The organism is Streptomyces sp. NPDC001904 (assembly GCF_040297005.1).
GTDB lineage: Bacteria > Actinomycetota > Actinomycetes > Streptomycetales > Streptomycetaceae > Streptomyces.
Genome location: NZ_JBEOYI010000010.1, coordinates 1 through 57241, shown reverse-complemented (window position 1 = coordinate 57241; position 57241 = coordinate 1). Strand labels below are relative to the sequence as shown.

The following is a 57241-nucleotide window of genomic DNA, read 5'->3' as shown; positions in this document are numbered from 1 at the left end:
CGGGGGGTGTCCGTGGTCTCGGTGTCGTACCAGACCAGGCTCTTGACGTCGATCTTGACCGGGACGGCGTAGGTGGCACCGTCGATCTGGGCCAGCCCCCGGAACGGCTCCAGATACGCCCCCGTGTCGACGGTCCCCTCGTCGAGCGGTTCGAGGTCGTCGACCGAGCGGGCGATCGCGGCGGGGCTCGGCAGGACGGCGAGGTCGGGCGGCGCGTCGGCCTTGACGGCGGCGTCGAGCTGCTGGGTGAGCGCGCGGGTGACCTGGACGTCCACCGTGATGCCGGTGTCGTGCTGGAAGTCCTCGACGACGGAGTGGAAGGCGCCGAACTCGTCCTGCCCGGTCCAGGGCACCATGACCGTCACATGCCGGTCGTCCGAGCCCGCGCACGCGGTCGGTCCCGCCAGCAGGGCCATGGCGGCGAGGAGTTGGACCAGTCGGGAAACGGCCGTACGCCGCCGGGATGTCGTCATGGGCGGGGATACCTGTACTCGGCGAGGCGGGGCCGGTGGGCGAGGTGGTTGAGGACCCCGGCCACGGCGAGTGCCAGCAGGACCAGCGCCATGGTGGCCGGATGACCGGCGGCCGGGTGGAGGGCGAGGCGCGCCTCGTCCCACAGGGTCAGTCCCACGGAGACGCCGGTGACCGCCAGGGTGACGGCGAGGGTGGCGACCAGGTGTGCGCTGACCCGGCGCCGGAAGTGGAGCGCGAGGATCCGGGCGGTGGCGCAGAACAGCAGCACCATCACGATCGGCGGGGCGAGCGCGAGGCCCCAGAGCTGCACGGGATCGAGCCAGCCGGCGTCGCGCTGGCGGGCCAGACCGGCGCGCTGGAGGGCCTGGAGGTCCTCGATGGAGGCGCGCAGGCCGCCTGTACCCGGGATCTCCCGGCCGGTGCCGGGGTCCCGCAGGCGCGGCGCCGTCAGGGTGTCGCGGGCGCTCTCGACGCCCACCGGGCCGCTGCGCGGGTAGCCGCTCACCGCCGTGTTGATGAGCTGCTGGCAGATGAGCAGCTTCCCCTGGACGAACTGGAACTGGGCGCGTCCGGTCGCCCCGGCCGCGTTGCCCTGGGCGGCGGAGGTGAGCAGGGCTCCGATCCGCGCGGTGGTGTTGGCGAACTCCGCGCCCGTTCCGATCAGTTCGATCTGTCCCGCCTTGGCCGCTCGGTGCAGGGCCTTGTCCGCCGTGTCGACCGCCTCGCGCGCGTCCTCGAGCTGGTCACCGGCCGCCTTGCTCTGCCGGACGGTGGTGACCTCCTGCCCGCCCTGGGTGGCTGTCACGAGATAGACGACGGCGGTCGCGCACACGGTCGCGAGCAGGCCGGCGCGCAGGAGGCGCAGGATCCGTACGGGGTGCGCGGTGCGCAGGGACCGCCAGCTCTCGGAGAGCAGGGCGCGCCGGCCGCGCGCGGTGGACCCGGCGGCCGCGGTCACGCGCCGCTTCCGGTGTCGACGCTCAGGCCGCACTCCTCGCAGAACCTCGCCCCGCGCACGGGCAGCACCGCCCGGCAGTGCGGGCAGCGTTCGGGGCCGTCGGCCGGACCGGCGGCCACGGAGTCGACCGGCGGACCGGAGCCGGCGTCCGCCGGGAGGCCGGTGGAGACACCGGTGCGTGTGGAGTCGAGGGCCAGGCGCTGCATCTCCGCGCGCGTCACGGTGCGCCGCACCATCATGCGGCCGTCGGCGTTCCGCTCCGCGACGGCCCGCAGCTCCGCCGCCTTCCGTGTCTGGCCGAGTTCACCGGCCAGATCGAGCGCCGTCCTCAGCTCCCGGTCGGCGCGGCCGAGGTCTCCGGAGGCGTACGCGTCGGTGCAGGCGCGCATCGCCATGCCGAGGGCGCGGATCCGTTCCACCCGGGTGAGTTCGGGCGATGCGGTGGCCGCACCGGCCGGGACCGACCGTCGCCGTACGTCCATGGGGACGGTCGGCAGCAGGGCCACCCGCCCCGGCCCGCCGCCCTGTTCGGCGTGCAGGGTGATCCAGGCGGCCCGCAGGTCGGTGTCGAGGGGCACCCGGCCGGGATCGAGGCGCAGGGTGACCTGGTACTGGCGCAGCCCCGGCGACCAGGCACCCAGCGGAATGTGGAACCCCTCCTCGTACGACTGCCGTTGGCCGGTCAGATCGGCTTCCACGGGGGCGGTCTGGCGCACTCTGTCGAGGGTGAACAGCTCGCTGAAGCGCAGCCCGAGATAGACGCGGGGCACGACGACGCGGCGCGCCTCGCTCATGAGGGCCTCGAAGTCCGCGGTCAGGTCGGCGATGTCGAGGACGGCTTCGGACGAGCCGTGCAACGCCTGTGCGATGCGGTGGAGTTCGCGGTACTCCCAGTCGCCGCCGAGGCCGCGCACGTCGCAGACGAACCGGTCGGTGCAGGAGTCGAGGACGGCGTCGAGCTGCTCGCGGGTCTCGTGCTCGTCCTTGCCGTCGGTGTAGAGCACCGCGTGCCGTACGCCGTCCACGGCGGCGGCGTCGAAGAGGCCGCGGGCGCACTCCAGCCAGCTGCCGATCCTGGTGCCGCCCTGGGCGCGCACGGCGTGCACGGCGGCCTTGGCCTCGCGTCTGCGGGCCTCGTCGGCGGGAAGCGGGCGGCGGCCGTCGGGCGGGTGCACGACCGTCGCCTCGTGATCCCCCGCGACGACGGCGAACAGGGTTCCGTCGCGCAGGGTGTCGATCGCCGCGCAGACGGCGCGCTTGGCCTCGTCGAGCCGGCCCGGCCCCGACATGGACAACGACCGGTCCATGAGGAGCACTTCGGCGGAGGGCGGCGTGCTCCCGGCTCCGGGCCCGGCGGGGTCCGGCGGACGGGCGTGCACGGTGATGAGCGCGTCGGCGCGCTCGGCGTCCCGGCTCAGGTCCCCCGGCGCGTGCAGCTCCATGGTGAAGTCCAGCGCCGCACGCGGTGCGTCCCCCATCGGTGCCTCACGACTCCCTCGTCGCGGCCGTCGGCCGCCTGTGTCGTGTGTGTCCTGTGCGGATCAGGGGAGCGTAGCCCGTCCGGTCACGTTCCGGAACGGGAACGCCGCTCATTGTTGCCTTCTGCACGGGTCCTGGGCCTGGTTCCGGCGTACCACGGCCATTTCCGATCGGGACGCAGCTCATTGGCGAGGTCGACCAGGGCGTAGAAGTCCCGCTCGTTCGGGCAGTGCCGGGCGAGGCCGCGGATCGCGTCGGAGAGGGCGCGGCGGTCCTCGGTGCGCAGGTACTCGGCGTAGGCCGACTCCGCGGCCAGGGAGGCCCGTTCGGACTCGGCCAGTTCGAGCCCCGCCGGGATCCGGGCCGGCGTCGGTTCCGGCCGCTCCAGCGAGAGCCGGAAGCCCGCGATGTGCGCCTCGCGGGCGAACCGGAACTCCTGTGCCAGTCCCGCGACGATCCCGGCCGCCGCCGTCGGCCCGTCGGCGCGGTGGGTGATCCTGGCCAGGCCGAACCCGGCCGCGCCGAGGGCGGGGCTGGTGGTGAGGACGGTGGTGTAGTGCGTGGTGGCGAGTGCGGTGTCGCCCCCGCGTTCGGCGCACAGGCCGAGCACGAGCAGGGGGACGAGTTCGCCGGGAAGTGTGCCTCGTACGTGGGTGAAGTGGGTCGTGGCCTGCGTCGGGTCGTCGTCGCGCAGGGCGATCAGACCGCGGTACCAGTGGGTGAGCCAGTGGGCGGCGGGCAGCGGCACCCGGTCGAGGACCGCCGCCGCGTCCGCGGACTCACCGGCCCGCAACAGCTTGCGGCACACGTCCAGTTCGCCCTGGACGGTGGTGGTGACGTCGGTGTCGTCGGGGTCGTGGACCGGCATCGGCAGGGCCGTCGCCACCTCCCCGGGCCCGGGGGCGCGGAAGAGGGGCGCCAGCGTCAGCCGCACCGGGCCGTCGGCGGCGGGCCGTTCCACCGTCGCCCGCACCCAGTCGCCGAGGGGCCGGGGCGCGCCGATGCCGCCGTGCAGCGCCTCGGGCATCGGGCCGAACAGCGCGGAGGCGCGGGTGACGCGGCGGCCGGTCTCGGGGGCCGCCACGACCTGGCGGATGACACCGCTGAGCTGCTCGCCGAACTGCCGTGCCGAGGTGAACCGCTGTCGGGGCCCGCCGCTGTGCACGGACCGGTCCAGGAGCAGCCGGAGGGACTGCACGCCGGGGGCGGAGGACTCCTCGGTCAGCTCGTGGGACGTCTCCGCCAGGGTCATGCCGAGTCCGTAGAGGTCGAAGCCCGGTGTGGGTCCGTGCGTGTACTCGGGGTCGCCCGGGGGCGGCGCGTACCGCTCGGTGTACTCGGACAGCGGCGCCGTGTCGGTGATCGAGCGCACCGCGCCGAAGTCGATGAGGCGGACCCGGTCGAGTGCGCCGGAGGGTGCGGTCTCCGCGAAGCGGATGATGTTGAGCGGCTTGACGTCGCAGTGCAGCAGGCCGCGCGCGTGCAGGTAGTCGAGTGCCTGGAGCAGTCGCAGGCCGTGGGCGAGGAACGTGGCGAGCCGGTCGCCGCGGGCCGCCTGCAGCGCCTCCCCCGGTATGTACTCGAGGACCAGGTAGGTGCGGCCGTGCTCCTCCTCGTAGCCGAGGATGCGGACGATGGCGTCGTGCCGCAGCCCGACGAGGACGTCGCGTTCCCGGTCGGACCCGGCGAGCGCGGTGCGCAGTTCCTTCAGGACGACGTCGGTCTTGAGGTTGCGGTCGTGCGCGAGGTAGGCGACGCCGTACGAGCCCTGGCCGAGCAGCCGGCGCACCTCGTAGCGGCCGGCGATGAGCAGGCCCGCGACATGGGTGAAGTCGAAGCGGGTGCCGCACCGGGCGCAGAATCCGGCGATCCGTCCGGGCCGGCCGCCCACGCTGCGTCCGACGGGCTGTCCGCAGCCGGGGTTGTGGCAGTAGCGGTGCTCCTCCGCGACGGGGCCGCTCTCCGGCTGCGGCTCCCGCGCGGCGGTGGCGCCGGGGCCGTCGGGCAGCCGGGCGTCGTCGACGAGGGTGAGTCCGTACCAGGGGTCGGGCCGCACCTGGGCGATGCCGGTGCTCGCTCCGGCGGCCCGGGCGGGCGGCAGCGCCTTGCGGCCGCAGACCGGGCAGAAGCCGTCCGCGTCGAGGGTGCCGCGCCCGCATCCGGGGCGATTGCATGGGGTCATGGCCTCATCCTTCGGCGATGCGGCGGTTGACGGCCGCGACGTAGCGCGGAACTCTCCGGGCGGCGGCCGCGAGATCGACGGGGGCGGTGCGCAGGGCCCGGTTCGCGGCGGTGAACAGCGCGCCGAGTTCGGGGTCCGCGGCGCCGAAGTGCTCCTCGGCGAGTGCGCGGAACAGCTCCAGGCGGACGGTCAGGTCCTCGTGCGCGGCGTCCATGCCGCGCACCTCCGTCAGGTAGGCGTCGACGTCCGTGACGGCGGATGCGGCGCGCGCCTCGATGGCGGCGATCTCGGCGTGCGGGAACGTGGCGCGGGCGACGGCGAGCCGCACCGCCAGGCGGGGTGCCCGGCCGTGCGGCAGCCGGGGCGGCGCCAGGAAGCGCCGTGCCGTCGTCCGCTCGACGCGCAGCGCCTCGGCCTCGGCCTGCGCGAGCCGGGCGACGGCCTCCCGTGCCTGCTCCTCGGTGACCGGACGCGGGGCACCGCCCGGCAGCGGGGTCGGGTCCAGGTGCACCTGGTACGGCAGGTCGTCGGGCGGGTCGCCCTCGACTCCGATCACGAGGCGCAGGCCGCGGGTGCGGGCGTCGCGGGCGAGCGGGATCAGGAGGTCGCGCAGGAGGCGTCCGGGGTCGCGCGCGCCGTCGACGCCGTCCACGATGACGAAGGCGGGCGGTCTGCGGCGCAGCAGCCGGTGCGCCAGCCGGGCGGGCTCGCGGTCGCGGTCCGGGTCGAAGCCGAACCGGTGGGCGAGGTAGCCGCACACCTCCTCCGGGGTTCTGCCGCGGGCGTCGTAGGCGGCGTCGACGGCACCGAACGGCAGGGCGGTGCCCCGGGGGGCGCCGCCGTCCGGGCCGGGCGAGCGTGAGGTCTCGGTGAGGCGGACCAGCCAGGAGGAGCCGGGGCCGGTCCGCCGCCCGGTGGCGACGAGGGCGACGCCCGCCCAGTCGCCGGTGAGGAGCCGGGCCAGTTCCCGGGTCAGGGCGAGTTGCAGCGGGTCGTCGAGGTCCGCCGCGGGGTCGCCGCGCGAGGGCACCTCGATGCCGACTCCGCGTACGTACGGTGCGATCCGCCGCCCCAGGTACGTCTGCATCGTGTCGACCGGGACCATCCAGGCGGCCCTGCCGTCCGAGTCGACGTAGTCGGCGACGACGATGCCGACGACCTGGCCGGCGAACGCGCCGTCGAGGGCCGTCACTCCGGCGCCGGAGTAGCCCGGCTGGATCCACGGCCTGCCTTCGTGGACGCGGTTGAGCAGCCCCCATTCGCCGGCCCGGCCGCCCGATCCGGCGAGTTCGGCGTCGACCCCGATGCCGTACGGCTCGAAGGCGGGGAAGCCGTACACCCGTACCCGGCCGCCCGAGATGGGCACCTTCCACAGTTCGGTGAGGCCGGCCCGGTCCACCGGCTCGTCCAGGCGCAGCAGCGCGACGTCGCCGCGCCGGGAGCCGTTCTCGAAGGCCCAGGCGTCCTCGACGACGCGGGCGGTGCGGCGCCACTCGGGGGCGGCGACGGCGCTGCGGACCCTGAGGAACGCGGCGGGGCCCGCGGCGGGGTGGGCGTCGGCCTGCTGGACGACGTGCGCGCAGGTCAGTACGGACCGGCCGTCGAGCAGCACGCCCGCCCCGCAGGGGCCTCCGTGCCGGTCGTCGATCCGCACCCGCCACGGCCTGTCCGGCACCTGATCCGGCGTCATGACGTCACGCTAGTACAGCAGTTGCCCCTGGTTACAGAAGGCGTCGGGGGCGGATCGCACGGCTTCGGCGCGGGAAGGGCCGCTTCCCGCGCCGGGCGCGCTACTTCAGGTACGGCCCCGCCGTGCCCACCTTGCCGGGCGCCGCGTTCTTGCCGCCCAGGTCCAGGACGTAGACCCGCAGATTGCCCTTGCCGGGGGCCGTCGCGGTCAGGGTGCCGTCGGTGACGGTGCGCACGTCGCCGGTGACGGCGTCCTTGTAGGTGCCGTTCGGGATGTTCTTGTACGTCGCGCCGTCGGTGACGGTGACGAGCGCGAAGCTGTCCACCCCGCTCGCCGGGTCCGTGTAGCGGCGCTTGTACGCCATGTTCCCGGAGATGCCGGCGGTCGAGTACTGGCCCATCTGCAGGGCGGGGACCGCCCGGCGGATCTGGTTGAGCCGCTGGAGGTGCTTGACCAGGGGCTGGCCGAGGGTCGTGGCGACGGCCCCGGACGCGTCGGAGACCGTACCGAAGCCGGAGGCGGTGACGCTGCCCTCGATCTTGTCGCCGTAGTAGGCACGGCCGGTGTCGGCCAGGGGGCAGCTCGTGCCGCAGTCGATCTTCTTGCCCTTCTGGAACTCGATCTCCGAGCCGTAGTACAGCGTCGGGATGCCGCGGAACGTCCACATCAGTGACATGTTCTCGGCCCACGCGTCGGTGCCGCCTGCGTAGCGTTCGGCGCTCTTGTTCGGGCCGTAGTCGTGGCTGTCGACGTAGACGACGTTGTACGTGGCGTCGTTGGTCGAATCGTCGGAGTCCTTGCCGTTGTTGTACGCGTTGGAGGCGTCGCCGAAGTTCATGTGCATGCGCATGTCGATGATGTTCATGCCGGAGAACGCGCTGCGGTCGGGGGTGTGGTAGCTGTTCCCGTCGAGGAAGGCGTTGGTGGACGTCGGCTGGTTGCCGGTGCCCAACTGCTCCTCGTAGTCGTACTGTTCGAGGGAGGCCTTCTCGTCGTCGGCGGAGTACTCCTTGCGCTCCTTCCAGGTGTAGAACTGCGCGGAGTGGTTCACCGAGCCGCGGTTCCACTTGTCGTTGACGAACGCCCCGACCTCGCCGAAGACGAAGAAGTCACGTGCCTTCTGGGCGCCGAACCGCTGGGTGACGCGTTCCTGGATGGCGGGCAGGAAGCGGCGGTTCCAGGTGACGCGCGGGATGTGTACGGCGGTGTCGACGCGGAAGCCGTCGACACCCATGTCGATGTACTTGTTGTAAGCACCGATCAGGTAGTTCTGCACCTGCGTGTTCTCGGTGTTGAAGTCGGCGAGGTCCTCGTGCAGCCAGCAGGAGCGGGAGTCCTCGCCCTCCCAGTTGCCGAGCCAGCAGGTGTGGTAGAGCGACTTCGGGAACATGCCCGATGTGGGGCTCGGCCACTGGCAGTTGTAGATGGTGTAGCCCTCGGGGCTCTTGGCTCCGGTGGGCCTGCCCCAGTTGAGACACGTGTTGCCGGACGGTTCGGCCGTCGACCACAGGTCGCCGTTGTAGTACGACTTGCCGGAGACGGGCTCCACGGTGAGGCCGTCGTACTCGAAGCCGCTCTGCTTCTCGTCGTAGTACCAGCTCCACTGGGCGTCGCGCACCCCGTACACGGTGGGGGTGAACAGGCCCTTGGCGCCCCAGCGCGAGGAGTGGTTGTAGACGACGTCCTGGTAGATCTTCATGCCCTTGGCGTGGGCGGCGTCGATGAGGTCCTGGTAGGAGGCGCCGGCGGATTCGAGTCGCGGGTCGACCTTGTAGAAGTCGTACCCGTGGTACCCGTGGTAGTCGTAGTCGGAGCGGTTGAGGACGACCGGCGTGATCCAGATCGCGGAGAAGCCGAGGCCCTTGACGTAGTCGAGCTTCTGGACGAGCCCCTTGAAGTCGCCGCGGAACATGGGGTCGTTGTTGGCCGCGTTGCCGGTCTTCACGTGCTGGCTGCCGCCCCGGTTGTTCGAGCTGTCGCCGTCGTAGAAGCGGGCGGTGAGCACGAAGTAGATCGGGTCCTTGCGCGGGTCGCCGCCGAGCGGGGTGCCGGTGGCCTGGGCCGCTTTCTCGCCGGTGGTCGCCTTCGCCTCGACGCTCGCGGCGGACGCGTTGCCCGCCGCGTCCAGCGCCCTGACCGTGTAGGTGTACGCGGTCTTCTCCTCGAGTCCCGTGTCGGAGTACACGGTCGAGGTGGCGGCGATGACGGAGGTGCCCTTCGTGCCGCCGGTGCGGGTGATCTGATAGCCGGTGACGCCCGTGTCGTCGCTCGCCGCGTCCCAGGTGAGCACGACGGAGGTGCCGGACGCGGTCGCGGTCACCTTGCCCGGGACGGAGGGGGCCGTGGTGTCGGGGGTGGTGGCCGCGCACGGGTCCTTGGCGTTCTTGGTGACCGTCCCGCCCTTGACGGTGTTGAGGCCGACGCCGAGCGGGTAATTGGCGCCGTTGTTGTTGTCCCAGGTGCCGTTGCCGTTGTTGAACGTGGCCTGCCACGACGTGGCACTGCCGAGGTCGACGGTCCTCTTCACCCAGCCGGTGCAGGCCGCCTCCATGCCGATGCCCGGAACCGTGGTCCAGCTGCCGCCCGTGGGTGCCCAGTGCAGGTTGGTGACGGACCAGTTGGTGGTGGTCGTGTCGTAGTAGACGGTGGCGAAGGCGCCTTCGGGCGGTGCGGTGTCCGCGCACGGGTCGCTGTGGGCGACGGTGCCGGCCCGGACGGTGATCAGGCCGGTGCCGAGCTGGTAGTTCTTCCCGCCGTTGTTGTCCCAGGTGCCGTTGCCGTTGTTGAACGTGGCCTGCCACGACGTGGCACTGCCGAGGTCTACGGTCCTCTTCACCCAGCCGGTGCAGGCCGCCTCCATCGTGACACCGGGAACCGTGGTCCAGCTGCCGCCCGTGGGCGCCCAGTGCAGTTTGTAGGCGGACCAGTTGGTCGTGGCCGTCGCGTAGTAGACGGTGGCCGTGTTCGCCCCGGCGGCGTGCGCCGTGGTGCCGCCGAGCGGCAGGCCGGGCAGCAGGGTGGCCACCAGCGCGGCGAGCAGCACGAGGACGAGACGCGCGGGGTCGTGGCGGTGTCTGTGGCGCGCACGCCGCCGTTCGGAAAGGTGCATGACAACTCCTTGGTCGGGGCCGCGACGCTGCGGCCGAAGGGGGCTCCGGTCGTTCCCCGCGCGCGCCACGCGGGGAACGACCGGGTGCGGGTCAGCGGGTGAACACCGCGACGGTGCGGGCGGGCACGTCGAAGGAGCCCGAACTCTGCTCGTAGGAGGCGGACTTGACGACGCTGTCGGCGCCGCCGGCCTGCGTCGGGTGCAGGCGGTAGCCCGTTCCCGCGAGGTCCTTCACCGTCTGCCGCTGCGCCTTCGGGGTCGCGTTGAAGACGATCACGAGGTCGCCGAGGCGGGCGGTGATGACGCCGGGGGTCTCGTCCTTCCCGGAGAGCGGGAAGGAGAGCTGCTTCTGGACCTGTCCCGCGGTGGACAGGTGGAAGGCGGACTCGTCCGTGCGGATCTTCAGCAGGTCCTGGTACGCGGCCGACGTCCCGTTGATCGCCGCGCAGCCCGGCACCGGCACGGACGTCAACAGAGGCTTGGCATAGGGCCACTTGGACTCGTTGTCGGCCGCCATGGGCAGTCCGCGCCCGAAGCCGTTTCCGGCCCGGCAGTCCCAGTGGAGGGCGTTGAACCAGTCGCCGCTGTCGAAGGAGTTGCGGTCGAGGGACTTGGAGCGCATCAGGTCGGTGCCGGCCTGGGAGAGCGCTGGGCCCTGCGAGAGCGCGGCCGTCGCCATGGCGAGGACCTGCATGCGGGAGCGGTCGGCGGTGCTCGTCGACGCGGGCAGCTTGTAGGTGAGCGCGTCGTAGAGCGATTCGTTGTCGTGGGCGTCCGCGTAGGAGAGGGCGTCGCCGGGGGCGGCCGCGTAGCCCGCGGCGGCGCCGTTGTAGTCGACGTCGGCGCCCTTCACCTGCCGTCCGTCGGTGTCGGTGAACTCGTATCCGGCGAGGTTCCCGGACAGGCCGACCTTGATGAGGTCCTGGTAGTGCAGGAGCCGGGCCTTCTGCTCGGCCGTGGTGCCGTTGGCCTTGCTGGAGTTGGGGTCGGTGTAGAGGCCGGTGGCGAAGCCCTGGACGCCGGGGTCCTCGTCGAACGGGGAGCCGCCGCGCACGGCGTCGCGGGAGCGGTCGTTGAAGGTGGCGATGCCGGTTCCCGCCATGTTCTTCTGCGTGGCCTGCACGAAGCGGGCGTCGTCGGCGACCTCGCCGAAGTTCCAGCCCTCTCCGTAGAGGACGATCTTCTTGCCGTCGACGCCGTCCTTCTTCAGGGTCAGTGCGTCGAGGGCCTTGCGGACGGCGAGGATGTTGGCCTTGGGGTGGTGGCCCATCAGGTCGAAGCGGAAGCCGTCGACCTTGTACTCCTTGGCCCAGGTGACGACGGAGTCGACGACGAGCTTGCCCATCATCGTGTTCTCGGGTGCCGTGTTGGAGCAGCAGGTGGAGTTGGCGACGGAGCCGTCGGCCAGGAGCCGCTGGTAGTAGCCGGGCACGATCCTGTCGAGGACGGAGGTCTTGCTCTGGCCGCTGCTGGTGGTGTGGTTGTAGACGACGTCCATGACGACGCGCAGACCGTCGTCGTTGAGGGACTTCACCATCTGCCGGAACTGCACGGTGCGGGCCGTGCCGTCCGGGTCGGTGGCGTAGGAGCCCTCGGGGACCGTGTAGTGGTAGGGGTCGTAGCCCCAGTTGTAGGCGTCCTTGGCCGCGGCCCTGCCCACGCACTCCTGCTGCCGGTCGCTGTCGGCCGGGTAGGAGGTCAGGTCGCAGTCGGGCGTGGCCTGTCCGGACTTCTTCTCGGGGATCGTGGCGATGTCGAATGCGGGCAGCAGGTGCACGTACGACGTGCCCGCCCTCGCCAGCCTCCTCAGGTGCTTCGAGCCGTCGCTGTTCTTGTCGGTGAAGGCGAGATAGGTGCCGCGGTGGTCCTTGGCCGCGGTCTTGTCCTCGACGGAGAAGTCACGGATGTGGAGTTCCTGGATCTGGGCGTCCTTCATGGCGACGGCCTCGGGCTTGGTCAGGGTCGACCAGCCCTTGGGGGCGAGGGACCTGTCGTCGAGGTCGACGACGAGGCTGCGCTCGGAGTCGGCGGTCAGGGCGACCGAGTAGGGGTCGGTGACCTCGTTCGTGACGATCTTCCGGACGCTGGGCGCCCACACCGTCACCGCGTACCGGTACTCCTTGCCCTTCCAGGAGGCCGCCGATCCGGTGGCGGACCAGACACCGGTGGCGTCGTCGCGCCGCATCGGCAGCTTCTTGCCGCCGAGTTCGAGGGAGACGCCGTGAGCGGTCGGCGCCCACACGGACAGGGTGACCTTGCCCTTCCTGAACACCGGCCCCAGGGCGGCCCGTTCGGCCTGCGCGCCGTACAGATCGTCGAGGATGCCCTGGGTCTGCACGCCGGTCGCGGCGACGAGGGCGCCGTTCGCGATGCGCTGGGTGAACACGATCTGCCCGTCGAGGGCCTGGCGCACCCGGTCGCGGTCGCGCGGGTCGACGGTGAAGGCCGTGTACTCCTTCAGGTGCGGGTACGCCGTCTTCTGCGCGTCCGTCAGCTCGGCGGGGGTCAGCCGGAGCCAGCGGCCCTCGCTGCTGAGGGCACCGTCCTCGACGGTGATGCCGCCGTCCCGCGCGTAGACCAGCTGCGCGGACGCGGCCGCCTTGGCGTCGACGGAGCCGGGGACCACCACGGTGTCCGCGTCGATCCACTGCGCCTGCGCCTTGGATAGGTCCAGGTCGGGTGCCGATCCCACCGACGGCAGCAGGTAGCCGCTGTCCCCGGCATTCAGCCACACCTCGTGGCCGTACGTGGTCAGGTCCAGGGAGCGGTCGGTGGGGATGTCCTTCTCGTCACCCTTGTGGAAGATGTAACTGAGCGAGGTCGCGCCGTCGGCGAGGGGCACGTCGAAGGTGACGCCGTAGGCGTCCTTGCCGGTCGGCTGGAGCGGCTTCGACCAGTCGGTCCCCTGGGCCGCGCCGGTCCAGGTGTGCAGGCCCCAGCCGTCGTAGTCGCCGTCGGCACGGTGGACGTGGATGATCGCCCTGGTCTTGTCGGGAGCCGGGTACACCCCGTCGGGCTTCGCGGTCCGCTGGCCGTCCTTGCCCTGCTCGATCCAGACCTCGCCGGTCTCTGCCAGGTCGATCGTCCGCTGGGCGCCGTCGGCGGTGCCCGACTTCTCGACTGTGTACGAGAGCGATCCGGCACCGTCCGGAACCTTCACCCAGGCGAAGGCACCGTAGGCGTCTCGCCCGCTGAACTCACCGCTCGCGTCGGCGGACTTGATGCTCCAGCCGGCGTAGTCGCCGTCCGCGCGCTTGTAGTGGACGATCGCGTAGTCGCGGTCGACGGCGCTGGGCTTCTCGGCCGCGGGGGCCTGGCCGGCCGTCGTGTCGGCGAGGGCACTCGCGAGCCGTCCGGCGCGGTCCACCACGACAGCTTTGTACCGCAGCGGCGTTCCGGCACGCACCGTGCCGGGCACGTACTGGGTGATCTTGTACGGGGCGTGGTCGACGGAACCGAGCGTGCGCCACGTGCCGTTTCCGACCTGCGCGGCGAACACCACGCGGGCCGAGGCGGTCCTCCCCGGATCGGCGGAGAGCGTGACGGTGCCGGTGGCACCGGCGGCCGGGGCCGTCAGGGACAGCGTGGGCCTCGCCGTCGGCGCCGGGAGCCTGCCGTCGGCGCGCAGCACCAGGGAGGACAGGGCGGGCACCTTCACGGTGATCCGTCCGTCGCGCGCGGTCTCCTTGCCCGAACCCCCGTACAGGGCAAGGTACTTCGCGGACTCGACGGGCAGCGACACCGTCTTCGCCTCGGTGGCGTTGTTGACCGCGACGACGTACTCGCGGTCGTTGTCCCCCGTCCGGGAGAACGCGTACACCGAGTCCTTGGCGTAGAGCTCCTTCTGCGTGCCGTCGGTCAGGGCCGGGTTGGCCTTGCGCAGCTTCGACAGCGCGGCGATCGACGTGTACAGCGGGTGCGTGGTGTCGTACGCGTCGTCGGCGTGCGTGCGGTCGGTGCCGATCTCGTCGTCGTCGAGGTAGTCGTCGACCTTCGAGCCGAACATCGTCTGGCGGGCGTCCTTGTCGCCGCCGGCGCCGGTGAAGCCCTGCTCGTCGCCGTAGTAGACGACGGGGTTGCCGCGCGACAGGAACATCACCTCGTTCGCCAGTTTGTCGCGTTGCAGGAGTTCGGCGTCCGACGCCTTCGGGTTGTCGGCCTTCAGGAAGGTGCCGATGCGGCCCATGTCGTGGTTGCCGAGGAACGTGACCTGCTCATAGGAGTTCGCCTTGTCGGTCGCGTATTTGTAGTCGTCGGCGAAGACCTTCGCGAGCCTGTCGGCCGACGCGCCCTGCGAGGCGTAGGCACGGGCCGCGTCCTGGAAGGGGAAGTCGAGGGTGGCGTCGAGACGGCCTTGCGTCACGTACGGCGAGGTGACGTCGGTGTCGGCGGAGTAGACCTCGCCGAACATGAAGAAGTCGTCGCGCCCCTGCTTCGAGGCGTACGCGTCGAGGGCCGTCGCCCACTGGGTCCAGAAGTCCATGTCGACGTGTTTGACGGTGTCGATGCGGAACCCGTCGATGTCGAAGTCGTGGACCCACTTCTGATAGATGTCCCGCATGCCCTTCACGACCTCGGGGCGCTCGGTCCACAGGTCGTCCAGGCCGTTGAAGTCGCCGTACGTGGCGGACTCGCCCTCCCAGGTGGAGTCGCCGCGGTTGTGGTACATCGTCGGGTCGTTGAGCCAGGACGGGACCATCTCGCCGGTGTTCTTCGGCGTGTACGGGAACGCGTCGGCGTCGACCTTCGACATGCCCCGGCTGTCGTCGAAGGGACGGCCCTCGGTGTCGAGGTACGGGAAGGCGCCCTTGGGGCGGTAGCCGTACTTCTTCTCGGTGTAGTCGACGGTGTCGGCGGTGTGGTTCGTGATGACGTCGAAGAAGACCTTCATGCCCTTGGCGTGGGCCTTGTCGATGAGGGTCTCGAGGTCCTTGTTGGTGCCGAAGTGCGGGTCGACCCGGGTGAAGTCGGTGATCCAGTAGCCGTGGTAGCCGGCCGAGGCGTCCTTGCCCTCGCCCTGTACGGGCTTGTTCTTGAAGATCGGCGCCATCCAGATCGCGGTGGTGCCGAGGTCCTTGATGTAGTCGAGCTTCTTGGTCAGGCCCTTGAGATCGCCGCCCTGGTAGAAGCCCTTGTCGGTGGGGTCGTACCCGGTGGACGTACGGCTGCCGGTCAGTCCGCCCTTGTCGTTGCCGTGGTCCCCGTTGGCGAACCGGTCGGGCAGCACGAAGTAGAACTGTTCCCTGGTCGCGTCGTGGCGCGCGGGCTCGGCGGCCAGTTTCGCGTCGGACGGGGGTTTCGGCGGAGCGGGCGCCGCCGACGCCGAGGTGGCGGTGTGCAGCGCGGTGGCGAGCAGCGCGGCGACGGCCGCGGCGGCTGCCGTCTTCCTCCGTGACGCGCCGTGCGCGCCGCTTCTTCGGTTCACCTTGTCGGGCCTTTCCGGAACTGTTCCGCGGATGCGGACGGCCATGCGGATCCGGACCGTCCGGTGCCTGCGGGGAGGCGGGGCACCGGACGGCCGGTGGAACGGGTGGTGCGGGGGTACGGAGTGGGCGGTCAGCCGCGCCAGGTGTCCGTGAGGGAGACGAGGCCGGAGGAGGAGACGGTCGCGGTGCGGTTGGCGCCGCTCTCCCAGGTGACGTTGCCGTTCGCGTCCTTGCGGAGGTACTTGTACTCGAAGGAGGTGCCGGCGGGCAGCGGCACGTCGAGCTTCCAGACCGGGTAGGCGCCCGGGTCCAGCTTCAGGGCGTTGCCGGTGTTCCAGTTGCCCAGCTGGTTCTTGTTGCCGGTGACGTAGATGTTCTGGCCCCACGAGGTGGAGGCCGTGACGTTGAAGGAGGCGCCCGCGCTGGGGTCGGTCGTGGCGCCGTCGCCGCCGCCGCAGGTCCTGGCGCCGGTCTGGATCGCGAGCGCGGTGTTCGCGGCGAGGGTCGCCGTGAACTGGCCGGAGGAGTTCACGGTGACGCCCTTGCCGCTCTGCACGTCGCAGTAGTCGCCGGCGGGCAGCGAGGTCTGGAAGGTGCGGGTGAGCGAGGACGACTCGTGATTGATGGCGACGTAGGCCTTGACGCCGCGGCCGAACGCGATCTGGTTCGCGCCGTTGTCCCACCAGTCGGTGACGGCCTCGCCGCGGGCGGTGTTCCGCCAGGCGACCATGCTCGCGATCTCGCGCCAGGCGTGCTGGCACTTCCAGCCGTCGGTGTAACACGCGCCGACGGCGCCGGAGTTGGGCGGGCCCGCGTCCTTGTCGGTCCACTCGTACCCGGAGTGCACGTCGGGCGATCCGTACGGCCAGGCCAGCATGAAGACGTTGGCGAGGGTGTAGGTGGCGCCGTTCTTGTAGTTGAGGGTGTCGCCGCCGCGCTCGGTGTCGTGGTTGTCGACGAAGACGCCCGACTGCCCCGCGGGCATGTAGCCCCACGCCTCGCCGAAGTTCTTCAGGTAGGCGAGGTTCTCGCCGGTGAAGACGCGCTTGAGGTCACGGGCGTAGCGGAACTCCTGGACGTCGCCGGTGCCGAGGTACTCGCTCGGCGAGACGGCCTCTCCGGCGCCGTAGATGGCCTCCTGCTTCCAGTACGCGTTCGGGTTCGTCAGCCGCGACTTGATGTTCGCGAGGTCGGCCGCCGCCATGTGCTTGGCGGCGTCGATCCGGAAGCCGTCGACGCCGAGGGAGAGCAGGTCGTTCAGGTATCCGGCGATGGTGGCGCGGACGTGGTCCTCGCCGGTGTCGAGGTCGGCGAGGCCGACCAGCTCGCACTCCTGGACGTTGGTGCGGTCCTGGTAGTTGCCGATCGTCGCCGTGCAGTTGTCCATGTCGCCGGACGAGTAGACGCCGGGGTAGTTGTACTTGGTGTACGAGGAGCCGCCGGTGCCGGTTCCCGAGCCGGCCGACATGTGGTTGATGACGGAGTCGGCGACGACCTTCACACCGGCCGCGTGGCAGGTGTCGACCATGCTCTTGAAGGCGGTCCGGTCACCGAGCCGGCCCGCGATCTTGTAGCTGACGGGCTGGTACGACGTCCACCACTGGGAGCCCTGGATGTGCTCCTGCGGCGGGGAGACCTGGACGTAGCCGTATCCGGCAGGGCCGAGCGTGTTGGTGCACTCCTTCGCCACGGAGGCGAAGTTCCACTCGAACAGCACCGCGGTGACGTCCTTCGTGCCGGGCGCGGCGGCCTGTGCGGGGGCCGGGACCGTGACGGCGGCAGCGGCTCCCGCCAGAACGGCGAGTGCGGCAGCCACGGACTTTCTGGCCATGGTTCCTCCTGATTCGAAGGGCAACGCGCCATGCCCGTCAGTCTGCTGGGGGGATCTGTTGAATCTTGCTGCAAGTGATTGCGGGGTGACCGTATGAGGGACCGTCATCACGGTCAACCCTTTGGACAGAGCCTTCTCAACTCGCCAGCGAAAACCGCGGATTCTCCTTGCAAGGGCTTACGCAAGCATTCCAGCGGTGTTACGTTCAACCACGCTTCCGGTCCGGCGCCGGGGGCCCGGCCGCGCCGGGTCCCACGCGCCCGGCGTCCGGACCGGCGGCACCCGGCGCCCGCGGGTCAGGCGGCGCGGCGCGCTCGCTGCGCGGTCGACCCCCGCACCACCAGTTCGGGCTGGAAGACGAACTCCGTGCGCTGTACGGGCGTTCCGCCGATCTCCTCCAGGAGGGCGCCGACCGCCGCCGTCGCCATGGCCTGCACGGGCTGGCGCACCGTGGTCAGCGGCGGGTCCGTGAACGGGATCAGCGGCGAGTCGTCGAAGCCGGTCACGGAGATGTCGCGCGGCACGTCGAGGCCGCGTTCGCGCACCGCCCTGATGACGCCGAGCGCCATGGGGTCGCTGCCGCAGACGATGCCGGTGCAGCCCTGGTCGAGCAGGGCGCCGCCGGCCGCGTGGCCGCCCTCGACGGTGAACAGGGTGCGCTGGATGAGTTCCTCGGCCTCCTCGCGCGGCACGCCGAGGAGCGTGTGCAGGGCGGCGACGAATCCTTCGGCCTTGCGCCGTGAGGGCACGAACCGGGTCGGGCCGATCGCCAGGCCGATGCGTTCGTGCCCGAGGTCGACGAGGTGGCGCACGGCCATCCGGGCCGCCGAGCGGTCGTCGGGCGACACGAACGGCGCGTTGATGTGCTCGTTGAAGCCGTTGATGAGGACGTACGGCACCTTGCGCTCGGTCAGCCGGGCGTAGCGCGCGGCGTCCGCCGTGGTGTCGGCGTGCAGTCCGGAGAGGAACACGATGCCGTTGACGCCGCGCTCCTCCAACTGCTCCACGAGTTCGTCCTCGGTGGCGCCGCCCGGCATCTGGGTGCAGAGCACGGGCGTGTATCCGTATCCGGCCAGTACCTGCTCGATGACCTGCGCGAACGCCGGGAAGATCGGGTTGGTCAGCTCGGGGATGACCAGGCCGATGAGTCCGGCGCTGCGCCGGCGCAGGCGCACCGGCCGTTCGTAGCCGAGCACGTCGAGCGCGGCGAGCACCTTCTGCCGGGTGGCCGCGGCGACGCCGGGCTTGCCGTTCAGGACGCGGCTGACCGTGGCCTCGCTGACCTGCGCCTGGCCCGCGATGTCGTGGAGCCGCGGGGCGCCGCCGTTGTCGGCGCCCCGCGGCATCGGGATCGTCACGCGGCCCACCAGACCGTGCAGTCGGCGGGCAGTTCGATCGTGTCGTCCTCGACGGTGACCGGGCTGGAGGCGAGCAGCACGGTGCCGGGCGCGGGGATGCGGACCGCGGCGCCGGTGGTGTTGACGGTGCAGGCGAACCCGGGGCGCTCGAAGTGCAGCACTCCGGCGGGCGCGTCCTCCCGCCACGTCACCTCGGCGCCCGCGCCGAGCCCGGCCTGCTCGCGTCGCAGTGTCAGCGCGGTCCGGTACAGCTCCAGCGTGGAGCCCTCCTGGCCGGTCTGTGCCTCGACGCTCAGCTCGCCCCAGCTGTCGGGCTGCGGCAGCCAGCTGCCGCCCTCACCGAACCCGTACGACGGACCGGTCCGCGTCCACGGAATCGGCACCCGGCAGCCGTCGCGGTAGCCGTCCTGGCCCTGTGCCCGGAAGAAGGACGGGTCCTGACGGACCTCGTCGGGCAGGTCGGTGACGTCCGGCAGCCCCAGCTCCTCGCCCTGGTAGATGTACGCGGACCCCGGCAGCGCCAGCATCAGCAGCGTGGCCGCGCGGGCCCGGCGCAGGCCGAGTTCGCGGTCGCCGGCCGTGCGGATCTGAGTGCCCAGGCCGGGCGGGTTCGCGTACCGGGTGGCGTGCCGGGTCACGTCGTGGTTGGACAGCACCCAGGTCGCCGGGGCACCCACCGGGCGCATCGCGTCGAGCGACGTATCGATGATCTTCCGCAGCTCGTCCGCTTCCCACGGGGCGCCCAGGTACTGGAAGTTGAAGGCCTGGTGGAGTTCGTCGGGCCGCACGTAGTTCGCCGTGCGCTCCACCGTCGGCGTCCATGCCTCGGCGACGAAGATCCGCTCACCGTCGTACTCGTCGAGGATCGTCCGCCACGAGCGGTAGACCTCGTGCACGCCGTCCTGGTCGAAGAACGGCATGACATCGTTGCCCAGCAGCTTCAACTGATCGCCGCCGCCGAGGTCCGGCAGCCCCTGGGCCTTGATGAGACCGTGCGCCACGTCGATCCGGAACCCGTCGACGCCCATGTCGAGCCAGAACCTGAGGATCGACCGGAACTCGTCCGCGACCGCCGGGTGCTCCCAGTTCAGATCCGGCTGCTCCGGCGCGAACAGATGCAGATACCAGTCCCCGTCCGGCAACCGCGTCCACGCCGGACCGCCGAAGATCGACTCCCAGTCGTTCGGCGGCAGTTCACCGCTCTCGCCCTTGCCCGGGCGGAAGTGATAGCGGTCCCGCAGCGGCGAGGACGGCCCTTCTGCCACCGCCCGCTTGAACCACTCGTGCTGGTCCGAGGAATGGTTCGGCACCAGGTCCACGATGATCCGCAGGCCGAGCGCGTGCGCGTCACGGATGACCGCGTCCGCGTCCAGGAGCGTGCCGTACATGGGGTCGACGGCCCGGTAATCCGCGACGTCGTAGCCGCCGTCCGCCTGCGGCGAGGCGTAGAACGGCGACAGCCACACCGCGTCCACCCCCAGCTCCTTCAGGTACGGCAACCGGCGCCGGATGCCCTCCAGGTCGCCCGTGCCATCGGCGTCACTGTCGGCGAAACTGCGCGGGTACACCTGGTAGATGACCGCGTCCCGCCACCAGTCGGCGGCCTCGCGGGTCGTGGTGGCGGACGGCAGAGACACGGACGACGGGTCCGTGGAGTACTGGCTCATGGTGTCCTTGAGACGTGAGGGGCTGGACAACTGGTCGGTGGTGCGGGCCGGTTCAGCCCTTGGTGCCGCCGGCCGTCAGACCGGTGACCAGGTTCTTCTGGACGAGGTAGAAGACGGCGGAGATCGGGACGGCGATCAACACGGCCGTCGCGGCCATGTACTGGCGCTGCGCGTCATGCTCGCTGATGAAGCTCTGCAGTCCCACCGCGAGGGTGTACTTCTGGTCGTCGAGCATGAAGGTGTTGGCGAAGGCGACCTCGCTCCATGCCGTGATCATGGTGTAGAACGCGGCGACGGCGAGACCCGGCCGGGCGAGCGGCAGGATGAGGCGGAAGAACGTACCGAACGGGGAGAGCCCGTCGACCCGGCCCGCCTCGTCGATCTCCAGGGGGATCGTGTCGAAGTAGCCCTTCATCAACCAGGCGCAGTACGGCACGGCCGTCGTCAGGTAGACGACGATGAGGCCGGCGTAGGTGTCGATGAGGCCGAGGTCCGAGAGGATCACGTACATCGGGACCATGAGGACCGCGACGGGGAACATCTGCGTGACCAGCAGGACCCACATGAACTTCTTGTAGCCGGGGAAGCGCATCCGCGACACCGCGTAACCGCTGGTGGCGGCGACCAGCACACCGATCACGGTGGTGCCGAGGGACACGATGAGCGTGTTGCCCAGCCACTTCAGGAAGTTGGTCTGGCCGAGCACGAACGTGTAGTTGCTCAGCGTCGCCGTGTCGAGGATCCGGGACGGGTGGAGATAGTCGTCCTTGTCCGGGCCGAGCGAGAGGAACACCAGCCAGGCGATCGGGAACAGCGCGACGAGGCTCGCCACGATGAGGACGGCATGGCTGGCCAGCGACGCCTTGCGGCTGCGGCGGCCGCGCCGGGGCGCGTTGACGCGCGGCGGCGCCGCGGCCGGTTCGGGCACGGTGGTCTTCGTCAGGGTCTCGGTGCTCATGGCGGTGGCTGCTCCTGCGGCGTCAGATGGCGGCTTGTACGTCATTGCGGTTCAGCCAGCGGCGGTAGACGGAGGTGAAGACGATGAGAAGGGACAGGAGCAGCACGCCGTAGGTGGCGGACTGGGCGTAGTCGCGCGGCGTCTGACCGAAGCCGAGGTAGTAGGCCCAGGTGACGAGGATCTGCGCGTCCGGCGCGGTGTTGCCGAAGAGCAGGAAGATGATCGCGAACTGGTTGAACGTCCAGATGATGCCGAGCAGGACCACCGTGGAGCTGACCGACCGCAGTCCGGGCAGGGTCACGTTGCGGAACTGCTGCCAGGCGCTCGCGCCGTCCATCTCGGCGGCCTCGTAGAGCGTCGAGTCGATGGACTGCAGGCCGCCGAGGAGCGAGACCATCATGAACGGCACACCGCACCAGGTGTTGACGAGGATCGCTGCGATCTGCTGGAAGAGCGGGTCCTCCAGCCAGGACGGCGAGGGCAGGCTCATGGCGTCGAGCGTGGTGTTGATGACGCCGGAGTCGGCGAGCATGAACCGCCAGGCGAAGACGGTGACGAAGGTCGGCACGGCCCACGGCAGGATCAGCATCAGCCGGTAGGCGGTGCGGCCGCGCAGCCCCTTCTGGTTGAGCAGCAGCGCGAGGCCGAGGCCGATCACGTAGTGCAGGGTGACGCAGGACGCCGTCCAGACGATCGTCCAGATGAAGTGCGACCAGAAGCGGTCGTAGGAGGTGGGTCCCCACAGGATGTCGGCGTAGTTGTCGAGGCCGATGAACTTGTAGGTGGCGTCGATGTGGTTGACGCCGATGGTGCGCGCCGAGTTGAGGCTGTCGGCGTCGGTGAGCGTCAGGTAGAAGCCGCGGACCAAGGGGTAGAGCACGATCAGCGCGAGCACGACGACCACCGGGGCGATCATGGCGTACGCGTACCAGTGCTTCTGGTAACCGTTCTTGAGCCGGGCTATGAGGCCCGGACGCCGGCCGCGGTCACCTCCGCTGGAGGCGGCCGGGCGCTCGACGGCGACAGTCATGGGGAACACCTTCTGGTCTGCGGCTGGTACACGGCTTCGGGGTGGAACGGACTGCGGGTGCCGCGGTCCCACGCGCGGGGCGGGCAGGTGGGTGGGACCGCGGCACCTGTTCGGGGGCGGGCTCCGCTACTTGGTGAAGCCGTCGGGCAGGAGCTTGCCGTACTGGGTGGTGACGGAGGAGAACATCTTGTCCAGGCTCTCCTTGCCGCTCGCGACCTTCGGCAGCTCGGTGTCGAGCGGGCCCCACAGCGAGCTGTACTCGGGGAGCTCGGGCCGCGGCGACGCGGCGGCCAGCACCTTCTGGTAGCCGGCCAGGCCCGGGTCCGAGGTGACCTCGGTGGTGTAGGCGTCGTCACGCGTCGGCAGCGTCGCGTTCTTCAGCGCGATCTGCGTCTGCGTCTTCGCCGAGGTCATCCACTTGACGAACTTCAGGGACGCGGCCTGGTGGGCCTTGTCCGAGCCCGCGTACACCGACAGGTTGTGGCCGCCGGTCGGGGCGCCCGCCTTGCCGGACGAACCCGCCGGGACGGTGGCGACGCCGAGGTTCGCCTTGTCCTTGAACGCCGAGCCCTTGTAGAAGTTGGTGACCTCCCACGGACCCTCGATCGTCATGGCGACCTTGCCGTTGACGAAGGCGTCCTGGCGGTGGGCGTACGAGTCGGCCGTGACGTCGGCCTTGTGCAGGCCCTTGCCGTTGAACGTGCTCAGCCAGGTCTTGCCGGCCTTCTGGCCCTCGGCCGAGTCCAGGGTGATCTTCTTGCCGGACGCGTCGACGGTGTCGGTGCCCTCGCCCAGCAGGAACGGCTCGAAGTAGTAGCCCTTCTCGGAGCCGAAGTAGCCGTCGACGCCGGTCTTCGCCTTGATGGTGGCGGCGTCCTTCTTCAGCTGGTCCCAGGTGGTGGGCGCCTCGGTGATGCCGGCCTTCTTGAAGAGGGCCTTGTTGTAGACGAGGCCGAGGGTGTCGGTGACCAGCGGCACGCCGTACGTCTTGCCCTCGTACTGGGCCTGCTTGATCAGGTTCGGCTTGAACTTGTCCTTCTCGGCGAGGGCCTCCGTGCCGTCCAGCGGCAGCAGGTAGCTCTTCTTGGCGAAGGCGGGCGTCCAGCCGACCTCGGCGCGCAGCACGTCCGGGGCGCCACTGGCACCGGCCGCGGTGTCGAACTTGTTCTGCGCCTGGTCGAACGGCACGTTGACGTACTTGACCTTGACGTCCGAGTTGGCCTTCTCGAAGTCCTTGATCAGGGCCTTGTACGTGGGCGACTCGTTCGTGGCGTTCGACGTGTCCCACCACGTGATGGTGACCGGCCCCGAGGACTTGCCGCCGTCGTCGTCGCTACCGCCGCAGGCCGTCGCCGCGAGTGCGAGGGACGCCACCACCGCGGTGGCCGCTATGCCACGCCGCATGAGATCTCCTAGAGAGTGAAAGCCCGTGAGTGGACGGGGTCACGGTCCCGACCGCTCCCCTGACCGACCTGCCGGACGCTCCGCTGCGGCCGCCGGGCGACGTGAACGTAACAGCGTGGAAAGCGCCGCGAAAGACCTTGCGCGAAATTTCTGCAAGACGCGGTCATCGTTACATCGCCGTGTCCCGAAGGTTGCCGGAGGATCACTTGACGCCTGCGTGCAGACGCAGACATAACCTCGCCAAACGCCTGCAAATATCGTCGCAAGGAACCAAGTTGATCTCTCAGGGCGTCCGGTTCACGACCCCACAACGCCTTGCAAAACCTTCCAAAGAAGTTGCGGGCAGCGGTTTCTCCCAGTCGGTGGGCATTCCCGCAGGCAACCGGTACAGTCCAATGCCATGACCGCGCGGCTCTCCGACATTGCAGCCCAGGCGGGGGTCAGCGAAGCCACAGTCAGCCGCGTGCTCAACGGCAAGCCCGGTGTGGCCTCCGGCACCCGCGAATCCGTCATGGCCGCGCTCGACGTGCTCGGTTACGAGCGGCCGCCGCGGCTTCGCACCCGCAGCGCCGGCCTGGTCGGCCTGATCACCCCGGAGCTGGACAACCCCATCTTCCCGGCGCTCGCCCAGGTCATCGGCCAGGCCCTGACCCGTCAGGGCTACACCCCGGTGCTCGCCACCCAAACCCCCGGCGGGTCCACGGAGGACGAGCTGACCGAGATGCTCGTGGAGCGCAGCGTCTCCGGGATCATCTACGTGTCCGGGCTGCACGCCGACACCACGGCCGACACCCAGCGCTACGACCAACTGCGCGGTCAGGGAATCCCGTTCGTGCTGGTCAACGGCTTCTCGGCACACATCAAGGCGCCGTTCGTGTCCACCGACGACCGGGCCGCGACCCGGCTGTCCGTTCAGCACCTCGCCTCGCTCGGCCACACCCGGATCGGCCTGGCCGTCGGCCCGCGCAGGTTCGTGCCGGTCCAGCGCAAGATCGAGGGCTTCCAGTCGGGCATGGCCGAGCAGCTGGGCCTCTCCGCGGAGCAGAGCGAGGCGCTGGTCCAGCACTCCCTCTACACGATGGAGGGCGGGCAGGCCGCGGCCGCGGCACTTCTTGCGCAAGGTTGCACGGCCATCGTGTGCGCCAGCGACATGATGGCGCTGGGCGCGATCCGCGCCGCCCGTCAGGCCGGCCACCGGGTCCCCGAGGACGTGTCGGTGGTGGGCTTCGACGACTCCCCGCTGATCGCGTTCACCGACCCGCCGCTGACGACGATCCGTCAGCCGGTGCAGGCCATGGGGCAGGCGGCGGTGCGCGCGGTCCTGGAGGAGATCGGCGGAACGCCCGCGCCGCACACGGAGTTCGTGTTCATGCCGGAACTGGTCGTCCGCGGCTCGACGGCGGCGGCGCCCGACCGGCGCGACTGACCGGTCGCGGCCGGTCCTCGCACGGTCAGCCGATGAGCGTCTCCTTCGGCCTGACCACGCAGAACTCATTGCCCTCCGGATCGGCGAGCACGGTCCACGACTCGTCGCCGCGCTGCCCGACGTCCGCGCGCCGGGCACCGAGCGCGAGCAGTCGCTCGATCTCCGCCGCCCGGTCCTCGGCGGCCGATGTCAGATCGAGGTGCAGCCGGTTCTTGACCGTCCTGGGGTCGGTCACCGGCATGAAGCAGATGCCGACGGGCGCGGTCTCGTCCGGCCCGATCACGATCTCCCGGTCCCGCTCGGACAGGATCCGCCAGCGCAGCGCGGCCGCCCAGAAGCGGGCCAGGGCGGGCAGATCATGGGCGTCGATCACGATGTGATGCAGCGACAGGGGCATGCCGGCCAGTATCGGCGGGACGGGCCGCCGCGCGCAGGGCGGCGTGTCCGGGGCGTCGGCACGGCAGTCCCGCCGTGCCGACGCGGGACTGCTTCAGCCCCGCAGCACCGTGATGAACGAACCGACCGTGCGCGCCATCGCCTCCCGGCCCACGGTCAGGTACTTGCGGGAGTCGACGGCGTCCGGGTGCGCCGCGAGGAATGCGCGGATGGCGCCGGTCATCGCGATGTTCAGGGCGGTGCCCACGTTGACCTTGGCGATGCCGCCGCGCACGGCGGCCGCCAGTTCCGCGTCGGGCACGCCCGACGAGCCGTGCAGCACGAGCGGCACGCCGAACTCGCCGAGCCCTTCGGCGAGTCGCTTGAGCAGGTCGTGGTCGAGGGTCGCGGTGCGGGTCGTCATCGCGTGCGAGGAGCCGACCGCGACGGCCAGCGCGTCGACCCCGGCGTCGGAGACGTAGGCGCGGGCCTCCCCGGGGTCGGTGCGGGCGCCGGGCGCGTGCGCGTCCAGCGGCGCCGCCCCGTTCTTGCCGCCGACCTCCCCCAACTCTGCCTCCACCCACAGCCCGTGAGCGTGCCCCCAGTCGGCGGCGGCCCGGGTGGCGGCGAGGTTCTCGTCGTAGGGCAGATGGGCGGCGTCGTACATCACCGAGCTGAACCCGGCGTCGGCGGCCTGCCGCAGCAGGTCGTCGCTCTGTACGTGGTCCAGGTGGAGGGCGACGTCCACGCCGGCCCGCTCGGCGACGGCGACCGCCGCGCGGGCCAGCGGCAGCAGGCGGCCGTAGCGGTAGCGGACGGCGTTCTCGCTGATCTGCAGGATGACGGGGGCGCCGACCGTCTCGGCGCCGGCGACGACGGCCTCGATGTGTTCGAGGGTGATGACGTTGAACGCGGCGACGGCCCCCTGCCGGGCCGCCGCCGCACCGACGAGGGTGCCGGTGGCTGCGAGAGGCACTGCCTCTCCCTTCTCGTGTCCGCTCTCATGTCCGCGAGAACGAGGGTCAGTTGGCGTCCAGGATCACGGAGCGGGTGAGGTGGCGCGGCTGGTCGGGGTCCAGCTCGCGACGGGCGGCGACGGCCACGGCGAGGCGCTGGGCGCGGACGAGCTCGGCCAGCGGGTCCAGGCGGCCCTCGACCCACAGCGCGCCGGTCCCGGCGACCTGCTCGGCCAGGCCGTCGGGCGCCTCGCCGAGCATCCAGGTGGCGGTGCCGGAGGTGGTGACGGAGATCGGGCCGTGCCGGTACTCCATCGCCGGGTACGCCTCGGTCCAGGACAGGGAGGCCTCGCGCATCTTGAGCGCGGCCTCGTTGGCGAGTCCCACCGTCCAGCCGCGGCCCAGGAACGTGAACTGGCCGCATTCCACGAGCCCTTCGGGCAGCGGCCCGGCCAGCGCGGTGCGCGCGTCGGCGACGGCCTGCTCGGTGTGCAGGCCGAGGTGGGCGCGGAGCAGGGTGAGGGCGGTGGTGGCGAAACGGGTCTGCACCACGGACTTCTCGTCGGCGAAGTCGAGCACCACGAGGTCGTCGACGGCCGTCCGGATCGGTGTCTCCGGGTCGCCGGTGACCGCCGTGGTGCGGACGGTGCCCCGCAGGGCGGCGAGGAGTTCGAGGACCTCGGTGGTGGTGCCGGAGCGGGTCAGCGCGATCACCCGGTCGTAGCGGCGGCCGGCCGGGAACTCGGACGCGGCGAACGCGTCGGTCTCCCCCTGCCCGGATTCCTCACGGAGCGCGGCGGCCGCCTGCGCCATGAACCAGGAGGTGCCGCAGCCGACGATCGCGACCCGCTCCCCGGCGGCCGGCAGCGCGGCCTTGTGCTGCGCCGCGAGTCCCGCGGCGCGCGTCCAGCACTCCGGCTGGCTGTTCAACTCGATCTCGACATGGCTCATGCCGCGTCCCACTCCCCTGTGTATGTTTCGAGCTCTCGCAATGATTGCGTGTTACTGCAAGATATAGCCAGCTTTCAAGCATGATCAAGCATTCATGGACACAGCAGCTAGGGTTTGCGCGACCGAGTCGATCGTCGATTGGAGGCCGCGGATGTCCCGCGACGCCCGCTGGAAGTCCCTCCTCGAACTGCTCGTCGAGCGCGGCCGACTCGACGTGGAGGACGCGGCCGGCGAACTGGGCGTGTCCGCCGCGACGATCCGCCGCGACTTCGACCAGCTCGCCGAGCAGCAGATGCTGGTGCGCACCCGTGGCGGCGCCGTCGTGCACGGCGTCAGCTACGAACTGCCGCTGCGCTACAAGACCGCCCGCAACGCCTCGGAGAAGCAGCGCATCGCCACGGCGGTCGCCGAACTGCTCACCCCCGGCGAAGCGGTGGGCCTGACGGGCGGCACGACGACGACCGAGGTGGCACGGGCGCTCGCGGTCCGCCCCGACCTCTCCTCCGGCACCCCCGCCCTGACGATCGTCACGAACGCCCTGAACATCGCCAACGAGCTGGCGGTGCGCCCCCAGTTCAAGATCGTGCTGACGGGCGGGGTCGCGCGCCCGCAGTCGTACGAGTTGATCGGCCCGCTCGCCGACGGCGTTCTCGGACAGATCACGCTGGACACCGCCGTCCTGGGCGTCGTCGGCCTCGACGTCACGCACGGCGCTTCCGCGCACGACGAGGCGGAGGCCGCGATCAACCGGCTGCTGTGCGAGCGGGCCGAGCGCGTCGTGGTCGCGGCGGACGCCAGCAAGCTGGGCCACCGCGCCTTCGCCCGGATCTGCGACGTGGCGCAGGTCGACATCCTCGTGACGGACGAGTCCGCCGACAAGGCGACACTGGAGCGCTTCGAAGAGGCCGGCGTGCGGGTCCTCGCCGTCTGACCCGTCCGACCCATCTGACTCGCCTGACCCGGTCGCCCCGTCCGGCTTGTCCGACCTGCCTGACCCGTTCGACCCACGACGTTCACCCAAGGACGCGCGGTGCGCCTTCGCATCGCGCGCCTCACGCATGCCCGGAGCCGGAATCCCCTCCCCCAGCCCCCTCCCCGACCCCCTCTTGTCGCGAGGACGGGTCCGCCTCTAATCTGACTTTGTGCCGCTACTAAACAAACTGGGGACGGTCAGTGCCGACAGCCCCCGCCTCCCCTCCCTGACCCGTCTGCGCATCGCCCTCACGGTCTTCTTCGCCCTCGACGGCTTCATCTTCGCGGGCTGGGTGGTCCGCATCCCCGCCATCAAGGAGCAGACCGGGGCCTCGGCGAGCGCGCTCGGACTCGCCCTGCTCGGGGTGTCCGCGGGCGCCGTGATCACGATGATGCTCACCGGACGGCTGTGCCGGCGTTTCGGCAACCACGAGGTGACGGTGGCCTGCGGAGTCCTGCTGCCGCTGACCATCGTGCTGCCGCCGCTGACCCACTCGCCGCTCACCCTCGGTCTGGTGCTGCTGGCGTTCGGAGCGGCGTACGGCGGCATCAACGTGGCGATGAACAGCGCCGCGGTCGAGTTGGTCGCGGCTCTCGGCAGGCCGGTGATGCCCAGCTTCCACGCCGCGTTCAGCCTGGGCGGCATGGTCGGTTCCGGCCTCGGCGGACTGGTCGCGGCGCACCTGTCGCCGACCCGGCACCTGATGGCGATCATGGTGATCGGCCTCGTCGTCACGGCCGCGGCCGGGCCGACGCTGCTGCGCCGCCGCTCCCCCGGCGCCCAGGAACGCATACCGACGCCCACCCGTGCCCAGGAGCCCGCGCCGTCGCACCGGCTGGATCGCGGCACCCGCACCCTCGTCCTGGTCTTCGGCCTGATCGCCCTGTGCACGGCGTACGGGGAGGGGGCCCTGGCCGACTGGAGCGCGCTGCACATGGAGGAGGACCTGCACGCGCATCCGGGTGTCGCGGCGGCCAGTTACTCGTGTTTCGCGTTCGCCATGACGATCGGCCGGCTCACGGGCACGACGCTGCTGGAACGGCTGGGCCGGACCCGGACCCTGGTCCTCGGCGGCGCGACCGGCGCCGTCGGCATGCTGTTCGGCGCGCTGGCGCCCTCGGTGTGGCTCGCCCTCGTCGGCTTCGCGGTCACCGGCCTCGGGCTTGCGAACCTCTTCCCGGTCGCGGTCGAGCGGGCCGGCGCGCTGGCCGGTCCGACGGGCGTCGCCGCCGCGTCCACGCTCGGCTACGGCGGCATGCTGCTCGGGCCGCCCGCCATCGGGTTCATGGCGGACTGGTTCTCGCTGCCCCTCGCGCTGACGAGCGTGGCGCTGCTCGCGGCCGTCGCGGCGACGATCGGCTTCGGGACGCGCCGCGTGGCCGCCGGCTGAATCGGAGAACTCCGCGCCCCCGCACGCCCGGCCGGGCACACTCGCCCCATGGAGATCGCCGAACACATTCACGTCGTGGACAGGGAAGGCCGGTCGCTGGCGGCCGCGGCCGAGAAGGCGGGGGTCGGCGCCGGGGTCGCCACCTGTCCCGGCTGGCAGATCCGTGACCTGGTGCGCCATCAGGGAGTGGTGCACCGCTGGGCCACCGGCTTCCTGGCCGAGGGGCTCACGGGGCACCGCCCGCTGCCGGACGCCCCGCCCGGCCTCGACGGCGACGCACTGCTCGCCTGGTACCGCGAGGGACACCGAGCCCTCGTCGACACGTTGACCGCGGCACCGCTCGACCTGGAGTGCTTCGCGTTCCTTCCGGCGCCGTCACCCCTGGCGTTCTGGGCGCGGCGGCAGGCGCACGAGACGACGGTGCACCGGGTCGACGCCGAGTCGGCGCTCGACCGGCCGTCGCCGGACGCCTCCGATCCGATCGCCGAGGAGTTCGCGGTCGACGGGATCGACGAGCTGCTGTCGGGGTTCCACGCGCGAAGCCGCAGCCGGGTGCGCTCGGACACCACCCGCCTGCTGCGGGTACGGGCCACGGACACCGACGCCACCTGGACGGTGCGGATCACCCAGGACCCGCCCGCCGCGGAGCGGGGCGCCGTCGGGGACGCCGAGTGCGAGGTGTCCGGCCCGGCGGCACGGCTCTATCTCGCCCTGTGGAACCGGCAACCGTTCCCCAGTGTCACCGGGGACGACTCCCTCGCCGCGCTCTGGCGGGACCGCTCGGGCGTCTGATCCGGCGGTGGCGGGCCGTCACGCCGGGGAGTCGGACTCCAGCATCCGGCTCAGCACGGCCCGCTGCAGCGGTCGTACCTCGGCGTGCAGGGCCTGCCCCTTGGGTGTGATGCAGACCCGGACCCCGCGCCGGTCCTCGCTGCACATGCCGCGCTCCACGAGACCGTCCTTCTCCAGCCGGCCGATGAGCCGGGACAGGGCGCTCTGGCTCAGGTGCACCTGCGCCGCGATCTCCTGGACGCGGTAGCCGGACGCGCTGTCCTCCGGCGTGCCCTCCGCGAGGACGTCGAGCACCTCGAAGTCGCTCGCGCCCAGGCCGTGCCGGTGCAGCTCGCGGTCGAGTTCGCACATCGTGCGCGCGTGCAGCGAGAGGATGTCCCGCCACTGTTCCACCAGCCCGGCCGACGTCCCGGGCTCCGCATTTCCTGCCGCCATGACCGCACGGTAGCAGAAAAGACGTCTTTTGTTGCGTCGTCATTAAATGCACGTGCAGTCAATGCATGTGCATGTACTGTGCTCCGCATGACTTCTCCGCTCACCCCTGCTCCCTCGTCCCCCGAGGCCGCGTCGGAGCGCTGGTCCCCGCGCTTGTGGGGCACGCTGCTCGTGCTCTGCGCCGCGATGTTCCTGGACGCGCTCGACGTCTCGATGGTCGGCGTCGCCCTGCCGTCCATCGGCTCGGAGCTGGACCTGTCGACGGCGACCCTGCAATGGGTCGTCAGCGGCTACATCCTCGGCTACGGCGGCCTGTTGCTCCTCGGCGGACGCGCGGCCGACCTCCTCGGCCGGCGCCGCGTCTTCCTGATCGCCCTCGGCATCTTCGCCCTCGCCTCGCTGCTCGGCGGCCTGGTCGACTCCGGGCCGCTGCTCATCGCGAGCCGCTTCATCAAGGGGCTGAGCGCCGCGTTCACCGCGCCCGCCGGCCTGTCCATCATCACGACGACGTTCGCCGAGGGCCCCGTGCGAAACCGGGCCCTGTCCATCTACACCACCTGCGCCGCCACCGGCTTCTCCATGGGTCTCGTCCTCTCCGGCCTGCTGACGGAGGCCAGCTGGCGGCTGACGATGCTGCTGCCCGCGCCGATCGCGGTCGTCGCACTGCTGCTCGGCCTGAAGCTGATCCCGCACAGCGCCAAGGAGGAGAACCACCGCGGCTACGACATCCCCGGCGCCGCCCTGGGCACCCTGTCGATGCTGCTCCTGGTGTTCACGGTGGTGCAGGCGCCGGAGGCGGGCTGGGGCTCGGCCCGGACCCTGCTCTCGTTCCTGACGGTCGCCGTCCTCCTGGCCGTCTTCGTCCGCGTCGAACGGCGCTCGCCGTCGCCGCTGATCCGGCTCGGCGTGCTGCGCTCCGGGTCGCAGGTCCGCGCACAGCTCGGCGCGATGACCTTCTTCGGCTCCTACGTCAGCTTCCAGTTCCTGGCCACGCTGTACCTGCAGTCGCTGCTGGGCTGGTCGGCGCTGAGCATGGCGCTGGCGTTCCTGCCCGCGGGCGCGCTCGTCGCCCTGTCCTCGACGAAGGTCGGCTCGATCGTGGACCGCTTCGGCACGCCCCGGGTCATCGCCGTCGGCTTCTCCTTCATGGTCATCGGCTACGCACTCTTCCTGCGCATCAGTCTCGACCCGGTCTACGCGGCCGTCATCCTGCCCACCATGCTGCTGATCGGCGCGGCGTGCGCCCTGGTCTTCCCGTCCCTCAACATCCAGGCCACGAACGGTGTGCACGACGACGAGCAGGGCATGGTCTCCGGGCTGCTCAACACGTCCGTACAGGTGGGCGGGGCGATCTTCCTCGCGGTGGTGACCGCCGTCATCACCGCGAACGCTCCCGAGGGGGCCTCCCCGCAGGCCGTCCTGGACAGCTTCCGGCCCGGCCTCGTGGTGATCACCGCGATCGCCGTGGCGGGGCTGCTGGTCACGCTGACCGGCCTGCGCTCGCGCCGGGTCCGGGAGACCGTGGTGATCGCCGGGTCGGCACCGGCCGGGGCGACGAAGGACGCGGAGGCGGAGGCGGACGATCAGCGCCTCGCCCTGCGCGACTGACACGGGGTGGGCGGGCCCCATGGGCGACGTAGGAATGGCCGTCGCCCATGGGGTCCGCGTGTGCCACCATGACCGGCATGACGCACACGGGGGCCGCCATGGGGACAGCACGGACGCGCAGGACGCAGGCCGAGCGGGACGCGATGACCGTCGAGATCGGTTTCGCCCTGTTCACCGGCGCTCTGCTGGCCGGCGTGGTGTTCGCGCTGCTCTCCCTTCCGGCGTTCCTCGGCATCGTGCCGCGCGGCGCCCACGGCGGGCTCTACTGCGCGGCGGGGAGCGTGGCGGCCGTGACGTTCCTCGCCCGGGTGGTGCGAGTGCTGTCGCGCTTCGACCGTCACCGGTCCGCCCGGGACGCCGACCATCTTGGAGGTACGGCCGGGTACGGGCCTAAGGGTTGTCCCGCAGGGATGTGATCAAGGCTGCGCAGCCGACGTGCATAACCTCGTTCCTTCGGGATCTTGCCCTCCATGCCCCTCACCCAGGTCCCGCGGGCCGTCGCATATCGCCTTGCCACGGATAACAGGGACGCTTCAGAGGCAGGTTCTCAGTCGAAAGCGTCGGTCATGCAGTCCGACTGGCCGCCGGCGGCCTCAAAAGCGTGACGGAGGGCGGCAGCCGCCTGTTCACGCTCCACGACGTATCCGTAGTACTGAGACGCCGTCGCGGTCACGTCGTCGACCGTGACGATTGCCGGTTCACCGCTCGCAGCACGCCGGCGCGCGGCAGCGATCGCCATGTCCGCAGAACACGTCAGGTTTCTGGAGCGCTCCCGAAGTCCGGCCGCCCGGGCACGCCCAGCCGAAAGTGGGCGCAGGACGAGTCCCCGGCACAGGACGCCAACTGCGACAAGTACGAAACCCAGCACAACGAACACGGATCCGCCAGCGTCATGAGGCATCTAGCCAGTCTTCACCACGCCCACGGAATCCGTCACCGCAATCACTGTGCCGGGCATACGAGATCAGCAGCAACTCAGCAACGGGTTCTGAGAACCATTTTTGAACTGCCAGGGGCTTCGGCTGGTAGCGCTCGCCGAGACGTGCCCGCCCCGTATCGGTCAGCGGCAGTCAGTGAGCTCTCCAGACAGGCACCCGGCCTGCTCCTCGATCGCTTTCTCGGTGAGCCGCGTGGAATTCTCCACGAACGTGGAAAGGACGCCGGGTTGCTCTGCGAGAGTGCCCCATAGACAGCCCATCAGCACCACGGTCAGGGCAGAGCCGATCACGGCGGCGACCAGCAACCGCATGTCTGACGCCCGCGGGGTGGAGCGGGTGGAGGCTGGAGAGGGCGGCTGGGGCTCCGTCGCTTGGCTGTCAGGCGATCCAGTTCTCATCCGGTCAGCCTATTGTTCGACCGCGGGATCCCTTCAGAGTCCACGATTATGTGTCTTTTCCGGGCGGTGTCTCCTTGCCGTAGCCGGCCAGACGGCGTGCGGTACGGCGGAACTCGTCGGCCGGCTGCCGCTCCTGCTGAGTGCTCATGCAGCCCACGATCCAAGCCCAACGACACGGCGCCGGCACCCGTGTGGCACGACACCGCCTGCGGCGGCCGCACACCTCGACCCCGACCGCACGCGTTGGGTGCTTATGAGCACCACCGATGAGACCCGCCAGGCCGACCGGCATGACGGCGGAACTCAGGCAGGTCCTTCACCCGCGTCCGCCAACGGGGTGCGGCGTGTGCCGCGGCCACTGCGCGCCCACCTGTTCCACCACTGCGGCCCGGAACGATTCCAGAAGGACGCACCCGGGATACGTCCCAAACGCGCCGTACTTCCAGCGGTAGTAGCACGACCAGTAGCTCACCACGCGCCGCTCCGTGCGCGCGAAGAAGGCCGGATTCCGGGCGATGAACTCCCCGTAGAGGCGGCGCTTGGCTGAGCCCGGGACGCGGAGTTCGGGGATACCCCGGCCGATCGCCTCGAGGATCTCCAGCACGTATTCGCCGGCCAACTGCACCACGAACGGCACCACCCACGGCTCGCCCGATGCCGCAATCTGCTCAACGTGTCGCTGGCGGACCCGGCCATCACTGTGCCGGGAGTACAGGCAGTGCAGAATCACCTTCTGAGTTCCGGCCAGGGGCGGCCGCTCAGAGTCGACGCTCGGCTCCTCGTTGTAGATGCGCGACGGGATGGCGACGGTCTCGCCCTGCACCTCGACCTCGAAGGGCATCATCGGCGCGAGCCTGGCCTCCGGCATGACCGCCAGGACACTCTGCACGTCACCGGCAAGACGGGTCGGAAAAGCTGCCACCAGAGCGTTGGAGACACTCGACGGATCCCGAGGCTGCTGCACAACAAAAGGATAAGCGGCGAACCTCTCGGTCTCTCAATCGCCCGCCTCTACCTTGCGGGACAGCCCTTGGAACCCGAAAGCGGGCCGCTCAGCCGAGCCATCTGGGTCGGACCAGCCCCGACTCGTAGGCGAGGACGACGAGTTGGGCCCGGTCGCGGGCGCCGAGTTTGACCATGGCTCGGCTGACGTGGGTCTTCGCCGTGAGCGGGCTGACGACGAGGCGCCGGGCGATCTCCCCGTTCGACAGGCCGATCCCGACGAGTGCCATCACCTCCCGCTCCCGCTCGGTCAGCCCCGCCAGCGACACGGCACCGGCGGGCTCCTTGGAACGCGCCGCGAACTCGGCGACGAGGCGCCGGGTCACGCCCGGCGACAGCAGCGCGTCGCCGTGCACCACGGCCCGTACGGCGCGCAGCAGTTCGTCCGGTTCGGTGTCCTTGACGAGGAAGCCGGACGCACCGGAGCGGATCGCCTCGAAGACGTACTCGTCGAGCTCGAAGGTGGTGAGCACGACCACCTTCACCGCCGCGAGTGCCGGGTCGGCGCCGATCCGGCGGGTCGCCGCGAGGCCGTCGAGCAGCGGCATCCGGATGTCCATCAGGACGACGTCGGGGCGCAGCTCGCGCACCAGGCGGACGGTCTCCTCCCCGTCGGCGGCCTCGGCGGCGACCTCGATGTCGCTCTGCGCGTCGAGCAGCGCCCGGAACCCGGCACGGACGAGCGACTGGTCGTCGGCGAGCAGTACGCGGATCACCGGGAGTCCTCCGAGCGCGGGGCGGGCGGGGCGAGGGGCAGTTCGGCGACGACCCGGAAGCCGCCGTCGGGACGCGGCCCCGCCTCGATGGTGCCACCGAGGGCGGCGGCGCGCTCGCGCATCCCGGCGAGACCGTTGCCGCTGCCGCCCGCGGCGGCGTGGCTCGCGGGCCCATCGTCGTCGACGGTCACCGTCAACACATCCCGCCGGTAATCGAGTTGTACGCGCGCGCGGCGGGACTCCGAGTGCCGTACGACGTTGGTCAGGGCCTCCTGCACGATCCGGAACGCGGCGAGGTCCGCGCCCGGCGCGGGCGTCACCCGCTTCCCGCCGGTGCCGACGTCGACGGTGAGGCCGGCCCCGGCCGCCTGCTCCACGAGCTCGGGCAGCCGGTCGAGTCCGGGGGCGGGGGCTCGCGGGGCCTCGCCGGGCGCCCGCAGCGTGTCGAGGACCTGTCGCACCTCGCCCAACGCCTCCTTTCCTGCGTCCCTGATCGTCGTCAGTGCCGTACGCGCCTGCTCCGGATCGGAGTCGAGCAGCGCGAGCCCCACTCCCGCCTGGACGTTGATGACGGAGAGGGAGTGGGCCAGCACGTCGTGCAAGTCCCGGGCGATGCGCAGCCGCTCCTCGTCGGCCCGCCGCCGCGCCGCCCGCTCCCGCTCGGCGCGTGCCTGCGCCCACTGCTCGCGCCGCACCCGGACCAGCTCGGCGACGGCGACCACCGCGAGCACCCACGCCGCGACGATCCCCTCCTGCCCCCAGGCCGCGGGTCCGTCGCCGGAGGGCGGCAGGTACCGGTACAGCCAGTGCCCGACCAGCAGGTGCCCGGCCCAGAGCAGGGCGACGGCCCCCCAGGCCGCGTACCGGCGCCCTGCGACGATCGCGGCGAAGCACCCCAGTGCGACGGGGAGGAACACGGGCCCGTACGGATATCCGGCCGCCAGGTACGCCGTGGCGCACAGGGCCGTGCCGTAGGCGACCGCGACCGGGTACCGCTGCCGCCACAGCAGCTGGACCGAGGCCAGGACGAGGAGCAGGTACGCGAACGGGTCGAGGCCGACCCGTTCGCCCGCCCGGCCGTGCGCGGCCATGGTCGAACCGCCCAGGACGAGCACGGTGACGAAGACCGTGGAGCGCCAGGGCAGGCGGCCGCCGTCGGCGCGGTTCCACCAGGAGGGCCCCGGCGCCCACGACGGCGGGCCGCCGCGCCCCCACGGTGGTCCGCCCCGCGTCCTGGGCCGGCCGCCGGCCCGCTCGTGCTGCTCGTCCATGCGGCCACGCTAAGGGCCACGGGCCGTCAGGGGCGTCAGCCGGGCGTGGTGATCACACGTACTCCCCACGGAGTACCCGGCTCGCCCCGCGGCCCGCCGACGTCACTTCACGAGCCCCACACTGTGCGCGAGCTGTGCCACGGCGTGGTCGAAGAAGGTGGCCCGGTCCTCGACGACCCGGTTGAACTGGCCGAACAGCTCGAAACCGATGAGCCCGAACAGCTGCGCCCACGCCGCGATCAGTGCGGCCATGATCTCGGGCGGCAGGTCGGGGGCGATGTCGGCGGCGATCCGCTCGGCCTCCGGACGCAGCGCGGGCGGAAGCTTCGGCAGGGCCACGCCCTTGTCCTCGTACGCCTCCCGGACGATGCCGATGAGCAGCAGCCCGACCCGTGACGCGGCCTCGACGGTCGCCATCGGCGCGGTGTAGCCCGGCACCGGGGAGCCGTAGATGAGGGTGTACTCGTGCGGACGGGCGAGGGCCCACTCGCGGACGGCCCGGCATACGGTGACCCAGCGCTGGGCCGCGGTCGCCGTCGGCAGCCGGGCCGCGTCGGCGTGCTCGGCGGCCTCCCCCAACGAGTCGTAGGCGTCGATGATGAGCGCGGTCAGCAGCTCGTCCCGGCTGGGGAAATAGCGGTACAGGGCCGAGGAGACCATGTCGAGTTCGCGGGCGACGGCGCGCAGCGAGAGCTTGGTGGCGCCATCGACGGCGAGCTGTCTGCGCGCCTCGTCCTTGATCGCGGCGGTGATCTCCTGCCGGGCGCGGGCGCGGGCTCCTTGCGTGGTGCGGCTCGTACTCATGGGTCCAGTCTTCCACGCCGGCGGAGCGGTGCACACACTTCGGAGCGATGCACAAAAAAGAGAGCACTGCTCTTGCAATGGAGCACCAATCTCGTGCACACTGCTCTTAAGCGAGAGCAGTGCTCACACTTTGGAGCACCGCCGGCACTCCTCCTGGGGGTCACCATGACCGCACAGTCCGAGCCCTACTACCTCAAGGGCAGCCCGACCACGATCCGTCTCAACAAGGTGATCGGCTGGCTGGCCCGGCGCGGCCTCAGCCTCGCGGGCTCCGCCGAACTCTCGGTGCGCGGCCGCAAGAGCGGCCAGATGCAGCGGATCCCGGTGAACCCGCACACGTACGAGGGCGCCCAGTACCTGGTCTCGGCGCGCGGCCACTCCCAGTGGGTGAAGAACATGCTGGCTGCGGGCGGCGGCGAGCTGCGCGTGGGCCGCAAGGTCCGCACCTTCGAGGCCGTCGAGCTCGCCGACGACGACCTGAAGCGCGCCGTCCTGCGCACCTACCTGGAGCGCTGGGGCTGGCAGGTCAACGAGTACTTCAAGGGCGTCACGGCGACGTCGTCGGACGCCGAGCTCTCCGCGGCCTCCCCCGACCACCCGGTCTTCCGGATCACCGTGGCCGACTGACCCCTGCACCACGCGCCGCCTCGCCCACCGCCACCCGGACCGCCACCGGGACCGGGACCGGCACACCCGGTCCCGGCGCGGGGAGCTCCGGGCGCGTCAGCGCTCGAACCGGTTCAGTGCCCGTCCCGCCATCGGGTGCGTCCGCACCAGCTCGCCCAGGGAGGACGAACCCCGGGTGATCCTCGCGAACGCGTTCCACGCCGGGCGCAGCCCCGTCAGGGCCGCGTGCAGCAGGGCCGGCTTGCGCTCGAACACGCCCAGCATGCGCTTGCCGACGGCCATCTCGACGCCCAGGCCCGCCTTGATGGCGAACGCGTAGTTCAGGGCCTGGCGGCGGGCGTCCACCGCGTCGTGGGACTCGGCGACGCGCACCGCCCACTCCCCCGCGAGCCGGCCCGAGCGCAGGGCGAAGGAGATGCCCTCGCGGGTCCACGGCTCGAGCAACCCGGCCGCGTCGCCGCAGACCAGAACCCGACCGCGCGACAGCGGCGAGTCGTCGGCCCGACAGCGCGTCAGGTGCCCGGAGGAGACCGCGGGCTCGAATCCGGCGAGCCCCAGGCGTGCGATGAAGTCCTCCAAGTACTTCTTCGTGGCGGCGCCTTCGCCGCGCGCCGAGATGACGCCGACGGTGAGCGTGTCGCCCTTGGGGAAGACCCAGCCGTAACTGCCCGGGATCGGGCCCCAGTCGATGAGGACCCGGCCGCGCCAGTCCTCGGCGACCGTCTCCGGCACCGGGATCTCCGCCTCCAGGCCGAGGTCGACCTGGTCCAGCTTGACCCCGACATGTGCTCCTATCCGGCTGGCACTGCCGTCGGCGCCGACCACGGCACGCGCGAACACCGTCTCGCCGTCCTGGAGCACGACCGCGACGGTCCGCCGGTCGGGCACGGCGGAGCCGTGCTGCTCGACCCGCGTGACCGTGACACCGGTGCGCAGTTCCGCGCCCGCCTTCTGCGCGTGCTCGACGAGCTGGGCGTCGAACTCCGGGCGGTTGATGAGCCCGAACAGCATGCTGCGCGAGCGGCGCGTCCGCGTGTACTTGCCGTTGAGGGAGAACGTGACCGCGTTGATCCGGTCCTTGAACGGCAGGTCGAAGCCGGGTGGCAGGGAATCGCGGGACGGCCCGATGATGCCGCCGCCGCACGTCTTGTAGCGCGGCAGTTCCGCCTTCTCCAACAGCAGCACGCGGCGTCCGGCGACCGCGGCCGCGTACGCGGCGGAGGCGCCGGCGGGGCCCGCGCCCACGACCACGACGTCCCACACGCTCATGTCCCGCTCGTCGCCCATGTCGTTGCCCGTCGCACTCTCGGGATTCTCGCTGCTCACGATGGTCTACTGCTCCGTCTTCAGCCGCCTGCCGCACGTTTCCCAGGCATCCTACGGCGGGCGGCGCCGTGACCCTCTGTGGGAGGATCATCGATACCCCCTGTACAACGTCGCACCTACGAGGAGCGTGCCCATGTCGCCGCATCCGATCGCCGGAACCGTCGCCTCCCTGCTGCCCCGCGCCAAGGCGGAGCTGGCCGAGCTGGTGGCCTTCAAGTCGGTGGCGGACTTCGATCAGTATCCGAAGAGCGAGAGCGAGGGCGCGGCCAACTGGGTCGCGGACGCCCTGCGCGCCGAGGGCTTCGAGGACGTGGCGCTGCTCGACACCCCCGACGGCACGCAGTCGGTCTACGGCCACCTGCCCGGACCGCAGGGCGCGCCCACGGTCCTGCTGTACGCGCACTACGACGTGCAGCCACCGCTGGACGAGGAGGCGTGGGTGACGCCCCCCTTCGAGCTCACCGAGCGCGAGGACGGCCGCTGGTACGGGCGCGGCAGCGCCGACTGCAAGGGCGGTGTGCTGCTGCACCTGCTGGCGATCCGCGCGCTGAAGGCGAACGGCGGAGTGCCGGTGGGCGTCAAGGTGATCGCCGAGGGGTCCGAGGAGATGGGCACCGGCGGTCTGGAGCGCTACGCCGAGCAGCACCCGGAGCTGCTGACCGCCGACACCATCGTCATCGGTGACGCGGGCAACTTCCGGGTGGGCCTGCCGACGGCGACCGCGACGCTGCGCGGGATGACCCTGGTGCGCGTGCAGATCGACACCCTCGAAGGGAACCTGCACTCGGGCCAGTTCGGCGGGGCCGCGCCCGACGCGCTGGCCGCGCTGGTGCGCGTACTGGACTCGCTGCGGGCCGCCGACGGTTCCACGACGATCGACGGCCTGGAGTCCGCGGAGTCGTGGCCGGGTCTGCAGTACGAGGAGGACGCGTTCCGGTCCGACGCCAAGGTGCTCGACGGGGTCGGGCTGATCGGCTCCGGCACGGTCGCCGACCGGATCTGGGCGCGCCCGGCCGTGACCGTGCTCGGCATCGACTGCCCGCCGGTCGTCGGCGCCACGCCGTCCGTGCAGGCCGGCGCCCGCGCGCTGGTCAGCCTGCGGGTGCCGCCGGGCTTCGACTCCGCCGAGGCGACGAAGCTGCTGACGGCGCACATCGAGGCGCACACGCCGTGGGGCGCCCGCGTGTCGGTCGAGCAGGTCGGCCAGGGCCAGCCGTTCCGGGCGAACACCAAGAGCCCCGCGTACGCCGCGCTGGCGGACGCCATGGCCGAGGCGTACGACGGCCAGGACATGCAGTACGCGGGCCAGGGCGGCTCGATCCCGCTGTGCAACACCCTCGCCTCGCTCTACCCGGAGGCGGAGATCCTGCTGATCGGGCTGAGCGAGCCGGAGGCGCAGATCCACGCGGCCAACGAATCGGTGTCGCCGCAGGAGCTGGAGCGCCTGTCGGTGGCGGAGGCGCTGTTCCTGCAGAAGTACGCCGCCGCGCGCTGACCGCCCGGAAGGGCTCTCTGCTCTGGGCCGAGAGACACGCGGCCCGGAGCCCGCGGCTCGTACGGTCGCCGCATGACGACCTACGACCTCATCGACGCCTACGACGTCACCCCGCGGCTGCGGCTGCTGCGCTTCCCCGTGGGGCAGGCCTATCTGTGGCGGGACGACGCCGGGCTCACCCTGATCGACGCGGGTGCGCCCGGCGCGGGCCTGCCGATCGCCGATGCCGTACGTGCCTGGGGGCATGCTCCCGAGGACGTGCGGCGCATCGTGCTCACCCACTTCCACGAGGACCATGTGGGCGGCGCCGCCGAGTTCGCCCGGCTCAGCGGCGCCGAGGTGTACGCGCACCGGCTGGACGCGCCGTTCGTACGGGGCGAGGCAAAGGGACCGCCGCCGGTGTACGAGGACTGGGAGCGGCCGCTGCACGCGCAGGCCCTGGCCCAGCTCCCGGCGCCACTGCCGGAGCCCGATCTGCCGTCCGTCGTGCGGGAGTTGGACGACGGGGACACGCTCGACTTCGGTGACGGGGCGCGGATCGTCGGCGCGCCGGGGCACACGGACGGGTCGATCGCCGTGCATCTGCCCGCGCACGGCGTGCTGTTCACCGGCGACGCGATCGCCGCGTCACCGGTCGACGGGCAGATCATGCTGGGCGTGCTGAACCTGGACCGGGAGCGGGCCGTCGCCTCCTTCGCCCGGCTCGCCGCGCTGCCGAGCGAGGTGGCCTGCTTCGGGCACGGCGATCCGGTGACGGAGAACGCGGGCGCGGTGCTCGGGAAGGCCGCGGCGCCGTATCGATCCGCTTGACCGTCAGAGCAGTTCGAGCGGCTGGGCGTAGTGGCAGGCGACGGGGTTGCCACTGCCCCGGTCGGTCAGCTCCGGGGTCCGCTCCACGCACGCCGTCCGCTCCTCCTCCGTGAGCTGGTCGGCGAACTTGGGGCAGCGGGTGCGGAACCGGCAGCCGCTGGGCGGGCGGATGGGGCTCGGCACGTCGCCCTGCACGGTGATGCGGTGGCGGGCCCGCTCCTTGCGCGGGTCGGGCAGCGGGATCGCGGAGATCAGGGCCTGGGTGTAGGGGTGCGCGGGGCGGGCGAACAGCTCGCGTGTCGGGGCGAGTTCGACGATCCGGCCCAGGTACATGACGGCCACCCGGTGGGCGACGTGCCGCATCACCGAGAGGTCGTGCGCCACGAAGAGGAAGGACAGGCCCAGCTCGGACTGGAGGTCCATCAGCAGGTTGAGGACGCCCGCCTGGATGGAGACGTCGAGCGCGGAGACCGGTTCGTCGAGGACGACGACCTTGGGCCGCAGCGCCAACGCCCGTGCGATGCCGATGCGTTGGCGCTGTCCGCCGGAGAACTCGTGGGCGAAGCGGTTGCCGTGTTCGGGGTTGAGCCCGACGAGGCGCAGCAGCTCCCGGACGTCGGCGCGGCCGGCGTCGTCGTACCGGCCGTGGATGCGCAGGGGTTCGGCGACGATCTCGTGGACGGAGACGCGCGGGTCGAGCGAGGCGTAGGGGTCCTGGAAGACGATCTGCAGGTCCTCGCGCAGCGGCCGCATGTGACGGCGGCTCAGCGACGTCAGCTCTCGACCCCGGTAGGTGACGCTGCCCGAGGTGGCTCGCTCCAGGTTGAGCAGGGTACGGGCCGTCGTGGTCTTGCCGGAGCCGGACTCGCCGACGAGGCCGAGGGTCTCATTGGCGTACAGGTCGAAGGAGACTCCGCAGACGGCGTGCACATCGCCGACGGTGCGCCGCACGATGCCGCGCGAGCGGACGGGAAAGTGCTTGACCAGGTCACGGACCCGGAGGACCGGCTCGGTCCCGGCGGCCGTCGTCATGCGGAGTCCTTTGCCGTCGTCATGCGGGGTCCTCTCGTGGGCCGGCCGGGTCGGCCGGGCTGTCGTCGGGCGCGTCGCCGCCGGCCATCCGCGCCAGGGCCGTCGCGTCGGCGCCCGTCGGCTCGAACACCTCGTCCGGGGCGGTGTCGACCAGCCGTTCGGTGAAGTGGCAGGCGCTGAGGTGTCCGGCGTGAGCGGTCGTGCGCAGTGCGGGTTCGTCGCGGTCGCACACGTCCTCGCGCATCGGGCAGCGCGGTGCGAAGGGGCAGCCCGGCGGCAGGTTCAGCAGGGACGGCGGCGATCCGGCGATCGGGGTGAGCCGCTCCTCCGCCCGGTCCATCCGGGGCAGGGAGCCCAGCAGGCCCAGGGTGTACGGCATGCGGGGCGTGTAGAAGATGTCCTCCACGGAGCCGGTCTCGACGACGCGCCCGGCGTACATGACGGCGACCCGGTCGGTGTGCCCGGCGACGACGCCGAGGTCGTGGGTGATGAGGACGAGGGCGGCGCCGGTCTCGGCCCGCGCGGTCTCCAGTGCGTCGAGGATCTGCGCCTGCACGGTGACGTCGAGCGCGGTGGTGGGTTCGTCGGCGATGATGACGGCCGGGTCGTTGGCCATCCCGATGGCGATCACGACGCGCTGGCGCATCCCGCCGGAGAGTTCGTGCGGATAGTCGTCGACGCGCCGGGCGGGGTGCGGGATGCCGACGGTGCCGAGCAGGTCGACGGCACGGTCGCGCGCGGCCTGTTTCGACAGGCCCGCGTTGTGCCGCAGCAGCCCCTCCTCGATCTGGTGGCCCACCGTGTGGACGGGGTTGAGCGAGGTCATGGGGTCCTGGAAGATCATGGCGATCCCGCTGCCGCGGATGTCGGAGAGCGCGGAGTCGCCGAGACCGAGCAGTTCGGTGCCCTGGAAGCGCACCGAGCCGGCCACCCGTGCCGTCTTCGGCAGCAGGCCCATCACGGCGAGCGCGGTCACCGACTTGCCGGACCCGGACTCGCCGACGATGCCCAGCGACTCGCCCCGCTCCAGCCGGTAGCCGACGCCGCGCACGGCCCGTACGAGACCGTCCTCGGTGGGGAACTCCACGTGCAGGCCGTCCACTTCGAGGACGGTGTCCTCGGTGGGCAGCGTGGGCTCGGGCCGCCCGTCGGCGGACCTGCCGGACACGGTCATTGGCGCACCCTCTGCTGTCGGGGGTCGAACGCGTCGCGCAACCCGTCGCCGATGAAGTTGATGGTCAGCGCGATCGCGATGATGAACGCACCGGGGATGTAGAACAGCCACGGCCGGGTGTCGACGGCCGTCTGCGCCTGGGAGACGAGCAGTCCGAGCGAGGTGTCCGGCGGCTGCACGCCGAAGCCGAGGAAGGACAGGGCCGTCTCGACGAGGATGCCGGTGGCGACGAGGATCGTGGCGTTGACGATGATCGGTCCCAGCGCGTTCGGCAGCAGGTGCCGGAAGATGATCCGGGTGTCGGACGCGCCGAGCGCCCGGGCCGCCTCCACGAACTCCTTCTCGCGCAGCGAGAGCACGGTCGAGCGCACGACACGTGAGACGTAGGCCCAGGTGAGTCCGGCCACGACGAGGGCGATCCAGTACCAACTGCCGCCGCTGCGGGCGGAGATGACCAGGGCGATGGCGAGCAGCGGCAGAGTGAGGATCAGGTCGGAGATCCGCATCATCACCGCGTCGACGACACCGCGGTAGAACCCGGCGACGGCTCCCCACACCGCGCCGACGAGGGTCGAACCGACCGCGATCATGATGGCGATCTTCAGTGAGGTCTGGGTGCCGCGCATCACCTGTGCGTACGCGTCGTAGCCGGAGGAGTTCGTGCCGAACGGATGCTTCGCGGAGGGAGGCTGGGAGTTGTCGGGCGTGTACTTCTGGTACGAGTAGTGCCACAGGTGCGGCCCGATGAACGCCCACAGCACGATGAGCACGAAGATCACCAGGCTGGCCATCGCCGCGCGGTGCCGCACGAAGCGCCGGAGCACCAGCTGGGTCTGGGTCCGCTCCTTGACCGTGAACTCGTCACCGGCGTGCGGGAGTTCGCCGCCCGCCGCGCCCGCCGCCTGAGTGGTGTCAGTCATAACGGATCCTCGGGTCGAGTACGGCGTACAGCAGATCGGCGACGAGATTGAAGACGATGACGATCACCGCGGAGAGCAGCAGCCACGCCATGGTGCGGTAGACGTCCACCTTGGTGACCGCGTCGACCAGCATCTCGCCCAGGCCGTGCCACTGGAAGATGGTCTCGGTGATGACGACGCCGCCGAGCAGGGAGGCCACGTCGAGGGCGGTGACCGTGGTGAGCGGGATGAGGGCGGTCCGCAGGGCGTGGTGGGTGAGGACCTTGCGGCGGCGGATCCCCTTGGCGCGGGCCAGGCGCACGTAGTCGGAGTCGAGGACCTCGAGCATCGAGGCGCGGGTGTAGCGGGTCCAGGACGCGAACGACACGAGTGCCAGGGTGATGACGGGCAGTACCAAGTGTCCGATGCGGTCGCTCAGTTGGTTGCCGAAGGTGTCGACCTCCAGGTACGCGGAGCGGTCGCCGATGGTGCCGAGGAAGGCGGAGCCGGTCTGGTCGTTGAACCAGATGCCGCCCTGCTTGAGGAGGACCGCGAACCAGAAGACGGGCATCGACAGGAAGAGGAAGCCGGCGAAGGTGATGACGTAGTCGGAGGGCGAGTACTGTCGCACCGCGCTGTACACCCCGAAGACGACGGCGAGCACCAGCGCGAGCAGCATCGACGCGACGACGAGGATCAAGGTCACCCGGAAACGGGTGAACAGGTCGTGCCCGATGTCGAGGTTGGGGTCGACGGACGGCCCCCACTGTCCGTGCAGGACGCCGACGATCCAGTTCCAGTAGCGCTCCACGACCGGCTGGTCGGCGTGGATGTGCCGGGCGAAGGAGGCGACGGCGGCCTTGGTGGGGGCCGGGTTGCGGGAGGTGGCGAAGTTGGCGACGGGATCGCCGGCGTTCACGACGACCAGGAACACGATGAACGTCGAGGCGATCAGGACGGGGATCGAGACGAGGACCCGTCGCACCGCGTAGGCGAACATGCAGGACTCCTCGGGTGGCGGTGGACGGTCCCGGCGGCGGACCGCCGGGACCGAACTGTCGTTGTTCCGAGCGGGGGTTGTTGTGAGGAGTTACTTCCTCAGGCCCCACTCGGCGACGTTGTACGGCGGACCGATGATGGTCGCGTTGTTCCGCATGCCGACGAAGCGGTCCTGCACCGCGAAGAACGTCGGTTTCTGGTACAGCGGCAGCACGTACGCGTCATCCGTCATGATCTTGTCGGCCCGGGTGAGCATCGACATGGCCTTGGCGTTGTCGGTCTGCCCCACCGAGTCGTTCAGCAGTTTGTCGACCTGCTTGTTGCTGTAGCCGCCGTAGTTGCTCGCCTGTCCGGTCGACCAGGTGCCCTGGGCGTTGGACGTCGGCGTCGGGCCCTGCACCCAGGCGAAGACGATGATGTCGTACTGGTGGCCGGTGAGCACCGTGCCGAGGTCGGCGGCGCCGATCGGCTTGATCGTCACCTTGATGCCGAGGTCCGAGAGGGCGGACTGGAGGATCTGGCATTCGCTCTGCCGGATCGCGTTGCCGGTGGTGTAGCGGCAGTTGAACGGACCCACCGCCTTGCCGTCCGGGGTCTTCAGACCGGATCCGACACCGGTGAACTTGGCGTCGGTGAGCAGCTTCTTCGCCTTCGCCAGGTCACCGGAGCCCTGCCCGGTGCCGGTGACGACGTCCTGGTAGCCGGACTGCCCGGGCATCAGCATGTGGCTGCCGAGCTGCTTGACGTTCTTGTCGAACTGTCCGACCGTCTTGTCGACCATGTCCTTGACGCTGATCGACGTGAACATCGCCTGGCGCAGCGCCTTGTACTTGCCGATCACGGGGTTGTGCAGATTGAGATCGAAGTGCTCCCACTGCAGGCCCTCGCCGATGGTGTACGAGACGTTCGGGATGTCCTTGATCTGGTTGACGAGATCCACCTGGGGCTGCGGATAGATGCCCTGGACCTCGTTGTTCTTCAGGGCCGTCGGCTCCTGGGTGGCGTCCGAGATGACCTTGAGGATGAGCCGGTCGAGCGTCGGCTTCGTCTTCCCGTACCACTTGGCGTCGGGCTCGAAGGTGGCGTGGTCGTTGTCCTTCCACTCCGTCATCCTGTACGGCCCGCCGGTGGCGTACCGGCTGGGTGGCGTCTTCATGAAGTACTGCCAGCCCTTGGTGAGCTGAGCGGCCGTCATCTTGTCGGCGGCACCCGCGGCGGCTCCGGCCGCCTTCTCCGCGACATGGGCCGGGTACAGGCCGTAGCCGCCGCCGAAGAAGGACTTCCAGTCGGAGTACGGCTTGTCCATGACGACGGTGACGGTCTTGCCGCCGTCGGATCCGGTGACCGACTTGATGCGGTCCCAGCCCGAGGTGGACCAGGGCAGGCAGCCCTTGGTCTGGCTGTCGTCGCTCGCGGGCGGCGGCGGGCAGTCCTTGCCGTTCATGGTGCGCCACAGGAAGACGAAGTCGTCGGCCGACATCGGCGTCCCGTCGTTCCACCGCGCCTTGGGGTTGATCTTGTAGACGAAGGTCTGGGGGCTCGCGCTCGTCTGCTCCGCCGAGGTGACGAAGTCGGTGTTGAGCTTGAGGCTGAAGTCCGGCTGCGGCACGAAGACCTGGGGCAGCACGGCGGTCATGGCCTCGCTGTTCTCGAAGGTGTTGCCGTTCGAGTCCTCGATGTTCCAGGCCTGGATGTTCTTCTCGATGGTGTAGGTGAACGTTCCTCCGGACTTGCGCTCCCCGGAGTTGCACGTATTGGCCTTGCCCTGGGAGCTGCACGAGGTCAGTCCCGCGGACGAGCTTGTGCCGTTGCCGTTCCCGCCCGAGCCGCTGCTGCACGCGGTGAGCAAGAGAGTGAGTCCGGCGGCGAGCGTCAGGCCCTTGGCGACGGTCGATGAAGGCGCACGCATGTCCCTCCGTTCAGCCGGCTGACAGTCCGGCTCGGTGAGGCGGCTGTGAACCGCAAGAGGTGAGCTGCGCCTTCACGGTAAGACCATCACGTCCCGGCGTACGCGGTCGTGCCATACCAGAACGATGACGTTCTGTCCTAGTAATTCCATTGAAAATCACGGGCGTTGGCAAAGAGGCGACGCCTGTCGAGCCGCCGCTCAGCCGAGTGGGACACCGGCCTCCAGGTAGTGCGCCGCACCTCGTTCGCGGGCGCGAAGGGCCCAGCGCAGGCGTTCGTACCGTACGGGCGGCATCAGTCCGGCCGCCTCGGCCTCGTCGACGAACCGCCAGTCCCTCAACTCCGGTCCTGGCAGCAGCACATGGGCCGCCACGTCGCTGTCGAGCCGGCCTCCGTCGAAGAGCAGCCGCAGACCGCCGAAGCCGGGAGGCACGGGCCGCTCCCAGTCGATGACCAACAGGGTCGGCACGTCGATGAGTTGGATGCCGGTCTCCTCCAGGACCTCCCGCATGCCGGCCCGCGCGGGCGCCTCGCCCGGCTCGACGACTCCGCCGGGGAACTCCCAGCCCGGCTTGTAGGTGGGGTCGACGAGGAGGACCCGGTCCTGTTCGTCGAAGAGGAGCACACCCGCGGCGACCGTCTCGGCGGTGGGCTCGGCGGTCTGCACGATGTCGCAGGGGGTCGCCTCGCCGGTCCGCACGGCGGCGGCGATGCGCACGGCGGTGTCGTGCGGGGACAGCGCGCCGTTGTCGACGACATAGGCGTCCGCGGCGAGCCAGCCCGCGAGCGCGGCACGGTAGGGCTCGATGTCGGCGGGCGCCTCGCCACTCGGGTCACGGCTGCGCAGGATCGTTTCACCTGGAGCAAGGACCACATGGCACACAGGGATCCGCCGGGCGGCGAGCCCGCCGAAGATCTCGTCGCGGTACTCCTGCCGCATGAGCCCCATCGGCACCACGAGGACCCCGCCGAGTTCGGCGAGGAGGGCCGCCGCCGTGTCGACGACGAGCCGCCGCCAGATCGGCAGGTCCTGATGGTCGCTGACCTCGGCGAGCCGCTTGGGCGGCAGCAGCCGCTCCAGTTCGGCGTCGATCTCCTCGGGGTCGAAGAGCGTGCAGTTGGGGATCAGGTCGATCAATTCGCGCGCGGCTGTGGTCTTGCCAGCACGGGACGCCCCGTTGACCCAGACGATCACGGTTCCCCCTCTTCGGTCGGCCCCCTGAGGCTTGCCCGCAACACCCTGCCGGGGAAACCCGGCGCTGATGAGGGTGTTCGCACGGCCGGTTCAGACGCTCTTGAGCAGGCCGTCGAGCGGCGCGGGCACCCGGGCCGGATCGAGGGCGGCGACCAGGAGTCCGCCGTAGCGGATCTTGCGCCCCTTCTTGGTGCTCAGGAAGCGCCGCACCTGCTGTTCGCGGGGGCGGCCGCGCTGGGCGGGCTGGGTCAGGAAGATCTGCCAGGACCTCAGATCGCCCTCCGCCCGGAAGACGTCCTCGACGGCGCTGGTGCCCAGCGCGCGGATCAGCTCGTCCTCCAGGTCGACGGCGCACACGAAGAAGTCGCGGGGCGGCGCACCGGCCCGTTCCAGACCGCGCGTGAAGAAGTCCCGCTCCCCCGCGTCGCACAGTCCCGTCAGCCGCAGACCGAGGCCGGGCGGCCCGAGGAGTTCCGCGTAGCGGGCGACGCTCATGGCACCGCCCATCGCGACCACGCACACCCCGTCGGCGGCCAGGTCCCGGCCACGGCGGGCGGCGAGGGTCTCCACGGCGGCGAGATCGCTGGCCCCCTCGACCAGCACCGCCGTCCGCAGCCCGAGCCGGCGGCCCAGCTCTCCCGCCGGCCCACCCGGACCACCGGCGGCCCACCGCGCCACCGCGTCTCTGAACGCCCCAAGGTCTTCCACGGGGCGAGTCTGCACCGTGATCGTCCGGGACGGCAGCGAATATCGGGCGACGAGCGGAGGGGCCCGCCGCGCGTGGCAGCCACCGGAGACGCGGGACGGGGTCCACCACGCCGACCGCGCTGCCCTGAGCGGAACTTCGGCACACCGGGCCGACGCGGCTCCCGAAGCGCCACGAACGGCGCCCGCCCACCGCCTCGGGTGTCTCGGCGACGTCACGGTGGGCGGGTCATCCGTAAGGGGCGGATGCGGAAGCCGCATCGCCCGTGCGCCTCCGGACATCGGGGGGAGACTCCGGAGCCGCGCGCGGAAGGACCCGGGGCGTCGCGCCGGCCGCTGCCCGACGGCCGACGGTCGGCCCGCTTCCGGCCTTCCGCTGTCTTTCCTGCCCCGCAGTCAAGCGCAGTCGGCGGGGCGGCGCAGCCGTGTGCGCACACGCTGTCGCGGCGCGGGATTCACACGGGGTGTGCATCGCGGACACCGCCGCGCCCGGCGCCCGCCGTGCCGGAGCAGGGGGCACGCTCAGGGCCCGTCCTCCAGGGCCGCCCGGATCTGCCGGGTGGTGGCCGCGGCGATCCGCGGACTGTCGGCGGCGTACGCCGTGTAGGCGATCAGGCCGGAGGTCAGGGCCCAGCCGCGCCCGCGCAGCCAGGTCGCGTCGTCCACCCCGAGGGCGGCACGGAACACCGTGGCACAGCGCGGCGACAGCAGCGTGAAGGCGATCATCAGATCGGCGGCCGGGTCTCCCGCTCCCAGGTTGCCGAAGTCGATGACCGCGCTGAGCCGGCCGTCGGTGGTGAGCAGGTTGCCGGTGTGGAAGTCGCCGTGGCACAGCACGGGCGGCCCGGGCCAGGCCGGGGCGTCGAGGGCCGCGTCCCACAGCGCGGTCATCGCCCGGGCGTCGAAGGCGTCGGCCGCGCGGGCGATCGCGGCCCGGGTCGCCGCGTCCCGGTCGGCGAGCGTCTCCCGCGCCTCGGCAGGTCCGGCGACGTGCGGGTCCACCGCCTGCAACGCCCTGAGGAAGGCGGCGAGTTCACGGGCCGCCCCGGTGGAGTCCCCGAGGCCCTCGACGGTCGCGACCTCGCCGCCCAGCCACCGGGTCACCGCCCACGACCAGGGATACCCGAGCGCGGGCAGCCCCACCGCCACGGGGACGGGCACGGCGAGCGGCAGGCGTGGCGCGAGGCCGGGCAGCCGGTCCCGCTCCTTCTCCGCCTGCCCGACGGCTCCGGAGTGCCGGGGCAGTCGCACGGCCAGCTCCTCGCCGAGCCGGTGGATGACATGATCGGAGCCGCCGGGAACGACGGGCGTGAGCGGCAGTCGTGCCCACTGTGGAAACTGACGGTCGAGAAGATTCCGTACCAGTGCGGTGTCGATGAACGGCCGCTCGTCGACCTCCCCGTCCTCCGCACCCGACACGTCCCGCGCTGTCTCCAAGGCACCCCTCCTGTCACCGCTTTTTCCTCAGTCTCACACCTTTAGTGTCAAGCGTTTTGTATTTAATTCACCTCATCAAGTGATGCGAGCTATCGGGAATCGTTACGGCACCACGTGACCTCACTCCTCCCCGATACGGTGTCCGACCAGGCGCCCCAGCCCCCGGCGACCATGCGGTTCGTTCCACCACCAATGTTTCGTTCGCGCCAGAGTGGCCGACTCTCCGGGTCGGACAGGTGCTCAGGCCCGGGGGGCCCGATGCGGCAAGGCAATCAACAGGACTATCTGTCCGACGACTTCGGAGATTCCGGGGACGACGGACTCTTCGGCGGCTGCGACGTCCTGGCGGGTACGGCCGATCCCGACAACGCCGTACATCCCGCCGTGGTCCGCACGATCGACGACTGCGCCGTCGTCGAACTCGGCGGAGACATCGACCTGCTGGCTCTCCACCGGCTGACTCCCCTCCTCGACACCGTCGCGGCCGGCCCGTACCGCGTCGTCGCGGTCGATCTCACCGCGACCACGTTCTTCGACTGCTCGGGCCTCACCCTGCTGGTCAGAACGCACCGGCGGGCGCTGGAACGGGGCGGCCGCGTCACCGTCGTGTGCCGGCACCGGCTGACGCTGCGCATCATCGCGATGTCCCGGCTCACCGAGGTGCTGTGCCCCGTGCCGACGGTGGAGGAGGCCCTGAGGTGACGCTCGGGGACGCTCCCGCTTAACGTGTTGCGCCTGTACCGGCATCACTCGGGGGGAATCCGTGCGCACCCGCGTCCTCAGCACCGTCATACTCTGTTCCGCTGCCGCGGCGACCCTGGTCGCCTGCGGCGGCGCGGACACGGCGCGTTCGAAGCCGTCTCGGACGCCGACGCTCTCGCCGGGCACCGTGGCCCCCGCGTCCCCCTCGGCGAGCGCTCCCGCGGCCGGGAAGAAGGAGGCGGTGCCGAAGTTCGTCGGCATGGGCCTGCGGTCCGCGCAGGACGAGGCGGAGGCGGCGGGGTTCGCCATCCTGACCACGCACGACGCGCTCGGCCGGGGCCGCACGCAGGCGACCGACCGGGACTGGAAGGTGTGCAGCCAGTCCGTCGCGGCGGGCACGACGGTGGCCACGACGACGATGCTCGACCTCGGCGCGGTGAAGACGGCGGAGGCGTGCCCGGCGAAGGACGGGCAGGCTCCGGCGAAGACCGGCGGCACGATGCCCGACTTCAAGGGCAAGAGCGTGAAGGCGGCTCGCGCGGCGCTGGACGCGAGCACGTCGATCGACGTCGAGGACGCGAGCGGGAAGGACCGGTTCGTCTTCCTGGACTCCACCTGGCAGGTGTGCTCGCAGACGCCTGCCGCCGGAGCCAAGGTGACGGGGCAGCCGGTGACGTTCAAGGCCGTCAAGTCCGGCGAGTCCTGCCCGTAGGGGGCGCCCCCGGACAACCCCGCGCCGCGTGCCGTCAGACGGCCTGCCGACGCGCCTCGTCGACCGCGCTCCCGCCCCGCAGCGCCGCGGCCGCGGCCCCCACGAGCCCGGCGTCCGTGCCCATCGAGGCGGGAACGACGGTCAGCCGCTGGACGAACGAGAGGGTGGCGTAGTCGCGCAGGGCACGGCGGAGCGGGTCGAACAGGACGTCGCCCGCCTTCGCCACGCCTCCGCCGATCACCGCGATGTCCACCTCGACGAGCGTCGCGGTCGCGGCGATCCCCGCGGCGAGCGCCTGCGCGGCCCGCGCGAAGGAAGCGGCCGCCACCGGGTCGCCCGCGCGGGCGGCGGCGGCCACGGCCGCGGCGGTCGTGTCGCCGTCCGGACCCGGCACCCAGCCGTCGGCCAGGGCGCGCCGGGCGATGTTCGGGCCCGAGGCGATGCGCTCGACGCAGCCGCGCGCGCCGCAGGGGCACGGGTCGCCGTCGAGGTCGACGCTGATGTGGCCGATGTGGCCCGCGTTGCCGGTGGGGCCGGGGTGGAGCTGACCGTTGAGGATCAGGCCGCCGCCGACGCCGGTGGAGACGACCATGCACAGCGCGTTGTCGTGGCCGCGCGCCGCTCCCTGCCAGTGTTCCGCCGCCGTGATCGCCACGCCGTCGCCGACCAGTTCGACCGGGAGCCCGCCGGTGGCCGACCGGACCCGCTCGACGAGCGGGAACGCACGCCAGCCGGGCACGTTGACCGGGCTGACCGTGCCCGCCGAGCGATCCACGGGCCCCGCGCTGCCGATGCCGACGGCCCCGGTCCTTGGCCACAGTTCGGACGCCGTCAGCTCGGCGAGCACCGCCTCGACCGCGCCCATCACCGTCTCGCCGTTCTCCTGCGCGGGGGTGGGTCGCTGGGTCCGCGCGAGGATACGACCCTGGTGGTCCACCAGGGCGCCGGCGATCTTGGTGCCGCCGATGTCGAGCGCGGCGACGAGGTCCGTGTGCATCAGTGTCTGGTCTCCTGCGGGAAAGGGGAGAAAGGGGCAGTTCACAGAAGCCCACTGTAGGAAGGCTCAGGAAAGCGGTGGACAGTCTCTCCCGCATCTGACAACGTTGTCCAGGCCCTATGCTCGACGCCACATGCTCGTACGGCAGCCGGTACAGCATGATGAACCCGATGAACGGTCGCTCTTCGCCCGTTCCGGGCCACCGCCTCGACGGCAGCGACGACAGGACAGGACAGCGCATAGTGGACCGCACCGCCCGCCGCACCGAGAACCGCTACGGCAATCGCCCGACCATGAAGGACGTCGCCGCGCGCGCCGGAGTGGGCCTCAAGACGGTGTCCCGTGTCGTCAATGGTGAGGCCGGGGTCACGCCCGACACCGAGCGGCGCGTGCAGGAGGCCATCGCGGCCCTCGGCTTCCGGCGCAACGACAGCGCGCGGGTGCTGCGCAAGGGCCGTACGGCGAGCATCGGGCTGGTCCTGGAGGATCTGGCGGACCCGTTCTACGGACCGCTCAGCCGGGCCGTGGAGGAGGTCGCGCGGGCGCACGGCGCGCTCCTCATCAACGGGTCGAGTGCCGAGGACCCGGACCGCGAGCAGGAGTTGGTGCTCGCCCTGTGCGCGCGCCGGGTCGACGGTCTGGTGGTGATCCCGGCCGGGGACGACCACCGGTATCTGGAGCCGGAGATCGCTGCCGGGGTCGCGACGGTGTTCGTGGACCGTCCCGCGGGGCGGATCGACGCGGACTGCGTCCTCTCCGACAGCTTCGGCGGCGCTCGCGACGGAGTGGCGCACCTGATCGCGGGCGGTCACCGCCGGATCGGCTTCATCGGCGACCAGCCGCGCATCCACACGGCGGCCGAGCGGCTGCGGGGCTACCGGGCGGCCATGGAGGACGCCGGGATACCGGTCGCGGACCGCTGGATGTCGCTGGGGGTCACCGATCCCGAGCGCGTGCGCCGGGCCGCCGAGGAGATGCTCAAGGGTCCCGACCCGGTCACCGCGATCTTCGCGGGCAACAACCGCGTGACCGTCACCGTGATCCGTGTCCTCGCCGAACTCGACCGGGCCGTGGCCCTGGTGGGCTTCGACGACATCGAGCTCGGCGATCTGCTCCAGCCGGGCGTGACAGTGGTGGCGCAGGACGCCGCGCAGTTGGGCCGCACCGCGGCCGAGCGGCTGTTCCGGCAGCTGGACGGGGCGACGCTGCTGCCGGAGCGCATCGAACTGCCGACCCGTCTGATCCGCCGCGGCTCGGGCGAACTGCCGCCCGCTGCCTGAGCGTTGACCCGGGCGGCCGGATCCGCTCCGGTCGCCACTCCCTGTGCTGCGGAGATGATCAGGCCCTTCGAACTCGTGATGTTCGACTGCGACGGAGTGCTGGTCGACAGCGAACGCCTCGCTGTCGCCGTGCAGGTCGCCCTCGGCGGCGAGCTGGGCCGGCCGCTGACGGCGCAGGACGTCGTCGCCCGGTTCATCGGGCGCTCGCACGCCGACATCCGTGCGCAGGTCGCCGCTCGGCTGGGTGAGGAGAGGGCCGCGCTGTGGTCGAAGCGGTTCGAGGAGCTCCACCGGGAGGCGGTGGACTCCGGCCTGGTAGCCGTCGACGGGATCCGCGAGGCGCTCGACGGCATCACCCTGCCGACCTGTGTGGCCTCCAGCGGCTCGCACGACAAGATGCGGCACACCTTGGGCCGCACGGGACTGTACGACCACTTCGCGGGACGGATCTTCAGCGCCTCGGAGGTCGGCCGGGGCAAGCCCGCTCCCGACCTCTTCCTGCACGCCGCCCGGCGCATGGGCGTCGACCCGGCGGCCTGCGCGGTGATCGAGGACAGCGGACCCGGTGTACGGGCCGCCCGCTCGGCGGGCATGCGCTCCTTCGGGTACGCCGGCGGGCTCACCCCCGCCGGACAGCTGGAGGGGGTGGACACCGTCGTCTTCCACGACATGCGCGAACTGCCCGCCCTGCTCGGCTGACCGCACGACCGCTGCCCTCCCCCGGCCGTCACCGGGAAAGGGCAGAGGTCGTGTGTGCGCGGACGCGTCCTACTCGGCGGTCGCCGTGAGGTCGCCGCGGCGCGGGGCCGCGTAGCCCTCCAGATCGGCGCGGGTCAGGCCGGCGCGGCGGGCGACCTCGCCGTTGTCGAGGGCGCCGCAGTCCAGGCCGCGCAGCAGGTACCCGGCGAGGGCCTTGGCGGTGGCGGGCTCGTCGGCGATGTCGCCGGTGGACTGGCTGGCGTAGGCGGCGAGGCGGGCGGCGGCCTGCTCGAAGCCCTCGCGGTAGAAGGCGAACACGGCCGCGTAGCGGGTCGGGATGTGACCCGGGTGCATGTCCCAGCCCTGGTAGTAGGCGCGGGCGAGGGCGCGGCGGGTCAGGCCGTAGTGCAGGCGCCAGGCGTCGTGGACCTTCGCGGTGGGCCCGACCGGCAGCACGTTCGTGGAGCCGTCGGAGACCCGCACCCCGGTACCGGCGGCGGCGACCTGCATGACGGCCTTCGCGTAGTCGGCGGCGGGGTGGTCGCTGGCCTGGTACGCGGCGGAGACGCCGAGGCAGGCGCTGTAGTCGAAGGTGCCGTAGTGCAGTCCGGTCGCGCGGCCCTCGGCGGCGTCGATCATGCGGGCCACCGCGGCGGTGCCGTCGGCGGCGAGGATGGACTGGCTGGTCTCGATCTGGATCTCGAACCCGAGCCGCCCGGCGTCGAGGCCGTGCTGCTTCTCGAAGGCCTCGAGAAGCCGGACCATGGCCGTGACCTGCTCCGGGTACGTGACCTTGGGCAGCGTGAGGACCAGGCCTTCGGGCAGGCCCCCGTGCTCCATGAGACCGGTGAGGAAGATGTCGAGGGTGCGGATGCCGCGGTCGCGGACGGCGTCCTCCATGCACTTCATGCGGATGCCCATGTACGGGGCGGCCGTGCCGTTCGTGTACGCCTCGGCGATCACGCGCGCGGCCCGCGCGGCCGTCTCGTCCTCGTCGGCCGAGGATGCGGGCCGGTAGCCGTCCTCGAAGTCGACCCGCAGGTCCTCGACGGGCTCCCGCTCCAGCTTCGCGCGTACGCGGCTGTAGACGGGCTCGGCGAGGTCGTCGGAGAGGCCGAGGACGGCGGCGAACGACGCGGCGTCCGGCGCGTGCTCGTCGAGCTGCGCGAGCGCCTGGTCGCCCCAGGAGCGCAGGGTGCCCGCGTCGAAGGCGTCACCGGGGACGTAGACCGTGTGGACCGGCTGGCGGGTGCCGGGGTCTCCCGGGTACCGGCGCGCGAGCTCCGCGTCGACCGGGGCGAGTGAGGCGCTGATGCCCTCGCTGACCGCGCCCGCGAGGCTCGTCGACACCTTCTCCTGCTGACCCATTCGTGCACCCTCCATACGCTCAATGTTTCCACTTCACGGAATCAACAATCCGTATAGCGAAGTTAACCGTCGTCGTAGTCCAGGTCAATGGTCATCTTCCCGGGTCCCGGTACGCGGACGGGGCCGCGCGGTGCAGAACACCACGCGGCCCCGTCGGCGGCCGTTCTCGGCCGAACAGGTTCAGCCCTTGCGGGTCTTGACCTCTTCGGTGAGCTGGGGCACGACGTCGAAGAGGTCGCCCACGACGCCGTAGTCGACCAGGTCGAAGATGGGGG

At 71.2% G+C, this 57241-nt stretch carries 47 protein-coding genes (1 of these 47 cut by a window edge); 13 read left to right on the top strand and 34 right to left on the bottom strand.

Annotated elements, in window-relative coordinates; all coding sequences use genetic code 11:
* The 13 genes from ABT127_RS18350 to ABT127_RS18290 form a co-directional block, all read right to left on the bottom strand.
* Positions 1–473, bottom strand: partial view of an ABC transporter substrate-binding protein gene (locus tag ABT127_RS18350; RefSeq protein WP_351450715.1) — the start only. The gene continues 793 nt to the left of window position 1, outside the view; only the first 473 of its 1266 coding nucleotides appear in the window; the start codon lies at positions 471–473; its stop codon lies beyond the left edge, outside the window.
* On the bottom strand, positions 470–1432 hold the full coding sequence (locus ABT127_RS18345) for a hypothetical protein (RefSeq protein WP_351450713.1): 963 nt from the start codon (positions 1430–1432) through the stop codon (positions 470–472). Before ABT127_RS18345 ends, ABT127_RS18350 begins: the two co-directional genes overlap by 4 nt.
* On the bottom strand, positions 1429–2910 hold the full coding sequence (locus tag ABT127_RS18340; RefSeq protein WP_351450710.1) for a vWA domain-containing protein: 1482 nt from the start codon (positions 2908–2910) through the stop codon (positions 1429–1431). Before ABT127_RS18340 ends, ABT127_RS18345 begins: the two co-directional genes overlap by 4 nt.
* A gap of 86 nt (positions 2911–2996) precedes the next feature.
* The gene (locus ABT127_RS18335) at positions 2997–5093 is read right to left on the bottom strand and encodes a tetratricopeptide repeat protein (RefSeq protein ID WP_351450707.1); all 2097 of its coding nucleotides are present in this window, start codon (positions 5091–5093) and stop codon (positions 2997–2999) included.
* Between the two features lie 4 nt (positions 5094–5097).
* Positions 5098–6783, bottom strand: coding sequence for a trypsin-like peptidase domain-containing protein (locus tag ABT127_RS18330; RefSeq protein ID WP_351450705.1), 1686 nt, complete (start codon positions 6781–6783; stop codon positions 5098–5100).
* Between the two features lie 100 nt (positions 6784–6883).
* Complete coding sequence (locus ABT127_RS18325) at positions 6884–9892, bottom strand: carbohydrate binding domain-containing protein (RefSeq protein ID WP_351450702.1); 3009 nt, start codon at positions 9890–9892, stop codon at positions 6884–6886.
* A 91-nt stretch (positions 9893–9983) separates the two neighbouring features.
* A complete protein-coding gene (gene pulA / locus ABT127_RS18320) occupies positions 9984–15362 on the bottom strand; it encodes a pullulanase-type alpha-1,6-glucosidase (RefSeq protein ID WP_502971729.1) in 5379 nt (1792 codons plus the stop codon).
* 86 nt (positions 15363–15448) lie between these two features.
* The gene (locus tag ABT127_RS18315; RefSeq protein WP_351450697.1) at positions 15449–17149 is read right to left on the bottom strand and encodes a carbohydrate-binding module family 20 domain-containing protein; all 1701 of its coding nucleotides are present in this window, start codon (positions 17147–17149) and stop codon (positions 15449–15451) included.
* 296 nt (positions 17150–17445) lie between these two features.
* Positions 17446–18495 (bottom strand): LacI family DNA-binding transcriptional regulator, encoded by a 1050-nt coding sequence (locus ABT127_RS18310; RefSeq protein ID WP_351451200.1) that lies wholly within the window; start codon positions 18493–18495, stop codon positions 17446–17448.
* Between the two features lie 8 nt (positions 18496–18503).
* Positions 18504–20174 (bottom strand): glycoside hydrolase family 13 protein, encoded by a 1671-nt coding sequence (locus tag ABT127_RS18305; RefSeq protein WP_351450695.1) that lies wholly within the window; start codon positions 20172–20174, stop codon positions 18504–18506.
* Positions 20175–20226: 52 nt separating this feature from the next.
* Entirely contained in the window at positions 20227–21132 is a 906-nt protein-coding gene (locus tag ABT127_RS18300) for a sugar ABC transporter permease (protein WP_351450693.1), read from the bottom strand.
* A 22-nt stretch (positions 21133–21154) separates the two neighbouring features.
* Entirely contained in the window at positions 21155–22162 is a 1008-nt protein-coding gene (locus ABT127_RS18295) for a carbohydrate ABC transporter permease (RefSeq protein ID WP_351450691.1), read from the bottom strand.
* 126 nt (positions 22163–22288) lie between these two features.
* On the bottom strand, positions 22289–23566 hold the full coding sequence (locus tag ABT127_RS18290) for an extracellular solute-binding protein (RefSeq protein WP_351450688.1): 1278 nt from the start codon (positions 23564–23566) through the stop codon (positions 22289–22291).
* 400 nt (positions 23567–23966) lie between these two features.
* Here ABT127_RS18290 and ABT127_RS18285 point away from each other — a divergent pair, with 400 nt between their 5' ends.
* Positions 23967–24992 carry a LacI family DNA-binding transcriptional regulator gene (locus ABT127_RS18285; RefSeq protein ID WP_351450686.1) on the top strand — a complete coding sequence of 342 codons (1026 nt, stop codon included), beginning with the start codon at positions 23967–23969 and terminating at the stop codon, positions 24990–24992.
* A gap of 25 nt (positions 24993–25017) precedes the next feature.
* Here ABT127_RS18285 and ABT127_RS18280 read toward each other — a convergent pair whose 3' ends face one another.
* The 3 genes from ABT127_RS18280 to ABT127_RS18270 all read right to left on the bottom strand — a co-directional run bounded on the left by ABT127_RS18280 (position 25018) and on the right by ABT127_RS18270 (position 27274).
* A complete protein-coding gene (locus ABT127_RS18280; RefSeq protein WP_351450683.1) occupies positions 25018–25389 on the bottom strand; it encodes a VOC family protein in 372 nt (123 codons plus the stop codon).
* Between the two features lie 93 nt (positions 25390–25482).
* On the bottom strand, positions 25483–26343 hold the full coding sequence (locus ABT127_RS18275; RefSeq protein WP_351450681.1) for a class II fructose-bisphosphate aldolase: 861 nt from the start codon (positions 26341–26343) through the stop codon (positions 25483–25485).
* Between the two features lie 46 nt (positions 26344–26389).
* Entirely contained in the window at positions 26390–27274 is an 885-nt protein-coding gene (locus ABT127_RS18270) for an SIS domain-containing protein (RefSeq protein ID WP_351450679.1), read from the bottom strand.
* 151 nt (positions 27275–27425) lie between these two features.
* On the opposite strand from ABT127_RS18270, the gene ABT127_RS18265 reads away from it, so the two are divergent.
* From ABT127_RS18265 to ABT127_RS18255, 3 genes are all read left to right on the top strand, one after another.
* Positions 27426–28205, top strand: coding sequence for a DeoR/GlpR family DNA-binding transcription regulator (locus ABT127_RS18265; protein WP_351450677.1), 780 nt, complete (start codon positions 27426–27428; stop codon positions 28203–28205).
* Between the two features lie 211 nt (positions 28206–28416).
* Positions 28417–29637: an MFS transporter gene (locus tag ABT127_RS18260; protein ID WP_502971728.1), complete on the top strand. Its 1221-nt coding sequence runs from the start codon at positions 28417–28419 to the stop codon at positions 29635–29637.
* A gap of 48 nt (positions 29638–29685) precedes the next feature.
* Complete coding sequence (locus tag ABT127_RS18255) at positions 29686–30429, top strand: maleylpyruvate isomerase family mycothiol-dependent enzyme (RefSeq protein ID WP_351450674.1); 744 nt, start codon at positions 29686–29688, stop codon at positions 30427–30429.
* An 18-nt stretch (positions 30430–30447) separates the two neighbouring features.
* Here ABT127_RS18255 and ABT127_RS18250 read toward each other — a convergent pair whose 3' ends face one another.
* The gene (locus ABT127_RS18250; protein ID WP_351450672.1) at positions 30448–30864 is read right to left on the bottom strand and encodes a MarR family winged helix-turn-helix transcriptional regulator; all 417 of its coding nucleotides are present in this window, start codon (positions 30862–30864) and stop codon (positions 30448–30450) included.
* Between the two features lie 87 nt (positions 30865–30951).
* Between ABT127_RS18250 and ABT127_RS18245 the strand changes: the two genes are divergently transcribed.
* Together ABT127_RS18245 and ABT127_RS18240 are read left to right on the top strand one after the other, a co-directional pair.
* The gene (locus ABT127_RS18245; RefSeq protein ID WP_351450668.1) at positions 30952–32472 is read left to right on the top strand and encodes an MFS transporter; all 1521 of its coding nucleotides are present in this window, start codon (positions 30952–30954) and stop codon (positions 32470–32472) included.
* A 77-nt stretch (positions 32473–32549) separates the two neighbouring features.
* Positions 32550–32888 carry a DUF6332 family protein gene (locus ABT127_RS18240; RefSeq protein WP_351450666.1) on the top strand — a complete coding sequence of 113 codons (339 nt, stop codon included), beginning with the start codon at positions 32550–32552 and terminating at the stop codon, positions 32886–32888.
* Positions 32889–33019: 131 nt separating this feature from the next.
* Here the strand turns inward: ABT127_RS18240 and ABT127_RS18235 are convergent, their stop codons facing one another.
* The 6 genes from ABT127_RS18235 to ABT127_RS18210 all read right to left on the bottom strand — a co-directional run bounded on the left by ABT127_RS18235 (position 33020) and on the right by ABT127_RS18210 (position 37601).
* Positions 33020–33211 (bottom strand): hypothetical protein, encoded by a 192-nt coding sequence (locus tag ABT127_RS18235; RefSeq protein ID WP_351450664.1) that lies wholly within the window; start codon positions 33209–33211, stop codon positions 33020–33022.
* 321 nt (positions 33212–33532) lie between these two features.
* Positions 33533–33721, bottom strand: coding sequence for a hypothetical protein (locus ABT127_RS18230; protein ID WP_351450662.1), 189 nt, complete (start codon positions 33719–33721; stop codon positions 33533–33535).
* A 403-nt stretch (positions 33722–34124) separates the two neighbouring features.
* Positions 34125–34772, bottom strand: coding sequence for a hypothetical protein (locus ABT127_RS18225; RefSeq protein ID WP_351450659.1), 648 nt, complete (start codon positions 34770–34772; stop codon positions 34125–34127).
* 88 nt (positions 34773–34860) lie between these two features.
* Positions 34861–35526, bottom strand: coding sequence for a response regulator (locus tag ABT127_RS18220; RefSeq protein ID WP_351450656.1), 666 nt, complete (start codon positions 35524–35526; stop codon positions 34861–34863).
* Positions 35523–36797, bottom strand: a complete 1275-nt coding sequence (locus ABT127_RS18215; RefSeq protein WP_351450653.1) for a sensor histidine kinase — start codon at positions 36795–36797, stop codon at positions 35523–35525. The genes ABT127_RS18220 and ABT127_RS18215 overlap by 4 nt, the downstream gene beginning before the upstream one ends.
* A gap of 102 nt (positions 36798–36899) precedes the next feature.
* On the bottom strand, positions 36900–37601 hold the full coding sequence (locus ABT127_RS18210) for a TetR/AcrR family transcriptional regulator (protein WP_351450650.1): 702 nt from the start codon (positions 37599–37601) through the stop codon (positions 36900–36902).
* Between the two features lie 165 nt (positions 37602–37766).
* On the opposite strand from ABT127_RS18210, the gene ABT127_RS18205 reads away from it, so the two are divergent.
* Positions 37767–38228 (top strand): nitroreductase family deazaflavin-dependent oxidoreductase, encoded by a 462-nt coding sequence (locus ABT127_RS18205; RefSeq protein ID WP_351450648.1) that lies wholly within the window; start codon positions 37767–37769, stop codon positions 38226–38228.
* Between the two features lie 96 nt (positions 38229–38324).
* On the opposite strand, the gene ABT127_RS18200 is transcribed toward ABT127_RS18205, so the two are convergent.
* Positions 38325–39515, bottom strand: coding sequence for a geranylgeranyl reductase family protein (locus ABT127_RS18200; RefSeq protein ID WP_351451195.1), 1191 nt, complete (start codon positions 39513–39515; stop codon positions 38325–38327).
* Between the two features lie 172 nt (positions 39516–39687).
* Between ABT127_RS18200 and ABT127_RS18195 the strand changes: the two genes are divergently transcribed.
* Together ABT127_RS18195 and ABT127_RS18190 are read left to right on the top strand one after the other, a co-directional pair.
* Positions 39688–41049 (top strand): dipeptidase, encoded by a 1362-nt coding sequence (locus ABT127_RS18195; protein ID WP_351450646.1) that lies wholly within the window; start codon positions 39688–39690, stop codon positions 41047–41049.
* A gap of 72 nt (positions 41050–41121) precedes the next feature.
* The gene (locus ABT127_RS18190; protein WP_502971727.1) at positions 41122–41859 is read left to right on the top strand and encodes an MBL fold metallo-hydrolase; all 738 of its coding nucleotides are present in this window, start codon (positions 41122–41124) and stop codon (positions 41857–41859) included.
* Positions 41860–41862: 3 nt separating this feature from the next.
* On the opposite strand, the gene ABT127_RS18185 is transcribed toward ABT127_RS18190, so the two are convergent.
* The 8 genes from ABT127_RS18185 to ABT127_RS18150 all read right to left on the bottom strand — a co-directional run bounded on the left by ABT127_RS18185 (position 41863) and on the right by ABT127_RS18150 (position 51208).
* Positions 41863–42891 carry an ABC transporter ATP-binding protein gene (locus tag ABT127_RS18185; protein ID WP_351450645.1) on the bottom strand — a complete coding sequence of 343 codons (1029 nt, stop codon included), beginning with the start codon at positions 42889–42891 and terminating at the stop codon, positions 41863–41865.
* Positions 42892–42910: 19 nt separating this feature from the next.
* Positions 42911–44065, bottom strand: coding sequence for an ABC transporter ATP-binding protein (locus ABT127_RS18180; RefSeq protein ID WP_351450642.1), 1155 nt, complete (start codon positions 44063–44065; stop codon positions 42911–42913).
* Complete coding sequence (locus ABT127_RS18175) at positions 44062–44985, bottom strand: ABC transporter permease (protein ID WP_351450639.1); 924 nt, start codon at positions 44983–44985, stop codon at positions 44062–44064. The genes ABT127_RS18180 and ABT127_RS18175 overlap by 4 nt, the downstream gene beginning before the upstream one ends.
* Entirely contained in the window at positions 44978–45964 is a 987-nt protein-coding gene (locus ABT127_RS18170) for an ABC transporter permease (RefSeq protein ID WP_351450636.1), read from the bottom strand. The genes ABT127_RS18175 and ABT127_RS18170 overlap by 8 nt, the downstream gene beginning before the upstream one ends.
* A 90-nt stretch (positions 45965–46054) precedes the next feature.
* On the bottom strand, positions 46055–47872 hold the full coding sequence (locus ABT127_RS18165) for an ABC transporter family substrate-binding protein (protein ID WP_351450633.1): 1818 nt from the start codon (positions 47870–47872) through the stop codon (positions 46055–46057).
* 198 nt (positions 47873–48070) lie between these two features.
* On the bottom strand, positions 48071–49066 hold the full coding sequence (locus tag ABT127_RS18160) for an NUDIX domain-containing protein (protein ID WP_351450630.1): 996 nt from the start codon (positions 49064–49066) through the stop codon (positions 48071–48073).
* A 90-nt stretch (positions 49067–49156) separates the two neighbouring features.
* Positions 49157–49774, bottom strand: coding sequence for a TOPRIM nucleotidyl transferase/hydrolase domain-containing protein (locus ABT127_RS18155; protein ID WP_351450627.1), 618 nt, complete (start codon positions 49772–49774; stop codon positions 49157–49159).
* A 519-nt stretch (positions 49775–50293) separates the two neighbouring features.
* Complete coding sequence (locus ABT127_RS18150; protein WP_351450625.1) at positions 50294–51208, bottom strand: aminoglycoside phosphotransferase family protein; 915 nt, start codon at positions 51206–51208, stop codon at positions 50294–50296.
* A 258-nt stretch (positions 51209–51466) separates the two neighbouring features.
* Between ABT127_RS18150 and ABT127_RS18145 the strand changes: the two genes are divergently transcribed.
* A complete protein-coding gene (locus ABT127_RS18145; protein WP_351450622.1) occupies positions 51467–51910 on the top strand; it encodes an STAS domain-containing protein in 444 nt (147 codons plus the stop codon).
* A 61-nt stretch (positions 51911–51971) separates the two neighbouring features.
* A complete protein-coding gene (locus tag ABT127_RS18140) occupies positions 51972–52622 on the top strand; it encodes a PASTA domain-containing protein (protein WP_351450620.1) in 651 nt (216 codons plus the stop codon).
* Between the two features lie 34 nt (positions 52623–52656).
* On the opposite strand, the gene ABT127_RS18135 is transcribed toward ABT127_RS18140, so the two are convergent.
* On the bottom strand, positions 52657–53619 hold the full coding sequence (locus tag ABT127_RS18135; protein WP_351450618.1) for an ROK family protein: 963 nt from the start codon (positions 53617–53619) through the stop codon (positions 52657–52659).
* A gap of 170 nt (positions 53620–53789) precedes the next feature.
* Between ABT127_RS18135 and ABT127_RS18130 the strand changes: the two genes are divergently transcribed.
* Both ABT127_RS18130 and ABT127_RS18125 read left to right on the top strand, forming a co-directional pair.
* On the top strand, positions 53790–54899 hold the full coding sequence (locus ABT127_RS18130) for a LacI family DNA-binding transcriptional regulator (RefSeq protein ID WP_351450615.1): 1110 nt from the start codon (positions 53790–53792) through the stop codon (positions 54897–54899).
* Between the two features lie 54 nt (positions 54900–54953).
* Positions 54954–55598: an HAD family hydrolase gene (locus ABT127_RS18125; protein WP_351450612.1), complete on the top strand. Its 645-nt coding sequence runs from the start codon at positions 54954–54956 to the stop codon at positions 55596–55598.
* 69 nt (positions 55599–55667) lie between these two features.
* On the opposite strand, the gene ABT127_RS18120 is transcribed toward ABT127_RS18125, so the two are convergent.
* On the bottom strand, positions 55668–56966 hold the full coding sequence (locus ABT127_RS18120; protein ID WP_351451191.1) for a DUF6986 family protein: 1299 nt from the start codon (positions 56964–56966) through the stop codon (positions 55668–55670).
* Positions 56967–57241: the final 275 nt, after the last annotated feature.

Excerpts from the sequence above, each read along its gene's own strand:
- ABT127_RS18340 (WP_351450710.1), bottom strand. The coding sequence starts at position 2,910 with ATGGGGGACGCACCGCGTGCGGCGCTGGACTTCACCATGGAGCTGCAC.
- ABT127_RS18335 (WP_351450707.1), bottom strand. The coding sequence starts at position 5,093 with ATGACCCCATGCAATCGCCCCGGATGCGGGCGCGGCACCCTCGACGCG.
- ABT127_RS18330 (WP_351450705.1), bottom strand. The coding sequence starts at position 6,783 with ATGACGCCGGATCAGGTGCCGGACAGGCCGTGGCGGGTGCGGATCGAC.
- ABT127_RS18325 (WP_351450702.1), bottom strand. The coding sequence starts at position 9,892 with ATGCACCTTTCCGAACGGCGGCGTGCGCGCCACAGACACCGCCACGAC.
- pulA (WP_502971729.1), bottom strand. The coding sequence starts at position 15,362 with ATGGCCGTCCGCATCCGCGGAACAGTTCCGGAAAGGCCCGACAAGGTG.
- ABT127_RS18315 (WP_351450697.1), bottom strand. The coding sequence starts at position 17,149 with ATGGCCAGAAAGTCCGTGGCTGCCGCACTCGCCGTTCTGGCGGGAGCC.
- ABT127_RS18310 (WP_351451200.1), bottom strand. The coding sequence starts at position 18,495 with ATGCCGCGGGGCGCCGACAACGGCGGCGCCCCGCGGCTCCACGACATC.
- ABT127_RS18305 (WP_351450695.1), bottom strand. The coding sequence starts at position 20,174 with ATGAGCCAGTACTCCACGGACCCGTCGTCCGTGTCTCTGCCGTCCGCC.
- ABT127_RS18300 (WP_351450693.1), bottom strand. The coding sequence starts at position 21,132 with ATGAGCACCGAGACCCTGACGAAGACCACCGTGCCCGAACCGGCCGCG.
- ABT127_RS18295 (WP_351450691.1), bottom strand. The coding sequence starts at position 22,162 with ATGACTGTCGCCGTCGAGCGCCCGGCCGCCTCCAGCGGAGGTGACCGC.
- ABT127_RS18290 (WP_351450688.1), bottom strand. The coding sequence starts at position 23,566 with ATGCGGCGTGGCATAGCGGCCACCGCGGTGGTGGCGTCCCTCGCACTC.
- ABT127_RS18285 (WP_351450686.1), top strand. The coding sequence starts at position 23,967 with ATGACCGCGCGGCTCTCCGACATTGCAGCCCAGGCGGGGGTCAGCGAA.
- ABT127_RS18280 (WP_351450683.1), bottom strand. The coding sequence starts at position 25,389 with ATGCCCCTGTCGCTGCATCACATCGTGATCGACGCCCATGATCTGCCC.
- ABT127_RS18270 (WP_351450679.1), bottom strand. The coding sequence starts at position 27,274 with ATGAGCCATGTCGAGATCGAGTTGAACAGCCAGCCGGAGTGCTGGACG.
- ABT127_RS18265 (WP_351450677.1), top strand. The coding sequence starts at position 27,426 with ATGTCCCGCGACGCCCGCTGGAAGTCCCTCCTCGAACTGCTCGTCGAG.
- ABT127_RS18255 (WP_351450674.1), top strand. The coding sequence starts at position 29,686 with ATGGAGATCGCCGAACACATTCACGTCGTGGACAGGGAAGGCCGGTCG.
- ABT127_RS18250 (WP_351450672.1), bottom strand. The coding sequence starts at position 30,864 with ATGGCGGCAGGAAATGCGGAGCCCGGGACGTCGGCCGGGCTGGTGGAA.
- ABT127_RS18245 (WP_351450668.1), top strand. The coding sequence starts at position 30,952 with ATGACTTCTCCGCTCACCCCTGCTCCCTCGTCCCCCGAGGCCGCGTCG.
- ABT127_RS18240 (WP_351450666.1), top strand. The coding sequence starts at position 32,550 with ATGACGCACACGGGGGCCGCCATGGGGACAGCACGGACGCGCAGGACG.
- ABT127_RS18235 (WP_351450664.1), bottom strand. The coding sequence starts at position 33,211 with ATGGCGATCGCTGCCGCGCGCCGGCGTGCTGCGAGCGGTGAACCGGCA.
- ABT127_RS18230 (WP_351450662.1), bottom strand. The coding sequence starts at position 33,721 with ATGCGGTTGCTGGTCGCCGCCGTGATCGGCTCTGCCCTGACCGTGGTG.
- ABT127_RS18215 (WP_351450653.1), bottom strand. The coding sequence starts at position 36,797 with ATGGACGAGCAGCACGAGCGGGCCGGCGGCCGGCCCAGGACGCGGGGC.
- ABT127_RS18210 (WP_351450650.1), bottom strand. The coding sequence starts at position 37,601 with ATGAGTACGAGCCGCACCACGCAAGGAGCCCGCGCCCGCGCCCGGCAG.
- ABT127_RS18205 (WP_351450648.1), top strand. The coding sequence starts at position 37,767 with ATGACCGCACAGTCCGAGCCCTACTACCTCAAGGGCAGCCCGACCACG.
- ABT127_RS18200 (WP_351451195.1), bottom strand. The coding sequence starts at position 39,515 with ATGGGCGACGAGCGGGACATGAGCGTGTGGGACGTCGTGGTCGTGGGC.
- ABT127_RS18195 (WP_351450646.1), top strand. The coding sequence starts at position 39,688 with ATGTCGCCGCATCCGATCGCCGGAACCGTCGCCTCCCTGCTGCCCCGC.
- ABT127_RS18190 (WP_502971727.1), top strand. The coding sequence starts at position 41,122 with ATGACGACCTACGACCTCATCGACGCCTACGACGTCACCCCGCGGCTG.
- ABT127_RS18185 (WP_351450645.1), bottom strand. The coding sequence starts at position 42,891 with ATGACGACGGCCGCCGGGACCGAGCCGGTCCTCCGGGTCCGTGACCTG.
- ABT127_RS18180 (WP_351450642.1), bottom strand. The coding sequence starts at position 44,065 with ATGACCGTGTCCGGCAGGTCCGCCGACGGGCGGCCCGAGCCCACGCTG.
- ABT127_RS18175 (WP_351450639.1), bottom strand. The coding sequence starts at position 44,985 with ATGACTGACACCACTCAGGCGGCGGGCGCGGCGGGCGGCGAACTCCCG.
- ABT127_RS18170 (WP_351450636.1), bottom strand. The coding sequence starts at position 45,964 with ATGTTCGCCTACGCGGTGCGACGGGTCCTCGTCTCGATCCCCGTCCTG.
- ABT127_RS18165 (WP_351450633.1), bottom strand. The coding sequence starts at position 47,872 with ATGCGTGCGCCTTCATCGACCGTCGCCAAGGGCCTGACGCTCGCCGCC.
- ABT127_RS18145 (WP_351450622.1), top strand. The coding sequence starts at position 51,467 with ATGCGGCAAGGCAATCAACAGGACTATCTGTCCGACGACTTCGGAGAT.
- ABT127_RS18135 (WP_351450618.1), bottom strand. The coding sequence starts at position 53,619 with ATGCACACGGACCTCGTCGCCGCGCTCGACATCGGCGGCACCAAGATC.
- ABT127_RS18130 (WP_351450615.1), top strand. The coding sequence starts at position 53,790 with ATGAACGGTCGCTCTTCGCCCGTTCCGGGCCACCGCCTCGACGGCAGC.
- ABT127_RS18125 (WP_351450612.1), top strand. The coding sequence starts at position 54,954 with ATGATCAGGCCCTTCGAACTCGTGATGTTCGACTGCGACGGAGTGCTG.
- ABT127_RS18120 (WP_351451191.1), bottom strand. The coding sequence starts at position 56,966 with ATGGGTCAGCAGGAGAAGGTGTCGACGAGCCTCGCGGGCGCGGTCAGC.